The sequence below is a fragment of the Geomonas ferrireducens genome, assembly GCF_004917065.1.
In the GTDB taxonomy this organism is placed as follows: Bacteria; Desulfobacterota; Desulfuromonadia; order Geobacterales; family Geobacteraceae; genus Geomonas; species Geomonas ferrireducens.
This window is the reverse complement of sequence record NZ_SSYA01000001.1, coordinates 185001-242212: the sequence shown is the minus strand read 5'-3', so window position 1 is coordinate 242212 and position 57212 is coordinate 185001. Positions and strand designations below refer to the sequence as shown.

The following is a 57212-nucleotide window of genomic DNA, read 5'->3' as shown; positions in this document are numbered from 1 at the left end:
GACTGCCCCAACATGAGCTACGTCGCCCCAGACCAGCAGCGACTGACCCTTAGAGGAAATCATGTAGCCAGTGTGACCGGGCGTGTGGCCGGGAATGGCATACGGTGCGATGCCGGGGACGATTTCGTCCATGCCTTCGAACGGCTTCCATTGGCCCGCGGCCAGGTAAGGCGCGGCGCCATCTTGTGCGATTTTGAAGAAGATTTTTGCATCTTCCGGGGCCTGGGCCATGATTTCCTTTGACAGCCAGAAGTCGGCGTCGGCCTTCTTCATCATCACGGTCGCATTCGGAAAGACGCGTTTGCCGTTTTCGTAGATTCCGCCAGCATGGTCACCGTGAAGATGGGTCAGCAGCACTAGATCAATCTGCTCCGGCTTGTAGCCCGAGGCTTTCAAGTTCTGTACGAGCTTACCCAGCGTGGGAGGGCCCCAGTGACCGCCTGCACCAGTATCGATGAGAACGAGCTTGGAGCCGGTATTGACGAGGAAGCCTTGGACGGTGGCCGAGACATGATCGTCTTGGAACGAGCGCGCCAGAAGGGACTGGATGAGCGCTGGATCGCCATGCAGGAGATTGGAGTTAATGCTGCCGCCGCCGTCATAGAGCGCGGTGACTTCATAGTCACCAATCATCGTGCGATAGAAGCCCGGAACCTGCTTGTGCTGCATCGGCGCTGCAGCTTGGGCCGGTGCTACAGCAACGAAGGTGCTCGCACATGCTAACGATAGCGCGAGCACGGCACGCGCAATGATGGTGGAGAACTTCATAGTGTTTCCTGACCATACTCTCATTTCCTGAAATGCTTTCATTCGTCTTCCTCCATTTTTTGTGAACTAATGATGTTTAGCGGAACGCCTTTCCGAAATTGCCGCCGTAACCCGTGATGAAAGCCACAGGCACGTTCAATTTGGTCCTCACTTTAATCTTTGTTAAAAACGCATCTCTTTTTCCCAACAACAAAGCACTTGTTGCAACTTGTACATCTTGCTTTTTCCTGACCGTTTTTTAGTCGGGTAATCAAATCGGGTTCGCGTATAAGTGGTCTGCTTATAGAGATCATGTCAACGCCAGCCTCCAACACTGCCTCCATATCCGCAAAATTTCGTATACCGCCAACTACTACTACAGGGATGTCTGTATTCCCTTTGATATTCATTGCGCTCTCAACAAAATAATTGTGATCCGAGTATTTCATATGTATGAAATTGGACCCGCTAAATTCAACAGCTTCGACACCCAATCTCTTAAACTCAGGCATCATTTTCTTCAAGTCACTCGTATATTGTTCATTTTCTTTAGCGGCATTTGAATTCACCTTGACGAAAACCGGATAATCAGACCCACACTTGTTTTTGATCCCTTGGATTATCTCTTTGACAATTAAAAATCTGCCTTCATGGGTTTCACCATATTTATCGGTTCTCTTGTTGAATGATGGTGTTAAAAACTCACATAGAAGGTAGTCGTGGGCACAATGAATTTCAACACCATCCATCCCTGATGATTTTGCACGATAAGCAGCATCTATGAAATCCTCAATCACGGACTCAATTTCATTCACACTTATCTCTCGGGCGGGCTTATCTTTCTCAAGTTCAATAACCGATGGCCCAACTTTATTATCCTCGGGATAGGCTTTGGCGCCTGCATGATTGAGTTGTGCAATCACTTTGGTGCCGTATGGTCGAACTCTTGCAATGATTTTACTTGCTCGTTCGATTTGATAATCTTCGGCAAGTTCATTGGAGCCGGGTCTTACAATCCCTTTTTTGGATACAAAAAATTGTCCCGCGATGATTAGTCCGATGTCATTGCTCGCCAGTTCTTCAAACATATCCAGTTCTTCATCGCTAATCGTACCATCGAGGTTCCCTAAATGGCTGTGTGTCGCTGATCTCACGATTCTGTTTTTAACCGTTAGATTTTTAAATTTCATCTCCTCAAATGCTTTCATTCCCTCAAATGCTTTCATTTTTCTTCCTCTATTTTTATGAATTATCGATAAGTTTGGCTTACTTGTTTTGCTCAAGGCATAGATAGCGTTTCTTTAGTATCTTGTTGCCTGGCCAGCAAAGCTCTTGACTGCTTTGTGAGAAGTTCAACGAGATCCGCCATTGAGACTTTCAATGAGATCAGCCATTGAGGCGCTCTGTTGACAGAGAGCGTTCTTTACAAATGCATCAAGGTCAGCAGCTTGCTTTTCGTCGGGGACCTCGTGGGTCCCGCTAATAAACTCGATGTTCGGAAATTCGGATTGCAAAATGCTCCGGTACTTGTTTTTGAACGGGCAATTGTGCTCAAGGCAGTAGGCAAAGTGAATAGCCTCTACACCGCTCACCGCAAGTGTTCTGACCCGTTTCAGGATTTTCTCCGGCGCCCTTAGGGTAGGACAGCCCGAACAGCTGATGATTCCCGCTACCTGGGCTCCCCCACGCTCTGCATAGCGAGAAAATTTCCCCTTGCTTGCATAGCTGTCCTCAAGGCAGCCTACAGAGCTGCAGGCCAGGTCATTCGTCATGTTGGCGCAGGTGATGATTCCGATTCTTACCATCTTGGTTTCTCCTTTTGGTTACCGTGCTGTGGGCTGTTTGCATTTGGCGGTCGACACCCCGCCAATGCCCGTTTCTTGAAAAAGTTCCATCTTTCCCTCGCCACGTTGTTCACGTGTTGACATCGTCTCACCTCATGTTGTCAACATGCATTTAGACCGGTCTACTTGATAGTGGGCGTAAAAATAAGGGGGCTGCGATGTTCCTCTAAAAGGTAGTCGCAACTTCCCCTCTACGCCAGAAACACGTTGAAATAGAGATGGATAAAGTTCTTCAGTGGCTCGACGGACTTCTTCACTTTTGCCCGCAGCAGAGCGCCTTCGAAGGAAGCGACCATACTCTCTGCGAGAATGGAGGGTTCGACCTCGATGTGGACAGCCCCTGTCTCACGGGCTTCCTTGAGCATCTCCGCGACTGAGTCGATCCACCTCTGCAGGGCATCCTCCAGACGGTGCCTGAACGGCTCACACTGATCGGACATCTCGAGTCCAAGATTGGCGAGCAGGCACCCCTTGGAGCAGTTATTTTCTTCAAACCTGGCGATGAGCAGTTCGAAGGTTCTCCTTATCCGCTCAAGGGGCGGCAACGAGAGGTCTTCACTAATCGGTTTGAGCAGCGCAGTCATTTCCGAAAGGAATAGGTCAATGACGGCGAGGCCGAATTCCTCTTTGCTGGAGAAGAAGTTGTAGAATGATCCCTTCGGCACGTTGGCCTGCTTCAGGATGGTCTCTATCCCGGTACCGTTGAATCCTCTGGAAAAGATGATTTCGAGTCCGGTCTGAACGAGGTCGTCTTTGTTGTGTGTGCGCTTCATGGAACCAACCTTAGACCGATCGGTCTAAACTGTCAAGGTTTTTTATGGCACCAAGTGGCGACTGGAAACCAAACATGGTTCCTTCAGCTTTCCATATGAGTTGTGCTGCAGAATTCCATATGACTTTATGCTGGGAATGTTTTATATATAAAGCATTTCGACGTTGCATTGCAGATATGTATTTTATATAATACTGAACATGTTATTCGAACTTGGCGAAGAAATCCGCAAGGTCCGCAAACTCCGGAAGGTCACGCAAGAGCAGATCGCGCATGACCTCGGCATGAGCCGCGCCACCATCAGTCAGTTGGAGGCCGGAACCGTGCAGGAGATCGGGATTCGGAAGGTGATGAGGGTACTCGACTACCTGGGGCTCGAACTGCGGGTGCGCAAGGCCGGTGCTCCCCCCACCCTTGACGAGTTGAGAGAGGATCTATGAACGGCGCACTGCAGGTCTGGTCGGGAAATGTCAGCGCCGGTCTTCTGGCAAGGACCGGGGCGAGTGTAGCAGGGGCGGCGCACACCTTTGCCTACCATACCACTGAACTCACGGATGAGGCGCAGGTCTCCCTCACCATGCCCATCAGGCTGGAGAGCTGGAATAGTCAGGATCTGCACCCGATCTTCCAGATGAACCTGCCGGAAGGGGCGCTTTTGGACGCGATCAAGAGGACCGTCGCCAAGATCACCGAGGCGGACTCTCTCTCCATCTTGAGGATCACCGGCGGCAATCAGGTGGGACGGAACCGCTTCTCCCTGCCGGGTGACCGCTTCCCTGGGATACAGGAAACCTCGGAGTCCTTGGAAGAGCTCCTGACCTATCCCGACACTGTTGAATTGTTTCACGATCTGCTGAACCGGTATTCCCTGCGCTCCGGTGTCTCCGGCGTCCAGCCGAAGGTTCTTTTACTGGCGGAGGAACGGGGCACGGCCACTGTCGGACAGTACATTGTCAAATCATGGGGAAGCGAGTACCCCCAACTGGCGGCCAACGAGTTTTTCTGCATGACGGCCGCCAAGCGGGCCGGCTTGCCGGTCCCGGAGTTTCATTTGGCCGAGAACGGCGGCCTCTTCATCATGAAGCGGTTCGACGTCGACGATGCGGGCAACCCTCTTGGGTTCGAGGACATGTGTGTCCTTCAGGCTCTTGGCACCGACCGCAAGTACCAGAGCACCTACGAGCGAATCGCCCGGAGCATCAGTGACTTCATATCGCCGGAATGGAAGCAGAGCGCGCGCGAACAGTTCTTCGCCACCTTGGCGCTCTCGATCATGGTCCGTAACGGCGATGCCCACCTCAAGAACTTTGGCGTTCTCTACGACGCGCCCGGTGCTCCGGTGCGCTTCGCTCCCACCTACGACATCGTGACAACCACGGCCTACCTTCCCAAAGATGTCCCCGCGCTGGCGCTAGCCGGAACCAAGAAGTGGTGGCCGAAGAAGATGCTCCAAAAATTCGCGCTGAGTCACCTGGGGATCGCGCCGGGTAAGGTGAACGAGATCATGGAACAGGTGGCGGATTCGGTCCTCGAAACTCGTGCAGACGTGAACTCGTACATGCATGACCACCCGCAATTCGCAGAGGTGGGAAGCCGAATGCTCGCAGAGTGGGAAGCGGCGATAGACTCCCTGATGACGTGAGTAGCAACAGCTCTGTAGGGGCAAGCCATCCTTATTCTGTTGATATAAGTAATATATACTTTGCTTATTTGCCCCAATTAAGCTCAAAAGCTGGAATAAGGGGCTTGGTCGCATCATAATCAAGAGCCAGAGTCCGGCTAAGCCAGAGGTCTGCCATCCGCTTCAGGTTCCCCCTTTAGTATCTCAATCAGTAGCTGCTCCCACTTAGTCAGGGCCACTTCCTTCTCCTTGTCGTACCGGTACTTGTTGTAGATCCCGACGATTCCCGACTTCTTGTGGTTCACCACCTCCTCGGCGACCTCCTCGATGAAACCTTAACGAGAACCCCTCACTACAACTACAATGATGCAGATCTGATGGGGGATCTGATCTCCTTCAGGAATGAGAGCGTGCAGGCCAAGATGCCGGAAAGGGTTAGTTGTATGAATCCTGTCGTCAGCACTGAGATTATGACCATGGAGGCCCTTGTCGACCGCACAATGCTTCGCCAGCAGAATGCGACATCACAGAAAAACCGCTTTGCCCTTCCTCTGGATACTTCTAAGAACATCGAAGTGCTCTGGATTACCTGCGAAAAAGGCCACGTGGGTCCGGACGACCCACATGGCCCTGAGGGATATAACTGGATAGCGAAACTGTCAAAAAACAGGATTGCCATGCGGTGGTACGACAATACCGTTTTGCTGCTCGATCGTAAAAACAGGAGCGCCGTTCCGTGACGACCTTTGCTTACCACTCACGTGGCCCCGTCTTAACCGTTAGGTGGGTTCGTCGCAAGCGTGGCCAGACTTGATGTTTACAGCTTGCCACCGCCCCCAGGTTTCTGCTAAAACATCCACCCCTGCGTCCGCTGATGGCGGCGCGCACATCCACATTTCTCAGGGCGGGTTCCTTTGAACCCGCCCTGGTTTTTTCGGGAGTCTGCATGAAGGCAGTTTTCGGTCTGGATTTCGGGACCACCAATTCCGCGCTTTCCGTTTACCGGGACGGCAAGGTCGAAGTAGTCGACATCGACGAGTCAAGCAGCAACCGCTCCCTCATGCGCTCGGTCCTCTACTTCAACGAGGACGACGAGATCTTCACCGGCCAGGAGGCCATCGGACAGTACGTCAACGACGGAGCGGCGGGGCGCTTCATGCAGTCCATAAAGACCTTCCTCCCCAACAGGAGCTTCGAGGGGACCGAGGTGTTCGGCAAGAAGTACGGCATCGACGACCTGGTCGCCATCATCCTGAGGAGGATCAAGGCGAAGGGGGAAGCGTACGTAGGCCATCCGGTGGACAGCGTCGTTCTTGGGCGCCCCGTCGTTTTCTCCGAGGATGCCGAAAAGGATGCCCTGGCACAGCTCAGGCTTGAGAAGGCGGCGCGCAAAGCCGGGTTCAGCCATATCCATTTCCAGTTCGAGCCGGTCGCCGCCGCCCTCTCGTTCGAAGAGACGCTCTCCGCAGGGACCGAAAAGCTGGTCTTCATCGGTGACTTCGGCGGCGGGACCTCCGACTTCACCGTCATCAAGGTGAAAGGAGGAGCCTTCGACCGCACCGACCGGCGCTCCGACGTTCTCTCCATCGGAGGGGTCTATACGGCGGGCGACAAATTCGACTCCCAGATCATGTGGGAAAAGATCGCCAAGTATTTCGGTCGCGGGGTCAGATACAAGGGGATGGGGAAGGACGAGCTTTTCGATATCCCGCACAGCATCATCTACACGCTGTGCCAGTGGCACAGGATTCCGCTCCTGAGGGGGAGAAAGACCAGGGAGCAGATCCGGCTCATCAAAAACGCCGCTACGGACCGACAGGCCCTCGAGAACCTCGAGCACCTCATCAGTGACAACTATGGTTTTTTCCTGTTCCAGTGCATCGAGAAGGCGAAATGCGAGCTGTCGCAACAAGAGTTCGCGCAGGTCAGCTTCAAGGAGCGCGGCCTGACCATCGAAGAGGGGATAACCAGGGAAGAGTTCGAAGCGATCAACCGGGAGAACCTAAGCCGGATCTCCGGCACCATCGACGAAGTTGTCAGCAGGTCGGGAGTCCGAAACGATCAAATCGACACCGTGTTCCTCACCGGGGGAACCTCGCGGATACCTGTGATCCGGCGTCTCTTCGAAGATCGTTTCGGCAGCGACAAGCTCGAGAACCGCAACGCCTTCACCAGCGTCGTTCACGGCCTGGGTGCGAGCGTCCCGCTCTTTAGCGACGGCCGTTAGTATGGCTACAACGCGGCCCGGGCAGTAGTTTTGCCGTGACGCGCCCTTGGTGGAGCGGAGAGTCCACAGTTTGAAAAAAAAGAAGCCGGGCAGAGATGCTGCCCGGCTTCTTGCGTTCTGTAGGGGCGGCTATGTGGTTCTGGCCGAGCAGGGGGGGGCTGCGGGCGGCTGGACGGTGCAGCGCAGACCGTGGCCGCTATTGACATCCTGAAGGATCAAATTATTCTACTCTGGTTTGCCTCTACGCCACCCATCTCGTACTTACTTCCTGCAAGCAATTCGAACCATCAAGCACCAGGAAAGCTTGCGCATTCCGCGCGGGTACAACAATGTTCAGAGGGGGTCTTATGACGGTAACTATTGAAGACACTGGGCGTTATGTAAGTGGTTATAAGTTTCAGGAGCTGGGGGCTTGTCGCGTTGGCAGTAGCGTCAAATTCCGCGCTTGGCTCCCATTTGCCAACGACGTAAAGCTTGTCCTGTTCAACGAAAACGGGCAGGAAACGTTACACCAGATGACCAGGGAAGGGGCCAGCGACTATTTTTCAACTCTTGTGTCCGATGCAGCCGAGGGCCAGCAGTACCTCTACCGGATCGATGGCAGAGACAAAAGCGACCCTCGGGCTAAGCAGATGGTACACTCCGCGGGAAACTCGATCCTCCGCCTGCGTGATTACCCATGGAAGGTGAACGATTTCCAGATGGCCCCTTGGAGTGAGCTGGTGATCTATCAGATGCACTGCGGGAGCTTCCCGGACAAGACTGTGCAGGACGAAAGACTCATAGAGGACGTCATCGACGAGCTGTTCTACTTGCAGAAGCTGGGCGTCAACGCCATCGAGTTACTACCCACCTCCGAGTTTCCGCGCGACCGATCCTTTGGATACGACACTGCGGCTCTCTATGCCGTCGAGTCCAAGTATGGCGGCCCGATTGCCCTCAAACAACTGGTCGATGCCGCTCATGCACGTGGCATCGCCGTCATTCTCGACGTCGTCTATAACCACATAAGTCCCGACTATAATGATCCAGAAACAGGCAACATGTCGATATGGCGCATGACGCCCGGGTGGGATCCGCGCCTGCCCGATGGCTCTGCCGGTGGTGGCGTCTATTTCTACAACGACTGGCGGTGGCCCGCAGGCTTTGGTCACCGCCCGGACTACGGCAGGCAGGAAGTGCGCGACTTCCTAAGGGACAACGCCATGATGTGGTTGCTGGAGTTCCGTGTTGACGGCCTTCGTTTCGACTCGGTAGCCAACATCCGCAACGTCTATGGCAACGATCCCCAACTGAAAGCCGCCTACGATATCGATAGGGGATGGTGGCTTCTTCAGGAGATCAACTACTGCGTGAGCTGTGAATACGAAAGAAGGAACCTGATCACCATTGCCGAGGACCTGAAGGATAACGAGTGGGTCACGAAGGATACGAATGCCGGTGGCGCAGGGTTCGGTTCGCAGTGGAATGACACCTACATGTACACGGTCCGTGACGCTCTGACGGCAACAGAGGACCGTTTCCGCAACATGGACCGCTTGCGCGACGTTCTCTACCAGAGATACAACACCGATGCCTTTGAACGCATCGTCACCAATGAAAGCCACGACGCCGCATCCATTCTCCATAAGGATGAGGGGAAAAAGCGGCTGACGGAAGCGATCGACCCGGGGCATGTGGATGACAGCTGGTATGTCAGGAAGAGAACCGGTTTGGGGGCCGCCATGGTGCTCACCTCACCGGGGATACCGATGGTCCTGCAAGGGCAGGAACTGCTGGAATGGAGGTGGATGGGGGACAGGCGGAACGACGAGTGCGGCGTAGACTGGAACCGCTTCTGCAATGTGAACGAGGACTGTCGGACCTGCATGAACAAACATGGCGAGTGCCGCACTGCGACCGGAGCGCCGTGTGACAAGACCATCGACTGCAGCGAATGTCCGGAGCTGCCGGAGCGCTGTGAGCCGGAAGGGCCGTTCAAGGGGATCTTCATGCAGTATCGGGATCTGATCCATCTGCGCCGGAACTGGTTCAACAACACGCGAGGGTTGCGTGGGCAGCACATCAATGTCTTCCACGTCAACAACGCCGACAAGCTTATTGCGTATCACCGGTGGGAGCACGGCGGGGCCGGCGACGACGTTGTAGTAGTGCTGAATTTCGCGGACCGCTCTTATGACAACTACACGATCGGGCTTCCGAGGGGCGGGCAGTGGCAGGTTCGTTTTAACAGCGACTCCGGCCTCTATGGGCCGATGTTCGGAAACTTTTTCAGCTACGGCACCGAAGCCACGCCAGCCGAGATGGACGGCCTCCACTTCAAGGCGGACATCGGTATAGGCCGCTACTCGGCGATCATCCTCTCACAGTAAAATACCGACGTTTGAACAAGAAGCCCCACTATCCGGGGCTTCTTCTCTTCAGGAAAAACCGGGCAGAGGTGCTGCCCGGTTTTTTTCGTTATTTCAGGACCCTTTCCGCCTCGATCTGCTTGAATATGTCGTGCAGACATTCGGAGTAGATCTCCTCGCGCTTCCCTTCCAGGGGGTAGAAGGGGTAGGCGAAGATAAGGGCCGCTTGAACCCAGTTGCTCAGTGTTGCCTTGCGCTGGTAGGAAGCGGCCTGGGCTCCCCCTTTTTTTATGACATTTGCCGTCATGGTGTAGTCCCACGAGTAAGGCATCGGGATAAGGGTAAGGGAGAGAAGCGAGACCGTTCCGCTCAAGAAATCCTTCTTGAAGGAGGATTCTTCCAATAAGGAGACCTCCACGGTGTAGTCGTGGGTCGCCTTTTGGTCTTCCAGCTCCTTGCGCCGCTTCGGGTTGTTCACATCGTTTGGAGATTCGAGGTAGGTGGTGTACTGCGAGACGTTGCCCAGTTCCTGGAGACTATCCCTGAACAAGTTGTCGAAGTCCTTCACGTTGTGAACCTGAAGCTTTGGGACCGTGTCCATGCCATGCTGCTGTTGCAGGTTTTTGAACTGGAAGAGCACGCTGACCTTGTCAGCCGTTGTGTTCCTTGTGACCGGGCTGGTGAACTTGCCCTGCACCTCGCTTCTCGAAGCTACACATCCCGTAAGAACCATAGCCGAGGTGATGACTAACAGAACGCGCTTTAAGAAGTCCTTCTGACAGTAGTGCCACATCTCGTGCCTCCTCTCAAACTGGTTGTTGATTCAATCGGCAGCACTTTGATTATATCCAAGGTTTAAGTTTTTTCTTTTATGACAGGGGAATATCAGGATGGGCAAGCCTAATAATACCTCCTGGTACAGATGGTCGTTACTTGACTGCGTATGATCGGTCCATGACATGAAGCGCAGGGAAATAATCTGCATAACCCGAGACGGGCGCAACAAGCACCCTCGGGTTGTCCGCGTAAAAACCAGGAAAACGTCGGACATCCAATAATCCTTTTCTTGCACGACGATATAGGATATATAGCGACATATAGTGATATATAACGAGCCTGATGTTTGCCGCGTACCTCGGAACAAGCGTAAATGAGCGATCGAACCAGAAATGCCGGAACGCAGGAAACGGCGTCCTCCCCGTTGCTTGTGAAGCTGATACGCGACCTCAACGTCGCGCGGCGCAACATGAGGACTTACCCGCAGGGACATCAGGTGATTGATGTTTCTCTCGCCACCGCTTTGAAGAGCTACGCCTCCCTTCTGGGCGAGCTGGACGAGGTGGTCCTGCTGGTGGCAGGTTCGACCCTCATGCTCGGGGATCAGCCTGTCGACAGGTCCAACCCGGTCATGAGGGATTTCGCGCGTGTGCTTCACGAACGGGAAATCGGGGCGCTGGTTTTCCATCGGGGGCTCACCAGGGAGGAGCTCCGGCGTTTCATCATCATCCTTGGCAGCACGCGCGAGAAGATCTATCGCGCCGGAGGGATCCGGGCCGTTTGGGAAAAGTCGGGCATCACCTCTTTCGGCATCAGGGAGATCCGTTATGACCTCCTGAGCGTTACCGAAGAGCCGCTTTTAAAGTCAGGGGAGGCGGGGAGCGCCGGGGACCTGTGGGAGCGCTTCGCCCTTGCCCTCAAGAACGGGATGGCGGGCGGCGGGGCGCTCGCCGAGGGGGCGCTCGACCCGGAGCTCGTTGCCGAGGCACTCAACCTGTCCGGGCAGGACGGTCTCCTTACGCCGGGGGGATTTGCTCCCCTGCTGCTGGATGCGTTGGTCCAGGGAGAAACGGCGTCCCCACAGGCCAGGGAGCTTACCAACCAGAGATTTGCCGGTTTCGTCAGTAAGCTGAACCCTGCCATGCGTCAGCAGTTTCTTGGCGCCGCCTGGGCGTCCAAGGCGATCGCCGCACCCGATCTGGCGTCGATTGTCAGCCAGGTGCCGGCCCAGGTGGTGATGGAGACGCTGGAGGAAATAGGTCCGAACCAGGAGGGCATTCCCCAGGTTGTTCTGCAACTGCTGCGTCAGTTCAGCGGTGCGCTCTCTTCCGACGAGCTGCAAGCGGAGGGGGCGGACCTGCAGACCAGGGTAAGGACCATCCTCAGGGAACACGCGAGCGAAGAGTTCATCCCGAAGAGTTACCAGCAGAAACTGCACAGGATGATGGAGCCTGATCAGGTCCCCCTCCTGGGAAGTGAAGGAGTGCAGGACCTGCTGGAAACAATCGACCAGTCCTCCATAGAGAAGAAGACCGGCGACATGCTGCTCCTGTTCCTGAAATCCGTCGAGGGGGAGGTGGAGGAGCTTACCGGGTACGAACGGAGCCTCTACGACATCGGGATCTACTTCCTGCGAACCGGCGCTTACACGGAGTTCCTGAATATACTGCGCGAGGTGAACGGTGGAGGAGTGCCCCTTCCGGTCAAAGAGCAGGTCCTGGAGCTTTTCGCCTGCGAGGAGTTCATCAACGAGGTGCTGGACGGTCTGCAAACCTGGGGCAAGCCGAGATTCAACGAGATTGCCGAAGTGATCCTGACGGTCGGCGCTCCTTTCACCGACGGGCTGCTGGACCGGCTGGCCGAAAGCGAAAGCATGTCGCTGCGGCGCTTCATAATGGATCGGTTGGCAGAGATCGGTACCCCGGCCGCCCCGGCCATCATCAAGCGGCTCTCCGACCGCCGCTGGTATTTTCTGCGCAACCTGATCCAGCTGATCCGGCGTCTGGAGCTGTACGAGACCGTGGATAAGCTGCGCATGCTCGCCCATCACAGTGATCGCAGGGTCTCGAGCGAGGCCTTTAGGGCGCTGCTTGAGTTCGGGGAGGCGGGGGCCGAGGAGGCGCTGGTGCGGGATCTGGAGAGCCCTGACCGGCAGACCCGGCTTGCTGCTCTCGAGGTCGCGGGGATGGCGAGATCCCCCAGGGGCCTCGGAGCGCTGCACGCCATGCTGGCCACATCCGGCTTCTCCAAAAATGAGCTGCAGGTGAAAGGGCTGGCCGTGCAGGCCCTTGGGGAGATCGGGGATCCGGCCTCGCTCCCCGTGCTTGAAAAACTGCTCTACTGCGTGAGCCTTCTGCACCTGACCGGGCTCACCAGGCTGAAGCTTGACACGGTCTCGACGCTCTGGCGCTACCCTAGCGAAGCCTCCCTTCCGCTTCTGCGGAAAGTCGCCTCAAAAAGGGGGGCGGTGGGGCGGCAGGCGGCGCTATTGTTGCGCGGCAGGCAGGAAGACGCATCATGAACAGGGCAGAACATACAACCCGCATCATCAGGCTCCTTCAGTCGGCAAGCGCCAATGCAGCGCTTTACGAAAGCGGACATCTCCAGGTCCTCCGGCTGGGAAACCAGCTGTTCGAGGAACTGGGCGCTCTGCTCGATGCTTGCGGCGAACTCTCCCTGATCGTGGTGGGAGACGAGCTTATCGTTGATGGCAGGCCGCAGGAGTACAGCCTGTTCCTGAACCGTTTCATCGCCCTACTCAACGGGCGGGGGATCGAGCATTTAAAGTTACTGCGGGGGATCACGCGTCAGGAGGTGGAAAACCTCATCGGCCTGCTGAGCGCCGCCGGGCAGACCGGGGAGTTAGCCTCGACTGACCATCTTCGCTTTGGCTGGGTGAAGCTTCCTTCGGAGGCACCTCCGTCCGGAAGCGGGGACGAAGAGCGGTGTGCCGCGGAAGTGCTCAAGGATCTGGGCCGGAAGGAGATGGAGCGGTTCTCCGAAATCTATCAGGCGGTGCAGCGCCGCCAGAAACTGAAGGTTGGCGGCATTGCGGAGATCGTCACCGGGTTCGTCGAGCTGTTCCGCCGGGAAGGGATGCCCTTTCTCGTCTTGGCGGCACTGAGGGAGAGCGACGAGTACACGTTCACCCATTGCGCCAACGTCTGTATCATGAACCTCGCGCAGGCGATGGCGCTCGGCATCGAGGGGCAGCAACTGAAGGACATCGGGGTGGCTGCCATGCTGCACGATATCGGCAAGCTCTTTGTCCCCGAGGAGATCATCAACAAGAAGGGTAAGCTCACCGACGAGGAGTTTGAAATAATCAAGCAGCACCCGGTCCGTGGGGCGCGCTACCTGATGGATACCCCCGGGGTGCCACGTCTGGCTGCGATTGCCGCCTATGAGCACCATGCGAAGTTCAACCTGAGCGGCTACCCGAAACTCCCACCATCCTGGCGGCTCAACCTCAGCAGCCACTTGACCATGATATCCGATTTTTTTGATGCGACCCGGACCCGGAGGTCCTACCATGAACCGCTCGCCCTTGACCACATAATGAGCATGATGCTTGACATGTCGGGGAGCGCATTGCATCCGGGCCTTACGCGCAACTTCTTCCGGATACTTTCCGACATGAAGGCCCCCTGACGTCTGAAACCGTTCGCCGCCTCACCGTGCGGTCTGTCCCCTCCCTGTCGCAACGCCCCCTTTGTGTTTAAAGGAAAAGCCGGACAGCTTGCTGTCCGGCTTTTCTTCGTCCATTACTTTTTGACCAGAGCAGGATCGATGAGACAAGTTCCCTTCACCCGGTATTTCACGTAGCCGAAGACAAACGCAAAGAACTCATGTTCCAGCACCCCGTCCACAAGTCCGACACACCCCGGCACGGTTTGGATGGCATTATCCAAAGCCTCTTTGGCATTCGGGATGCCCAGCGGGAAGATTACTATCGCTTTGGTGTCGTCGCCTTCTACTCTCTTGTCATCGCGCACGAATGTCGCGGCGTTAGACAAGTTCATATTCTTGGAAGAGATCACTGTGAAGTCGGTGATTCTCTGTACACAACCTGTCAAAGACAGTAGCAAAGCTACAGATGCGGTTACTTTTGTGAACTTTTTCATTCATCCTCCTGGTTGATAGAATGCACTAATGGCATGGCTATCATGCAGGTGTCGAACTGTCAATGTTTATCTCTGGCTTATTGAAAGGGTGGCCCTACTTGATCATTGAACCGTTTTTGCTGTTACGAATAGACAAGAATGGTAGCTAGATCTTTTTACCAAGTTCCGCTGCTTTTGCCGCAGTTTTTTCTCCTTTTGTTTTTGCCAGAGCAATAAATTGAAGGATTAATTGCCGATGTGCTTGAAGAGCAGGCAGTGAAAAATCATTTAGCACTACGATAGTGTTGTAAACTCCATTCTGGTTATCACTATTCTTTGTAGCAAATTGGATCAGCGGCGGAATGGCAGCCGGATCATTCCTCCACCCTTCAACCAAGTCACTGGCTGAATTTATACGAGTATGAGCATCGTCCGAAAAAAGGTTCCGAATCAGAAGGTTAATACGCTGGTCCAGTGACGCCTGCGCCGCTATTTGAACTGCTTTGTTTTCGTCTGATTCAGCAACTGTTCGCACCAAGACTGGCCCTTGGTCTGGAAGAGCGATCAAAACCGCCTGGACCGCCAGCTTACGCTCGGCTGGGTTTGGGCTGGTCAGGGATTTCATCATCGTATTGATCAGGTTGGCCTGAGCAATCTTTGTGTTGGCGTCTGCGATAGCGCTGGTCCGCTCCGCCCGTTTCTCCTCGCTGTTGATTTCTGCCTGCTTCAATCCCTGCGCGACGAAGTGGCCAGCAAGAGCAATAGCGGCAGGGACAAGAATGGTGGCCATTGCAGTAATGCGGTCCCAATTGTCCTTCTGTGATGTTCCTGGCATTGGAGACTCCGTTTTGTCACTGAAATTTGTCTTTGAGCTTGTCTACGGCTTTCTTCTTGTTTAGTAGATAGTTTCCAAGATCATTCTTCAAGTTTCGCGGCTATGCCAGCCCGAACGGGGGTCAGGACCACGTAGCGAGACAGTTCCAGTAGGTGTGTTGATGAGGTGGTAGTGGTTACTCATCAGGCAGTAGGCATGGCAAAGCCAGTTGTATCTGAGTAGGACCGATTGAAAGGTGCCGAGAAAGGTTCACGATCGCTATCGTCGATAAATATATCGTCACGTGCGTTGCCGCGTGAGGTGACGTGATAAATCGCGAACGGGAACTCGATGCGAAGAGGACGTGCCATAGTGTCGGAATGGTAGCAGTAAAAGCTTACATTTCAAGACCTGGCAGCGAGACCTGGCAGCGAGGGCGTTGACCTGTGACGCTACAATTTTCAGCGAGTAAGAACTGCTCCACAGCTATATCGCTTGACATATTACGCAGGGCGAAATATTATGCGACGCTAAGATGGGGGCTTATAGCCGAAAGAGGGATAATGTCAGTTAGGAAGAGCCTTGGCGGAGTTGGGATATGTATAAGGAAAAGGATAAGGAACCCACAGCTATGACCCCTGGAGAAATACTCCTTACCCAGTTCATGGAACCCAATAATATTAGTCAAAATAAATTGTCTAGAGAAATTGATGTTCCAGTTGGTCGTGTAAATCAGATAATTAAAGGGAAAAGGGCCATAACTGCTGACACTGCTTTGCGACTTGCAAAGTTTTTTGGAAATGCTGCTGAATATTGGATGAACTTGCAAAGCAGCTATGACCTGAGCAGGGCAAGAAATGATATGTGGCCGAAAATTGAGCCAAGAATTCACACTCTGACTGCTCTGCAATCATGACAATTTCGAGTATTGATCTATGCCTTTAACTTTCCTTGATCTATTTGCTGGTGGTGGCGGTCTCTCAGAGGGCTTTATCCGAGCTGGGTTTAGCCCAGTGGCACACGTTGAAGCAGATAAGGCTGCTTGTTTTACATTAAAGACGCGAACAGCATATCATTGGCTAACCCAACAAGGCCGTCATGACCGTTACATTGACTATCTCCAGGGAAATATATCCAGGTCGGACCTTTATGACTCGGTTCCGCCTTCTGAAATTGCTTCTGTTATCAATGCTGAAATAGGCCAAGAGAGCTTGTCCACAATTTTCGATACTGTCGACGAATTGTTAAATGGTAGAGAGCTTGACTTGATTATTGGTGGGCCACCATGCCAGGCATATTCGCTTGTTGGAAGATCTCGTGACAAGAATAAGATGCGTGGTGATAAAAGGAACTACCTATATACTTTTTATGCTGAATTTCTTAGAAGATATAGGCCAAGGTACTTTGTCTTTGAGAATGTAGCAGGGTTATTGTCGGCAAAAGCACCCGATGGTGACTTGTATTTTGATAAAATGCGATTTTTGTTCAAAGAAGTTGGGTATGAGACAGAGCATAATATTCTGTCTGCGAGCAACTATGGCGTTCTCCAAAATAGATCAAGGATTATATTGGTTGGAAAACGTGGTATGACAACCGGCTTTTACCCTAATCCAGAAACATGGATGCCAATAAACGTGGTTGTAAATGAAGTATTTAAAGATCTACCACCTCTTTGTGCAGGGCAAGGATCGGTACGACCTTGCGAAGTAAAGCCTTATCAAGGGACATATTTGTATAAAGCAGCAATTAAAAATGACCTGTTTCCAGTAACTTTTCATTCTGCTAGGACTCAGAATGATCGAGATCTAGAAATATATAAGATAGCTATAACTAAATGGAATAAAAGTCATGAGCGACTTGATTATAATGATCTGCCAGAACATCTAAAGACTCACGAAAATCGAACTTCTTTCTTAGATAGGTTTAAAGTAATTGCTGGAGATATGCCATTTTCACATACAATCGTTGCTCATATATCACAAGATGGCCATTTCTCCATCCACCCCGACATAGAGCAGTGTCGATCGTTGACTCCCAGAGAAGCAGCAAGACTCCAAACATTCCCGGATGACTATTTCTTTGAAAGTACGACTGATATTCCAGGTAGATCACCGGCCTTCAGGCAGATTGGGAACGCGGTACCAGTCCTACTTGCCCAAAAAATTGCACAAAAACTTCTGGAGGTTTGGTGATGAGTGCAACTGAAAAGCATAGAATCAGGCCCGCTGGTCGTCATCTGCTTACCATAGGCGAAGATCTTATTCAGGACCATTACGCTGCAGTCATAGAACTGGTAAAAAACGCATACGACGCAGATGCAAGGTCTGTTACGGTTTCAATTGGGCTTTCTGAAGACGAGGAAAGCGTAATTATAACTGTTTCGGATGACGGACACGGAATGTCAAAAAAGGTCGTAATTGATCAATGGCTCGTTCCGTCGACGAAAGGTAAGGTTGAAAGTAGGGTCAGTCCTGGTGGTAGAGTCATGCAGGGCCGAAAGGGGATAGGGCGTTACGCTGCGTCAATTCTCGGCTCTGATTTGCGTTTAGAGACTATCTCTGCTGGTGGTGAGAGGACAGAGGTCTATCTTGAGTGGGCTCGATTTGAGACAGCGGAATATCTCTCAGATGTTGAAATTGACGTGTTAGCCTCACACACGAATGACAGCTGTGGCACAAAGTTGACGATAACTGGTAAAGGTAAGTATCGTGCTGCATGGTCTTCCAATGAAATTAAAACTTTGGAATTTGAACTCCAAAAACTGATTTCACCAGTTGAAAAGATACAAGCTGCAAAGGCTGGCAATACAGCCTTCTCTATCATAATCATAGTAGACGGGTTTTTCTTTGAATCGAACAAAATATATAAGAAAGAAATTCAACCTATTCCTTTATTTGAGCTTTATGACTACCGGGTATCAGGCTCAATAGAAAAAAACGGAACAGGTTTACTCGTTTTTAAAAATCAAAAAGCTAAGAATACAGTTGATGAGACAATACCAGTAAAACTTAAATATGAAACTGGCTGTGGTAAGTTGTCATTTGATATACGGGTTTATGATCGAGAAAGTGACGCCATTGACCAGCTGATCAGGAGAGGGCTAGTTAATGATGCTGGCAACTATGTTGGGAAGAATGAAGCCAAAAATCTTCTAAATAAAAACAACGGTATTGGGGTATATAGGAATGGTTTCCGAATTAGGCCATTAGGAGATCCAGATTTTGATTGGCTTAAGCTGAATGAACAACGTGTTCAAATGCCATCAATAAGGATAGGCAGTAACCAGGTTATCGGTTATGTCGAAATTGAGTCTGAAGAGTTGTCCCATCTTGAGGAGAAAAGTGCTAGGGATGGCTTGAAGGAAAACAGTGCTTTTAGAAATCTCAAAGATATCACAATTGCTGTTATACGTAACCTTGAAGAGAGGAGATTTGCTTACCGGAATAAAGCTGGCTTAAGTAGACCTGTAGTTAAGGTTGAACGGGAGCTTGAAAAATTATTTAATTTTGAAGATATTAAAACAGGTATAAGGAAAAAGCTATCCCGTACAGGAATAGATCCGAAACTTGCTGAAGATATCGTTACTATAATCACTGAAAAAGAAGACAAGAATAACAAAATAGTTGAAGATATTCGTAGAGCCGTTGCGATTTACCAAGGACAGGCAACTTTAGGTAAGATTATAAACGTCATACTTCATGAGGGGAGAAGGCCACTTAACTACTTTAAGAGTCAAATCCCTAACCTTAATATATGGGTAGATGAATTTAAAGTGGAGCGAGTTGATCAATACCTTGATGAGATTGTATCTATCGCAGATGGGATTCGAAAAAGTGCCCAGATGTTTGTTAACCTGTTTGGTAAACTTGATCCGTTGGCTGCCGCCAAACGGAAAGCAAAGGAGCAGTTCGACATTGTGTTGACTGTGAAAAAGTCCTTTGATGTCTTCGAAGAGGAGCTTATTAAGAATAATATATATATCAAGCTTGAATCTGATCTAGATGCAGTACCTTTCACTGGTTGGTCTTCTGATATATATATCATAATGACTAACCTTATTGAAAATAGCATCTTTTGGATTAGTGAAAAAGAATCTCGAAATAGATACCTCAATGTAAAAATTGTTTCTAGCAATGGGTCTTTGTCTTACCTAGATTACAGAGACTCTGGACCTGGTATCGAAAAGCATCTTATTGAAAGCCAGGTTATATTTGAGCCTGAATTTTCGACGAAACCCTCAGGCACTGGTTTGGGTCTGGCGATTGCGGGTGAAGCTGCATCAAGGAATGGTTTACAGATACAGGCTTTTGAGTCTGACAATGGAGCCTATTTTAGGCTTCAACCATTTGGAGGAGTTTGATGAACTTCAAGTTATTGTTGGTTGAAGACAATGATGTTGATATTGAAGCCTGTACCAGCACCATCCGCACATACAATCTAAAAAATAAGACTGATATGACCTGCATTGTTGCAAAAAGTAAGGAACAAGCGTTTGAATGCGTTGATTCATCTTTTGACGGCGCCATTATAGACATTAAGTTAGCTGACGCTGGGACAGAAGGTAATGATGTCATAAAAGAAATACATAAAGCGTCAAGGATTCCGATAGCAATCCTAACAGGTACCCCTGAAAATGCTACCGCAGAATGCGGATTTATTGGTTCTTTCAAAAAAGGTGAAATTAGTTATGCCGACATTTTTGATAAATTGTTTGCGGTCTATAGGACAGGTATAACAAAAGTTATGGGAGGCAGGGGTGAAATAGAGACTGCCATGACTAAGATTTTTTGGGATCACCTTTTACCGCAAGTTGATTCTTGGAAAAGCTATGTATCTGAAGGAAATGAGACAGAAAAAGCCATCCTGCGTACCGTTCTAAACCATCTCCTTGAGTTATTAGATGGCGATGATAATCCATCTCATCCGGAAGAAATGTATGTAATACCGCCAATCGCTGACCAGCTAAAAACCGGCAGCGTTGTTGTCCGTCGTGCTGATGACAAACGATTTGTTGTTGTCAGCCCCGCCTGTGACCTTGTTGTTCGTCCCGGTGGTACTTGCAAGACTGATAAAATTCTCTTATCTCAAATTGAGGATTTTGATGTCATAAAGGCTGCAGTCCTTGAAGGAATAAAAGCTGGCAAACAAGTTTCAAAGCTTGCGGTTTTGTTGAAGAATAATCACAATGACTATTATCACTACTTACCAAAAACGACTTTGTTTACGGCTGGATTCATCAATTTTAGATGGACGCATTCCGTCGATAAAGGAGTTTTTGAAGCTGAATACGGAAAACCAGTTGCTCAGCTATCGGCGCCTTTTGTTAAAGCTATAGTAGCTAGGTTTTCATCCTTCTACGCACGTCAAGGACAACCCGACTTTGATTTTAAGAAATTAGCGGAATCGTTGTTGTAGGTCCGAATATGGATGCGGGATCTGGTGCCAGGCTTGCAAAGTTGCAAAGTTCCGGATTTGGGAGCAAGAGGGTTGTCGCAAGATGTCATTAGAATGGAGGAGAAAGGAGGGGCCGCTGCTCAGATTTGCCTATTCGATGATTACTCTATAAAAGGTGGTCGCATTGGGGAGAACCAGGAAGCCTACTTCCTGTGGGCTTTGTCATGGCAGATGTTGCATAAGGTGATGAGGTTCTCTTCGGTATTTGCACCGCCTTTGGCGTGTTGCTGGACATGGTGTGCTTCCAGATGTCTGGGGTCGGATGGATTCCATTTTTCATGGTGCCACCCGCATTCACTACACTTGTAGTCATCGCGTTGCAGTACTGCCCTTCGTACGGCATCCGGGATCACACGGTCATGCTCAGGAGCCTGGCGGTCTTCCACCAGTAAGTACACGCCGACCGGCAGATCCGGCATGCCGGTTGTCCTGGTAGCTACCGGCCACCCCTGTTCCGTCCGCAATTCGCGTACGCGCCTTGCCCATTCACTTTTGTTGTCTGCGACATAGCGGAGTTCCTCGCCTGTGATCTGCTTGCCTATGTTGACTCTCATATACTCCAGGATTTTGCTCTGAACGCTCGTCTTCTTACGGCGGATTTCGTTTGCCGTATTCCACCTGAAGGCCGCATCACGATCCTGGGTTTCGTCCAGCAACAGATAGTCGTCCGGTCCCATCTTTGAGACATCGACGGACTCCAGGGGAAGGTCACCTTCCTTGCTCATCTCTTTGGCCGTCACGCCGTTGACCACGGACCATCCGAATTGAACCCGCAGCTCTCGAACTCTTCTCGCCCATTCGCCGATCCCGGCCACCACCATCAGTTCGTTTCCGCTTATCACCGTGCGCGGATATTTTTGCAGGTAGTGAATGATCCGCTCCCGAGCTGAGGGCGCGTATTCCTTTGAAATGAGAGAACTGCCGAGATCACGTAGAAGGTTGTGGGCGGGGACGAGACACAGGACCTTTGAACGTAAATCTCCTTTCTCCAGTTCCTGTTCGAAGTCGGCCAAAAGCTCGACCAATCGTTTTCGAAGTGACTCGGGTTCTTCTTGTTTCGAGCGACGCGCCATTGATACCCCTCCGGCAGAACCTTCATTCAATAAAAAAGACTTCAGCCTTCCGGACAGCTCCTCCGGATCCTTCAATTCGCAGGTCCAGAGTTCGAGCACCTGCCATCCTGCGTCTTCAAGAACCGATTTGTTGCGCCGGTCGCGCTCGATGTTCGCTGTTATCTTGGCATCCCAGAACTCGGCGTTGGTCGCGGGCCTCTTCGCCTTCGAGCAGTCTTGATGGCCGTGCCAAAAACAACCGTGCACGAGTATCACCTTCCGGTGACGAGGCAACACGATGTCCGGCTTGCCCGGAAGAGTTTTGACGTGAAGCCTGAAACGAAAGCCCAAGCCGTGAAGGAGCTTTCGGACCGTTATCTCGGGTTTTGTATTGCCTCCCCGGATTCGGGACATGATCCAGCTTCGTTTTTCCTTGTTGAAGACGTCGGACATTCGCTCGCGCCTTTCGAGATGAGCAGGGTGTAGACCGAATCGGCAATCCTGGCGGCAAGGCGAGGGGGAACCGCATTGCCGATCTGCCTTGCAATCTCCGTCTTGGTCCCGAGGAACCGGAAGTCGTCGGGGAATGATTGCAGCCTTGCGGCCTCCCGGTGAGTGATGGGGCGATGCTGCACCGGATGCAGGTAGCGTCCCTTTTCGGGTTTGAAAAATTCGGTCCGGATCGTGACGGACGGCCGGTCCCACCACAGTCGCCCGAACAGGTCGGTCCCCCCCGAGGTCTTGCGCACCCAGCAGGCAGGGGTCAGGTGCGGCGCCCTCTTCTGCAGGTCGAATCTGTTCATCCCCTCTTCGGGGATCGATTTGTACCTCTCGATGCTCAGTGCCGTCGGGGTGCGGCCGAAGTGGATGTCGAGCGGAGCGGGTACGTCGCGGACCTCGATTCCTTCCGGGGCGGGGAGATCGCCTATCGCATCGCGGACCGTACGCCAGGGAGCCGGATCGGTTATGTAGGCGTCGAACTCCTCGGAGAAGGCTTTGCGGTGCCCGTTGTTCGGGTTGAAATGGGTCTTCTTCGGCGGAAATACGGCAGCGGGGTCGGCGAACTTGCAGCCGACGATGAAGGCGCGCCATCTGACCTGCGGTGCGCCGTAGTCGGCGGCGCACAGCTTCGCCCAACGCACGTGGAATCCCATTCCCCGGGCGATTTCGACTATCTCCCCGTGCTCGAAGGAATCAAGCAGCTGGGGCACGTTTTCCATGACGAATACGGATGCGCCCGACTTCTCGACCACTTCCATGTACGGCCGCCACAACTGCTTTCTCACGTCGCCGTCGCGGAACTTGTTGAGCAGGCTGAATCCCTGGCAGGGGGGGCCGCCGATGACTACGTCGGCTTGCGGGATGACGGTCATCGGATCGCTCAGAATGTCCACGATATCACCGACGATGCAGTGACCGCCGAAATTGGCGTTGTACGTTTTGGCGGCGTAGTCGTTGAAGTCGTTGGCCCAAACAGGCTCGAAACTGTGGCCTGCCAGTTTCGTGAACCCCAGAGTCATGCCGCCTGCACCGGCAAACAGGTCGATCAACTTAGGCTTGCACTGCGGTTCGGGGAGCAGCCCCCCGATCCGTTGGCGGTAAACCGTTTCTTCCTCCGCGACGATAGGGATGTCTTTTGCGACTTTCTTATATTTTCCGGATGCCAACTGTCAGCCTCTGTTCACTGGGATTAAAACGCTACCTTTTGTACCCTTTTATGGTGGGGTGAGTCAAGCTGAAGGACGGTAGGCAGGACCGGCGTCGGTGGAAGGTTGCCGCACCGCCATCGCATCAACAAAGCGGAGAACTGTGGGAGAGCACGGGATCAACAAATATCATCACTTGGTTAAAAAAAATTCATTGACACGCAAAGCCGTTAGGCTACTCTAACTGATAACACGCTGAGAGAAAAACTTACCATAAGGAGGGAAAAGCATGTTGCAATCGTTGATACCCGTGACCAACAACGTGTTTGTCATGAGCCATTTCGCGGAAATGAACCATCTCGCGCTGGTTGGCTGGCTGCTCGATGCCGCGACCAAGCAGGAGCAGCACCCCTTCCACGGCAAGGACATGCCGGACTGGGTGGCTGGACCGGCGCGTTTCAGGGAACATGCCGCCGCCCTGTCGCAGAAGGAAGAGGCCGCGAAGTACAAGGATATCTTGGCCATCAAGGAACGCGACCTCGAGCGTATCGCGACACTGGAGTCGATCCACTTCAACGCAAGCTACATCGTCATGAGAGCCAGGCACCTAAACGATGAGAGCCTGCTCCTGAACGTGGGGCACGAGTTGAAAGAAAAGACGAAGAGAACCCACGCGTCGACCTCAGTCACCAAGCAGCAGTTGAAGGTGACGGCCAAGAGGGGCGATCACCCGGGCTCAATTGTCCTGACCATCGAGAGGGACCCCGGCGCCGGGATCTACGAAGTCCAGTTCTGTAAAGGCGCACCTACAAGCGAGCAATCGTGGCAGCTCTTGGGCAACTTCAAAAAAGTCAGGATCTTCATCCCGGACCTGGAGCGGTCAGCCTGGTACTACTTCAGGGTGAGGAGCCACGGCGATAACGAGACGAGCCCCTGGAGCGCTCCGGTTGATATCATCGTAGGGTAAGGAAACAAACATTGGCGACGAGGGCGGCGTGGGCTGTTTGCTCCCCCCCGCCCTCGGTCCATTACCCCTTCAGTTCTTAGGCAATTCCCTCCTTCCCCTCGTACCCCTCCCTTCAAGCCCAGTCCCACAGCCAAAGACACCCACCAAAACTGCTACCGTATATCGAAATGGCGCCTCACCAGTTGAAAACCCGACGGCAAAGTTCGAACCGCGATGCAGCAATTTAAACTGGCCGCTGCGCATTTGAATCCAGGGGCAGTGAGCAAAACTGTAGATGTAGGATTGGAATTGCTGATGAATCCTCGAAACAGTGGGGGACGGATTGGAACGGTAAGTGCGGCAGTTAAAACTGCTGACGCGGTTTTTGAACGGCTGCGCAGCAATTTTAACGGCGGCGGAGGCATTTAAATTCTCGCGGGGCAATCGAAACTCCGAGGGCGCAGTTTGAACGGTGGAAGAGCAATTAAAACCTTGGCCGGCGGATTTGAACGGAGGCGGCTCAGTTTAAACCGAGCGGTGGCAATTAAAACTGCCGTCGGGGGATTTGAATTGAGGAGCGGATTTTAAAACTGCGCCGGAGGGATTTAAACTGTGGTTGGGCGGATGGAAATGAAGCAACAGGGATTCAAACCTCTAGGCTGCGAAGCGTTGTTCTGCATCTTAAAGCCGCGTGCGCGGCGGCTGCGGCAGCAGGAGCTTGTATGGTCCGACCAAGGCAAATCCCCCCAGGCTCCCCCTTCGCAAAGGGGGGGACGTGATGCCGCGCTCATTGCTTCGAGGCTAACTCATACGTGCTTCCCCGGAATTCCTTGCAGAACCATGGAAAAGTGCTGAAGGTTCGGAGTAATGGGGGCGGGAGCTGAAGCCGGGCGAGGGAGTGCCGGTCCCCACAATTTGGGAACCGGCACTTGTGCGGTTTTGCTGTTTTCTTCTGCTGATCTGGCGTCTGTAACCTCTACGCTACTGCGTCCGGAAATAGTAGAGCCCGGAGGTGATGGTGCTTCCTCCGGCGCTGGAAGAGGCCTGGAAGTAGTAGGTGGTCCTCCGGGAAAGGGAGGAGAGCTTCAGCACGTGCGAGGTGACGAGAGCGCTGCTCGAGACCAACTTGCTCAGACTGCCGGAAGAGGTGCCGTAACGGATGACGGAGTTGGACGGCAGGTTTGTGTACCACTGGATCTGCGCGATGGTAGTACCGATCGAGCCGGACAGCCCGCCGGTGAAGGCTAGCGGCGCGGTCGGAGTGGCGTACGCCTCGTTGGAAAAGGGCGAGCTTCCGGCGCTGTTCACGGCGGACACCTTGTAATAGTAGGTGGTCCCGTTGGGCACGCTGTCGGTGTAGGAGGTCGTGGTGAGGCCGGTCTTCACCGGGGTGCTTCCCTCTTGGCCGGGGGCGGTGCCGCGGTACACGCTGTAACTGGTTGCACCGCTGGCGGCACTCCAACTGAGGGCGACGTAGCCGTTGCCGGCGGTGGCCTTGAGCGCTGTCGGGGCGGCCGGGACGCTCACCGTGGGCGTAGTCGTTGTGGAGGAGCTCGCGGGTGCCAGGGCGGTGAACAGGTTCGCGCCGTTGAAGGAGCCCCAGCCGGTGGCGTTGTCGTAGCCGGTGATGGCCGGATAGTAGAGGTTCGTTGTGCTGTCGGCGACGTCGTGGAAGCTCGTGTCGTAGCCGGATCCGGTGCCGAGCTGGTACAGGGTCGGGTTCGCGAAACCCAAGGGGGAAAGGCCGCCGGTTGCGCGCTGCTGGTTCACCCTGGCGGTGAAGGCCGCCCAAAGTGGTGCCGCGCAACTCGTGCCTCCGTAGATCCACCACTGTCCCTGGAAGTAGATCGAGTAGCCGGTACCGGGATCGGCGTTCAGCGCTACGTCCGGGACGTTTCTCATCACGGAGGAGGCGACGTTCGAAAGTTTCTGCTGCCAGGATGGGATGGGCCAGAAATAGCTGACGCCGCCTCCGCCCGCCCCGCCGGACACCGTGCCGCCGTTCCAGGTGGACTCGCGGCTGTATGCGCCGCTGCCGTCGAGATAAAGCCTGGTCCCTCCAACGCCGACGACGTACGGCTGTGAAGCCGGATCGTCGACGCTCAGGGTGGAGCCGTTGTCATAGGCCCCGCTGTCACCGGCTGCGGCGTAGATGGTCTGCCCCTGGGCCGCCATCTGCTGGAAGATGGCGTTTTCGCTGCTCAAAAAGGCGGAGCCGCTATCCCCCTCGCTGAGCCCCCATGAGGTACTCACCTGTTTAGCGAGGTTGTCGGTGGCGATCCGGTTGTAGGTGTCGAGTACCCCTTTGGTGGTGTTGGGCCCCTGGTAGACGATGATCCGGCTCGCACCGGGCGCCATCGCCATCTGCAGTTCGATGTCCAGGGTGACTTCTCCCGCACCGGAACCCGGCGCGCCGGAAAAGCCGTCTACCAGCACGTTCTGCAGAGGTACCGTGGGAAGTCCGTAATATCTGGCATAGGCGGCAATGTCGGAAGGGGTGTAGCCGTCGAGCTGGAAGAGCGCGAGGGTTTGTCCGGTGCCGGTCGCGGTTACCGGTGCGAGGTTGTAGGCCGCCGCGATATCCTTGGGAGTCATGCCGCCCCCGGGGCCGGTACCGATCTGGTACGGGGTGGCCATGGGGAGACCGGCGGCACGGGTGGAGTGGCTGTGCGTGCGCCACTTGGCGGCGCTGTCCAGGCCGATGACGCCGTTTATGCATGCGGCGATGGCGCCCGGAACGCCCGGGTCGCGGTCTGGGGCGATGAAGTTGCGGCCGCTTTGCGCCTGGTACTGGTGCATCTGCAGCTCGAACGCGGCCTCGACCGCGGCGGCAGGACCTGCGACGTCGAGGACGGTGCGGTTTTCATGGGTGCCGGTGATGGTGAGCCCAATCTCTTTCGCGTATTTCTTCACCGCCTCGTAGTCCGCGGCGCTCGGTGCGAAACGATCGGTGAACTGTCGCCCGGTGAGATAATGGCCGTACTGCGGGTCGCTGGGGTCGTACATGCGCTTCAATAGATCGTTCAGCTCCGCCTGGTTGCGCAGGGGAAGGGTGAAAGAGAATCTCATCTGCGTTGCTGCCGGTAATCGGTTAAGCCTCTTGGCATTGGCGATGCTGCGTGCCGGCATGTGACCGGCGAGTCTGACCTTGGCCGTGGCGCCGGCCCAGGAAGAGGACGGGACCCCCGCTGCCATGACGAGCAGGAGCAGGACGGAAATGGGAAACAGCTTCAACGCGACTTTCAAAACGTGCCTCCGGATAAGGGTGAAAGAAACCTGTGCTGCTGGACTTCTCCAATCGGCACCTTCCGGCCAAACTTTAGCGGTACGGCTGAAAAAAGCGTTGTCGCAGGCGAAGTTATCGGAATGACTGCAGCGCGATCAGGCGCTCGCGACGGCCCTGGCGCGTGCCGATTTTTTGCATTTATGCGAAAACGGCCGTCATGATCGTGCGAATTGGTGCAAGTTGCGGGATTGCCGTTTTTTTTGTGTGCGTTTTGTCGATCGGGCGGCAGGCGCATTTTGCAGATCTGCAAAAATAACCGTTCGACTCTGGCTGGGAGGCTCGGCTGTAACGTGTTGGATTAGCGGAGTAATTTAATGGAGGCACATCGTCGTGACACTGGTACGGTAATTGCGTATACACAATGCATAGCGAAGTGACATCGCAATGCTAAGGAGGAAAAAAATGAGTGATGTGAAACTGGGAAATCCCGCGGTGGTCGGCCTTGCCGGCTTCGGAATGACGACTTTCGTGCTGCAATGCCACAACCTCGGTTGGTGCGGTATCGCCCCCGTGCTCTGGCTCGGGCTCTGTTTCGGCGGTACGGCGCAGCTGATCGCGGGCCTGATGGAGTTCAGAACCAACAACAACTTCGGGTTCTGCGCCTTCACCGGCTACGGCGCCTTCTGGATCTCGCTGTGCCTGATGATCATCTTCGGGAAGAGCCCCGAACTGGCGAAATCCTATCCGACCCTCGCCTTCAGCGCGACTGACCTCGGCTTCTACCTCGTGGCCTGGACCATCTTCACCTTCATCCTCTTCATCGCATCGATGAAACACCACGCAACGCTTGCGTTCATCTTCCTCACCCTGCTTCTGGGCTTCATCGGCCTTGACGTGAAAGAGTTCACCGGCAGCGCCCTCGCCGGGACCTTCGCCGCTTACGACCTGCTCATCTGCGCATTCTCCGCGCTTTACCTGATGGCGGTAGGCGTGTACGCCGAGTCCGGCATCAAGCTGCCGGTGGGCGAGGCATGGCTCAAAGACGCCGAGCCTTCCGAAGTCCTCGCGGCTGAGAAGGTGAAGGCGTAACAGCCTACTCTTCATAAACTGAATAAAAGAGAAGGGCCATGCCGACGGCATGGCCCTTTTTTATTTTGGGGCTACCAAAGGTATATGGATCTGTTGTCGAAGCGGTTGCGGTTGAAGTAGAGAAAGACGTTCAGTAGCAGGAAGAGGACGAAGACACAGAAGGCGTTGACGCGGTAGTGGTAGTCGGGAACCATGGTCCCGGTGGCGGTCATCACGTGCTGCACCGGCAGAAGCAAGAGGTTGGAGATGCCGTTGCAGCTCGCTAGAAAGTTGTAGCCGATGAGCAGCCAAAGCGTAAGCCGCTGCCGCTTCAGGATCCCCATGATGAGGTAAAGGGAAAGGATGCTGTCGGCAAAAATCAGATGCTCGGCGGCATCGCCCTCGTACAGCCTTCCCATGAAGGGGAACGGATCGCCCAGGTGGGAGAGGGTGACGAGCATGGAAAGGAGGTAGACGCCGGTCAGCGGGACCAGCGCGAGAGGCTTCTTGTTTTCGTTCGGCGCTTCCACGACCCTGTCCGTTTCTTTCACGCTGTGCCTCGTCTGTGTCCCGCCCTGATGGAGGGCGCTTATCTTGCGCTTGGTTCTCCGGGTCGTTTCTCGCACGGTGCGAAAATAGACCGCTGTTATATTAACAGGAGACGAAGGTTCGTGCAATATGAGTTTTCTCTTTCGTAAACGATGCGCGTGAGCACCCGGGGATAGAAGGGGGGCGCTCCGGGAAGGAAAGCCGCTGCAAGAAAAGACTACAAAAAATTACCGCTAGGACGAAAAGAGAGGGGTACGAGACGAATTCGGGAAAAAGGGGTGTCGATGTCGAGTTTTCCACCGGGTGAAGAACCGGAGCATGATGTGCCCGCAGTGCTGGCCATCGCTTACGATGACCAGTCGAGAGCGGCGCTGGCGGCGAACCCGGTCGCGTACGGATCGTGTGCCGTTCCCTGCGCTTCTTTCAGGGAGGCCCAGGAGCATGCACTGGTCCGTAGTTTCAGCGGGATACTCGTCGACCTGGTGACCATGGTTAAGGCGAAGGACGAGGAGAAGGTGATCGCCCACACCCTGACCGAGCTCTACCCGACCCTCCGTGTGAAGTCGATGGGGAACATGCTGATCCCGATGATCATGCCGGGAAACGCGAAGCAGGACAGCAACCTCAAGGACTTCTTTTTTAAGACCTGCGCGGCGTTCACCGCGAGGCCCCTCAGGCAGCACCGGCGCCGGGATATCTCGCTTCCGGTCCTCGTTGGGGATGAGCGTGGCGCTACGCTGAACCTTTCCTGGGGGGGCGCCTTCATCCTCTCGATGCATCCGGAGCGCTACCAGGCGGGGGAGGAGATCAGCGTCACCTTGATGCCGAGTCATGATGTCAGCGTCACAGCACAGGCGGTTGTTGTACGCATTCAACCTTGGGGGGAGCGGCGTCTGCCGGGGATAGGAATTGCTTTTGGCGAGTTGACCGAGGAACTGCACGAGGCGCTGCTCGCCTTGCTGAGGGTTCCAAAAGACGAAGACCGGGACAAACTGGTCACATAGGAAACGATATGATAAGCGCTGCCATTCTGGAACTGTTGAACACGACACAAGAACAGTTGGTCGAGTATCTCGACGGGGACGTCCGGGAGATCTTTTCGACCATGGTGGGTGTGGAGCTGCCGTCCTCCACTCCGGTGGAAGCCGTGACGAAGTTCACCGACTGCGTGACGGCTATGGTCGGTCTCGCCGGGAGCTACAACGGCATGATCGCCATCCACGCGGAGCAGGCGACGGCGCTGTCGTTCGCCTCGCAGATGCTGGGCATGGAGATCACCGAGTGCGACGATGACGTGCGCGACGCGCTCGGTGAAGTCGCCAACATGATTGGGGGGTCCTTCAAGCACCACTTCGTTGCCAACGGTCACGAGGTGCGCCTGTCGACCCCTTCGGTGATGTCGGGCAGCGAGTACGTCCTCAGCATGGGGGCGGCGCCGGATACCCTCACCCTTGCCTTCGGGGAGGGGCCGGGACATTTCCTTGTCTGCGTCTACCTCGAAAGGGCGACTTAGGCGCAGTGGTGGCACCGCTGGCGGTTATTTTTGTTTGAACATCGGTGAGACAAATCCCCCCTGTCCCCCCTTCGCAAAGGGGGGGACGTCAAGGCCCGTGCAGCGCTTCGTGGGGGGGCGTACACCATGCTCGTTGGAATTTCGGCGTGTAATTAAAAAAGCCGGCCCCGTGACGGGTGCCGGCTTCGTCGCGCCGTGAGCTGGGGGCTCAGGCACTGCGACCTTTGCGGCCGCTCTGCACGTGGCCGTGGGGGGTGATGACGTGGACGTTGTGGTTCGGTTCGCGCCGGATCATCATCTCATGTTTGGCGAGCATCGCCGGGTTCTTCTTCCCCTGTTCCATTGCAACGTTACGCTTCGGAGTCGTCGGCATCTTCGTTTCTCTCATAGCTGATACCTCCTCTCTCTCTGCCTAGCATTATACCACTTTTCATCCAGTCACGGCACACTCCCTCATTGCAACATCCGCTTTACGCGCCATACTTGTGCTTTGGCATCGCACATCATTTAGTTCCAAGGAGGAGAATATGAAGCGTAAACTGTCCGTCTGTCTCTCAGCCCTCGTTTGTCTCGCCCTTTCCGGGTGCGTCACGAGCGGCACCTATAAGCAGAAACAGATGGAGGCGGAAAACCTGGAGAAGAACCTCAAGGATCAGCGAGGGCAGTACAACATCCTGATGGGGGAGAACGACCAGCTGAAAAACGAGGTGAAGCGGCTGGACGGCGAGGTGGCGACCTTGACCGGCGAGCGGAGCGCGCTGACGGCGGACAAGAAGGGGCTCGAGGAGTCGCTTCGTTCCACGGCGGACGCGAAGAACCAGAAGATCGGCGAGTTAAGCCGCAAGCTGGGCGACGTGGAGGGTGAGAACAAGCGGCTTAAGGACGACATCGCCGGACTGCAGAAGCAAAAGGAGGAGGAGGTACAAAAGGCGAGCAAGACCTACGGCGACCTCCTGGAACAGATGAAAGGGGAGATCTCCAAGGGACAGGTGACCATCTCTGAACTTAAAGGTAAACTGACCGTGAACATGGTCGATTCCGTGCTCTTCGATTCCGGCAAGGCGGAAGTGAAGCCTGACGGGCTCGTCGTGCTGCAGAAGGTGGTCGACATACTGAAAAACGTGAAGGACAAGGCGGTGCGCATCGAGGGGCATACCGACAACGTCCAGATCGTAGGGCAGCTCGCCAAGCGCTATCCCACCAACTGGGAGCTTTCCGCGGCGCGCGCGCTTAACGTGACCCGTTACCTGCAGCAGCAGGGGCTTGACCCGGCGCTCCTCGCGGCGGTGGCCTACGGCGAGTACAAGCCGGTAGCGCCGAACGACACCGACGAGGGACGGGCGAAGAACCGCAGGATCGAGATCGTGCTGGTCGCCAAGGAGTAAAGCGGTCAGGGGGCGGCAGAGCGGGGGAGGGAGAGGATGAAAGTTGTTGCACTGCTTGTCGTTCTTTTCCTTTTCCGTGGCACGCCCGATGCCTTTGCCGTCCGGGGAGCCTGCCCCGGGGAAGTGGTCGTCGTGGCCGCCGCCGCAGCTGACGAGTACGAGAGCGTCTGCGCAGCGGTTCGCTCCTGCACCCCATTTCTGAAGTCGTTGGGGCTCGTCCTGCCGGATGGGCTGACCCTGACGCTCGAAGGCGCGCCGCTGGAAAAAAGCTTGGACCATGCCTTTGGTTACTACGATCCACGCAGCAACTCCATTCACCTGCTGAACTACCGGGCAGCCCTGGAGGCCTCCAGGGCCGCCCCTTCTTTTGGCGTCCCCTTTGACCCGGCAATCTGGCGCAGCTATATCATCCACGAACTTGCCCATGCAGCAGCCCAGGGAGGGTTCCGCCGCGGAGCGCAAAGCCATACGGCCAGCGAGTACATAGCGGCCGTGAGCCAACTGGCCACGCTCGCGCCGGACGAGCGGGCTAGGATTTTGGAGCACTACGGGGAATTGAGCGGGTTCGACGGGGTGGAGGATATAACCCTGAACTATTACCTGCTTGATCCGGCCAGGTTCGCCATCAATTCGTTCCTGCACTACCTGAAGCCCGGCAACGGCGCCGCCTTTGTCCGGCAGCTCCTCTTGAACGGTCTTCCCGACGAGTGAGCCGGGCCGCGGAGAAACTTCAGGTTTTGGCGGTATATGGTACAAATATGAGCACAAAGAGAGAGGAGATAGACATGACAACTCCTGCGGAAACCTCGTACTGCCACACCCTGTCGCTTGCGACCGATCCGGAGTTGCGCCGCCGCTTCATGGTTATGGACGAGGAGCTGAAGGGGAACCTGCGCTTCGGGCTCCTCCTGGAGATCCTGGACAAGGTGGCCGAGGAGACTGCGCTCGCCTACGTGAACCGCTTCCACCCCGGGGCCCGCGTGGTGACCGCGGCGATCGACAACATCATCGTGCGACACGTGGCGGACGTGACGCGTGACCTCATATGCGAGGCCCGCATCAACCACGTGGGGCGCTCCTCGCTGGAGATCGGCATCAGGGTGGAGCAGCCGGGCGAGCCGGCGAACCACGTCGCCTCCTGCTACTTCACCATGGTTGCGCGCTCGGGGATGGGGGAGGGGGCGGTGAGCATGACACTTCCGCCGCTTGACTACGGAAGCGAGAAGGAGCGAAGGCGCGCGCTGAAGGCTACGGCGCGTCGGGAGGAGTACCGCCAGCAGCAGTCGCTTCTGTCGGAGCCGCCCAGCGCGGAGGAGTACCGGATGCTGGCGTCCCTGCACCATGCTCAGGACGAGCCGGGCTTCCAGGGGCTCCTGACCGGGCGACTGACGGCGGATGCCTGGGAGCGGATGTATCCGGAGTTCGAAAACGTGCCGCAAAAGATCTTCGGCGGGTACCTGGTACGTCGGGCCTACGAGCTTTCCTCGATCTGCTCCGAACTCGTGGCGCCGGACCGCTCCGTGATGGCGGCGGTGAACCGGATCAACTTCTTTCACCCGGTACGCATGGGGGACAAGCTGCACTACACAAGCCGCGTGGTCTACACGAACGGAAGCTACATCTGCGTCGAGGCGAACATCGAGCGCATCAGCCGCGACCGCACCAGCAAGGCGCTCTCCAACTCCTGCCTCTTCACCTTCGTGAACGTGGACCGGGAACTGGTGCATCGCCCGGTGCCGACGGTGTACCCGACCACCTACGCCGAGGATGCAAGGTACCTTGCCGCGGCGAGGAGTTTTGAGGGGCTCGCGGAGCACGTCTACATCATTTGACCGGGTAGGTAAGGCACGGACCGACGGGGGGCGCGGGGAGAAGAATTCCCCGCGCCCTCTTTTTTTTGCGCAGACGCCAAAATTTTGCAGCGGCGCCTCTCGTTTTGCACAAACGCCAAATCGCCGAAGGTGGAAGCGGCTAAAAGAGACCGTTAGCCCGGGCTATTTGGGAAAGATTAAGAAGATTTGGAACGCAGAAATGTGTTAAAGTTGCGCATGTTGCGACGTTTTTGAGCAGTGCCGACGGGCGCATGACAGGGCCTCGGTCAATGATGCCGGGGATTTGCCGCCAAAGCGCTTCGTTGGTATACATCATGCTTTTTGACGTAGCATCACACTTTATCACTGCTCCCGATGGAGCAGAACGAGGGCTGAGAGATGGATACGTACACGATTGATGTCGAACTGGAACACTACTACGGCGACCGCATGGCTACCAGCAGCAGGGAAGCCTGCCGCCGCTTCTACCTGAGAGCTGTCTCGCGCTGCAACGCGGCCGAGCTTGAGCGCTACCTGCGCGTGGTGAAAGCGCACGCCTCGGTATATTCGTCGGTGCACCACATGTTTCGCTCTCCCTTCAAGCACGTCGAGCTGCCGCTTTTCCTGACCAGCCTTGTCCTCTTCATCTCCAGCCTGGTCATGGTCTGCACCGGCGCGACCAGCGTCCTCATAGCAGGCGGCACCTCGGCAGGCTTTCTCGGCATGGTGCAGTGCGCCAGGCAGTTGATCCGCAACTGGCAGCAGCACTCGGTGCGCGAGGCGGTCTTCAGCGAGTTTGCCGAGTTTTTGCAGCAGGAAACCACGCGTTAATAGATTCCCCCGAAATCCGGTAAAGAGGCTGCCACGGAAGGTCCGTGCGCAGCCTCTTTTCTGTCTCTTCTCCTCCCCCTCCTTTGACGGCGCGCTTTTTTTCTATATAGTATTGGAGCCTTGCGGGGCACTCATCTCATGAATGGAGGTAGCAACATGAAACGCCTGATCCTTCTTTTCGTCACCCTGCTTCTGCTCTCGCCTATAGCGGCCCACGCGAGTCTCGACGGGTTCCTCTCCAGCCTGAATGTGCAGGCGCGGGCCGACATGGCCGGGTTTTCCGCCAAGGTGAGTGCGCAGTTCGGCGTGCCGCAGGCCAAGGTTCAGATGGTGCTGCAAAGCGTGCCGGAGCCGGCCGACGCATTCATGCTCTTCCAGCTCGGTCAGTACTCGGGGAAGCCGGTGGACCAGGTCTACCAGGTGTATCAGCCGAACAAGAAGAAGGGGTGGGGGGCGATCGCCAAGGAGCTCGGTATAAAACCCGGCTCGCCGGAGTTCCATGCCCTCAAGCGGGGTGACCTGCATTTCACCGGGGAGCCCGCAGGGCAGGGGGGCGGCCCCGGCAAGGGAAAAGGGCAAGGCAAGGGACACGGCAAGGGGCACAACAAGTAATCGAACGCGAGTTAGTAGTTCCGCGGCAGGGGAGAGGCCAGGCATTTTTGCCTGGCCTCTTTTTTTTTTAAGAGCAAATCCCCGCTGTCCCCCCTTCGCAAAGGGGGGAACGTGATGCCATGCTCAGTGCTTCGAGGCTAACGCACACATGCTCCCCGGAATTTCCTGAAGAACCTTCGCAAAGGGGGGACACTAGGTCTCGTTCTGTGCTTCATGGGGACTTTCCCTAGCTGTGACAGAAAACTCCGGGGGCTTTATGGCATCTGTTGACTCTATGACTTAAACAGTATACTGTTTATGACAGTATTGTCGTGGCCTATGAGAGAGTGGGAGGCGGTTATGATGTCGGCGGTGTTGTACGGAGGGGCGGCGGTGGCGGTACTGGTATCCTGGCGGTTGGACCCGGAGCGGACCCGGAGGGCGCTGCGCATCGGCTCCAAGTCCCTGCAGGGCTTAGCGCCGAGGATCCTCGGCATGGTGGTGCTGGTCGGCCTGATGCTGGCTCTCGTCCCTCCCGAACTGATCAGGAAGCTCTTCAGCTACGGCGGCATCGCCGGCTTCACCCTTGTTTCGGCGCTGGGTGCCGTAGTCACCATGCCGGCTCCAATCGCCTTCGCGCTGGTCGGCTCCCTCTATAAACTGGGAGCCCAGCCGGCAAGCCTCGCCGCCTTCGTCACCACGCTCACCATGGTGGGGATCATGACCGCCCCCATGGAGGTCTCCTGCTTCGGGACCCGCTTCACCTTCATGCGGCAATCACTCAGCTTCGTCACCGCCATCGCCATCGGGCTCATGATGGGGGTGCTCCTGTGAAGGCGACCCTTGCTGATTACCGGCTCTTCTTGATCGTTCTGGGCGCGAACCTCGTCCTCTCCCTCTTTAAACCTGAGGCGGCCGGGCTGTCGGCGGCCAACTCGGGACGGTTCCTCCTCGAGGTGCTTTCCATCGTGCCGCCGGTCATGGTGCTCATGGGGCTCATGGACGTATGGCTGCCGCGCCGCGTGGTGGAATCACATCTCGGTCCGGATTCCGGCATGCTCGGGGCGGCGGTCGCCATGCTGCTCGGAACCGCCGCGGCCGGACCGCTCTACGCCGCCTTTCCCGTCGCCGTCTCCCTCCGGCAAAAGGGGGCGCGCACGGCGAACCTGGTCATCTTCCTGGGGACCTGGGGGAGCATCAAGATCCCGATGCTCCTCATGGAGAGCAGCTTCATAAGCCTCCGCTTCGCCCTCTTGCGCCTCGTCCTTACCATCCCCTGCATCCTCCTTTCCGGCTACCTCATGGAGCGCCTGCTGCCGCAGGAGGCGCCGCTGCCCCAGCCGGAAGGCGCGGACGCTTGAAACAAGGAGAAAACATGGCACCTAAAACGAAACAGCAACGTCACCTCCCCGCCTTCGTTCTCCTCCTGCTGGCCGAAGGGGAGAAGCATGGCGGCGCCATCCTCACCGAGCTGTCGCAGCGCATGCCGGGGTGCCGGCCCGACAGCGCCGCCCTGTACCGCACCCTGCAGCAACTGGAGGAGGCGGGGGAGACGGTTTCCACCTGGGATACCAGCGGAAGCGGCCCGGCGCGCAGGGTCTACCGCATCACGGACGTCGGGTGGGAGAGGCTCGGCTTCTGGCGGCACGATATCGAGATGCGCCTGGCTAACCTGCAATACTTCCTTGAAACCTACCGTGCCCTGGAGAAAAGGGACACGCCCTGAACCGCGCGCGCCGGACTCCGCCTCGGGCGTGGGGAACTTTCGCGTGCCGACCTTCGCAATGCCCTATTCGAGGCTATAAGCCTGTAAGACCGGTAACTTCCCTCCAACGCCACCTGCAAATGCCCCCACAATCGATCTTGCCAACGCCTGCGATTAAAGTCACTATGCGTCCCCGACGATAATCATTATGAGGGAAAACCCCACAATTTCATCGGGAATGCCATGACACGAAGGACCCGACATACGCTCGTTTATTTCTTCTTCGCCTTGCTGGGGGTGTCCCTTGTCTTCATCCTGCTTACCTACCGCAATCTGGAGCAGTGCGCGCAGCGCGGCGGCGCCTACTTGCTCGGCGGGGTGCATCATCTTCTGCTGCTGACCAGCCTTTTGGTCACCATCGGTGCGGTCGGGATCTACGTGATCTTCTTCTGGTTCATAAAGCTCGCGGACCGGGAGCAGGAGAGGGAAGAGATCAGCAAAAAGGCCGTGCTCGATGCCGCGATCCGCGAGAGGAACCGGGCTCAGCTCTACCTGGACATCGCCGGCGTCATGTTCGCCGCCATCGACCGCTCCGGCACCATCATCCTTATCAACAGGAAGGGGTGCCAGATCCTCGGTTGGGCAGAGGACGAGCTTTTGGGGCGCAACTGGTTCGACGTCTGCCTGCCGCCTGCGGTAGTCGGCGTCGTGAAGGAGGTCTTCGCCAAGCAGATGGCGGGGGAGATCGAGGCGGTGGAGTTCTTCGAGAACGCCATCCTCACCAATAGCGGCGAGGAACGCATGATCGCGTTTCACAACACCCTTTTGCATGACGACGACGGGGTGATCAGCGGCGTGCTCTTTTCCGGCGAGGATATTACCGAGCGCAAGCAGGCGGAGGCCTCGCTGGAGAAGGCGGCCAACGAATGGCGCGCGGCGATGGACGCCTCCGCCGATGCCATCTACCTGCTCGACCCGCAACGCAGGCTGATGCTCGCCAACCGGGAATTCTACCGCATGGTCGGCAGCACTCCCGAAGCGTGTGCGGGACGGCACATCGCCGAGATCCTCCATCCCGGGTTCAGTGGGCATTGCGCGCAGTGTGTTGTTGAGGAGTCCCAGCAGGACGCGGTGACCGTGCTTGAGGAGGGGGATCCTGAGAACTATTATCGGCACCCGGTGCAGGTGACCCTCAGGGTCGTCAGGGATGTGGCGGGCGCTCCGCTCAGTCTTGTGGTCACCCGGCACGACCTGACCGCCGACCGCGAGACCCAGCGGACCCTGCGCGAGAGTGAGGAGCGTTACCGTCAGCTCGTCGAGCTTTCCCAGGACATCATCTTCATAAAGGTGGACGACAGGATCGTCTTCATAAACGACGCCGGGGTACGCATGCTCGGGGCGGAGTCGGTCAATGAGATCCTCTCCAGGGAGGTGCTCGATTTCATACATCCCACTTCAAGGGAGCTCTTTCTTGCCGAACTGGAGCGGGCGTCCCGGCAGGTCGGGCAGCTTCCGGTCATAGAACTCGACTTCCAGCGGCTCGACGGAGAAACCTTCTGCGGAGAGGCTACGGCGACCTCGATCATGCACCACGGCAAACCTGCGGTGCACTTCTTCGTGCGCGACATCACCAACCGGAAGAACCTGGAGGCGCAACTGCGCCACTCCCAGAAGCTCGAGGCCGTGGGGCACCTGGCCGGCGGCATTGCGCACGACTTCAACAACATCCTCACCGTGATCGGCGGGTATGGAGCGCTTCTGGAGATGCGGATGGTGGAGGGGGATCCGGGCCGGGAGATGCTCGACCAGGTCCTCGCCGCCTCCGACCGTGCCGCGAACCTCACCCGCAGCCTCCTTGCCTTCAGTCGAAAGCAGGACATGCACCCGGCGTACTGCGACTTGAACGAGATCGTCTTGAGCGTCTCCAAGTTCCTGAAAAGGATCATCGGCGAGGACATCGCTTTCGAGACCGACCTCGATGTTGGGCCGCTCGCCATCTACGCCGATTGCGGGCAGATCGAACAGGTGATCATCAACCTCGCCACCAACGCGCGCGACGCCATGAGGAAGGGGGGAACCCTGACCGTCGCCACCCGGAGCGTCGTCCTGAGCCAATCCTTCCAGGAGTCGCACGGCTTCGGCGCGCCGGGATACTACGCCCTCATCACGGTTGCCGATACCGGCTCGGGGATGGACGAAGCCACGAGGAGCAAGATCTTCGAGCCGTTCTTCACCACCAAGGACGTTGGGAAGGGGACGGGGCTCGGGCTCTCCATCGTCTACGGGATCGTGCAGCAGCATAAGGGGTTCATCGACGTGGAGAGCGAGGCTGGGGTGGGGACGACTTTCCACGTCTACCTGCCGGTATCACAGGAACAGGCCCCGGCTAAAGCGCACGGCACGGCGCGGGAAGAGCTCCCGTGCGGCTCCGAGACCATCCTCGTGGTGGAGGACGAGGAGCACGTGCGGGACCTGGTGAACGAAGCCCTGAAACAGTTCGGTTACCGCACCATCCTGGCCGTGGACGGGGCGGACGCACTGGAGAAGTACCGCGAGCACCGCGGCAGCATCGCGCTCGTCTTCACCGATCTCATCATGCCGAGGATGAGCGGACGGGAGCTGTACGACGAGCTGAAGCGCGAAGATCCCGCCGTCAGGATCCTCTTCACGAGCGGCTACACCGCGGACATGCTCACCGACCTTGAAACCGTGGTTCCCCACGTCGAAATCCTGATGAAGCCGATCTCCCCCCCGGAGCTCGCCAGAAAAGTGCGGGAGCTTCTCGACGCGTAGGTGCCGGGGAGGGTGAGGGGATGGGAGCAGGAATTCCGGCGGCACGTTCGTTGACTTGCCCATGCGCGATGGTACCTTTTCCCGGGTTAGCCCCCGCACGCCCAGGGGCGCCAACGGGAGGGGGGATGCCGGACTCCGATTCCGATCAGCAGATGGCCTCCGTGGTGCACCGCAACATCGAGTCCCTCCTTGAGAGGCGCCAGTCCGAGGAGCGGAACAAGGGGGTGCAGGAGCGGGTCGCCGACGCCATCACCGCCTTCACCGGTAGCATGACCTTCGTGTACATACACCTCGTCCTCTTCACCGGCTGGATCCTCGTCAACGTCGGCTGGCTTCCCGTCATGAAGCGGTTCGACCCCACCCTGGTGATCCTCGCCATGTTCGCCTCGGTCGAGGCAATCTTTCTTTCCACCTTCGTCCTCATCAGCCAAAACCGCATGCAGGCCTTCGCCGACCGGCGCGCCGAACTGAACCTGCACATCGATCTCCTCGCGGAGCACGAGGTGACCAGGATCATCGAGCTTTTGACCGCCATCGGCACCAAGTTGGGCGTCGCCGAGTCGATGAACCCGGAACTTGAGGAGCTGAGACAGGACGTCCGGCCGGAGAAGGTGCTTGAGACCATGGACCGGGCCGAGCAGGAGCTGAAAGAGGAATAACCTCCCGCACCTTTGTCCCTTCACATCATATTTCCCTAGCGTATACGTTTTACCTGTGTTAAAGACGTTGCCAAAATTCGTATATGCCTCTCCGAGCTTCGCCGCCTAAAAGGTCCTCCTCACGGCTGCGGGCCAACGGGTACTGCTGGAAACGGCGGTGCCTCCCTTTTGGAAAGGAGAGCCTTGTCTGCGGCCGGAGTGTATCCGACCGTACAGGGCCCCTTTCCATCCGGAACGGGGCTTTTTTGTGTCCACCGTTATGTAGCGTGTAATACAACGAAGGAGTTCAGGTCCATGCGCATCGTGATTTCCATCGACGACACCGACAACTTAGAGAGCCGGGGCACCGGCGAAATCGCCTCCCTGGTGGCAGACGAGCTGCAGCAGAAAGGGTGGGGGAGCTGCGGCTTCATCACCCGGCACCAGCTTTTCGTGCACCCGGACATCCCGTACACCTCCCACAACAGCGCCATGTGCTTCTACGCCGACATCGACGAGGTATGGCTCGAGCCGGTGATCGGGCACGTGGCCGAGTTCCTCGAGCGGGAGAGCGCTCCCGGTTCCGACCCCGGCCTCTGCGTGGCGGTCCCAGGTCGGATGACGGCGCGCAACGAGCTGATCGCCTTTGGGCGGCGCGCAAAGCGCGATGTGGTGCGCATGGACGAGGCGTACGAACTCGCCGGGAAGTTGGGGGTGCATCTCTCCCAGCACGGCGGCACAGGGCAGGGGGTGATCGGGGCCCTCGCCGGCGCCGGGCTAAGGATGTCCGGCAACGACGGGCGCCTCAAGGGGTTCCTGGACTTCGGCCAACCGTACCGGATGCTACGGGTGGACGAGCTCATGCAGCACCCGCTCGTCGACGTGGTGAGAAGCGTTACCGGCGAGGCGCTGCGCGACGACGACCTGGTGACCATCGGCGAGAAGCCGAAGACGGTGCTTTTGGAAGGTGAATCGGTGCTGCTCGTCGGGGCTCCGCAGACCGCGGGGACCGGGGCGCGCTGGCAGACCCTGCACCGCAAGCAGTTGAAGGCGTACTAGCATGTGGCGCGCAAACGAGAAAGGGGTCATGGAGTTCGCCCACGGCAAGGAGGCCTGGTCGCTGGCGGAGCAGGCGGCGCTTGCTTGCACCTGCTTCGTTCCTGATGTCGAGGAGGAGCAGTTGGCCGAGGAGGATCGCTCCTGCTACGACTGCCGTTACCGGCGCTGGAGCGTCGAGTCGTTCACCTGTCTGCGGGGGGCGGCGCGGCACGGCGAAACCGCCCTGATCGCGCATTGAACGATAGAGTCCTGGAAATAGAGCATTTCGGCTTCACCTACCACGGTGCGGCGGCTCCGGTGCTGGAGGGGGTCTCCTGCACCGTGCGGCGCGGCGAGTTCGTCTGCCTGACCGGCGATTCCGGCTGCGGCAAGAGCACGCTCCTTCTGGCGGTTATGGGGCTTCTGCGCGGCGGAAGGCGTCACGGGACCATCCGCGTGGCGCCGGCCGAGGATGAGGCGGCGCCGTCCGCGGGGATCCTCTTCCAGGTCCCGGAATCGCAGATCCTCTGCAGCACCGTGGCGGAGGAGGTGGCCTTCGGCCCCGAGAACCTCTGCGTGGCGCCGGACGAGATCGCCATCAGGGTGCGCGAGGGGCTGAGAGCAGTCGGGCTGGAGGGGGAGGAGACGCGCAGCGTCGAGCGTTTCTCGGCGGGGCAGAAGCAGCGCCTAGCCCTCGCCTCGGTCCTCTCCATGCGCCCCGGACTCATCCTGCTGGACGAGCCGACCTCGCAGCTCGACGCCGCGGGAAAGGACGAACTTGTCGCCATCTTCGCGCTTTTGAAGGAGCGCGGGCACACCATCGTCATGGCAGAGCACGACCCGCGCCCGTTCGTGGCGCTCATCGACCGGTACCTGAGGCTCGAGGGGGGGCACCTCGTCAGTGACGACGCGACGCCGCCGGACCCGGTGCGCTACCGTCCGAAGGCCTTCCTGCTCCCGTATTCGGCGACCCTCTACGGGACGAGGCCGGTACTCGACGTGCAGGGGCTGGACGTTGCCTACCCGGAGACGGGCCGGGTGCTGAAGCGGGCCACCCTGCGCGTGTGTCGCGGCGAGCGGGTCCATCTGTTCGGGCAAAACGGTGCGGGGAAGTCGAGCTTCCTGCGCTGCCTCGCCGGGCTTCTCCCCGCCGACTCGGGGCGGCTCTGGGTGGCGGGAACGGAGAAACCGGGGCCGGGTACGCTGCGCGGCAGGCTCGGTTTCCTGATGCAGAACCCGGCCCGCCAGCTCTTCGCCGAGACGGTCCGGGAGGAGGTCGCCTTCTCGCTGGAGCGCCTTTCCTACCCGGCGGAGGAGATCGACCGCATCGTGGACGAGACCCTCTCCTTTTGCGGCATCGCCCATCTCGCGGACCGTGCGCCGCTCACCATCTCTTTCGGGGAGCAGCACCGCGTGGCCCTTGCGACCGTGGTGGCGCCGCGTCCGGTGTTGCTGCTTCTGGACGAGCCTTTCGCCGGGCTCGATTTCCCGCAGCGCCTGAGCCTTTTGGCGATCCTCGGCAGGATGCCGATCCGCTACGGCACGACGGTGCTGATCGCCTCGCACGACGAACTGCCGGACCGGCGCTGGGCCGATCGCAGCCTCCATCTTCAGGAGGGCGGCATTGCAGAAAGGGCCTCCTAGATTCCGCACCTCGCTCAGAAGCCGCGGCTATCCCTGCCGGTTCGCCGAGCACGATTCGCCGGTGCACCGGATGGGGGCGGGATGGAAGCTTGTTTTCGGGGTGTTCCTGAGTGCACTGGCGGCGGGGGGGCGTACGCCGCTGATGCAGGCGATCTTGGTGCTGGTGACGCTCGCCTACTACCTGTCGGCGCGTCTCACCCTGCGGGACCTCTGGTGCGACGTGCGGCTCTTCGCCTTTCAGGCAGCCATGGTCATCCCCCTTTACTGCATGCTGGACGGTGTGGATAAGGGGCTCTGGCCCGGGGTTCGCATCTCGACGCAGATCGTGCTTTTCTACCTCCCGGGCGCCGTCTTCCTGCGCACCACGCGCACCAGCGAGGCGATGGCGGCGCTGCGCCGGGTCGTCCCGTACCGGCTCTCCTTCCTGGTGTTCGTGAGTGTTAGGTTCGTGCCGCTGTTTTTCCGGGAACTCGAGGAGATCGTGGCGCTGCAGCGCCTGAGGGGGGCGCGGCTTTCCCCGCGGGAGCAGATGAACCCGCGCAACTGGCCCGATCTCTTCAACTGCGTGGTGCTTCCGCTCATGGTCCGCGCCTTCAGGACCGCCGACGAGGTGTCCCGCTCCGCCGAGGCGCGCGCCTTCGGTCTGCACCGGGAGCGAACCTACCTCGATGTCGCCGCGATGGGAAGGGGGGCCGGGGAGGAGGCGGAGGATGAGGTTACGGGCGGGGATGGGGTGCCCCCGGCTAAAGCACTTCTTGATTAGTCACAGATCCGGTTGCTGCGGCTTTTTGTTGAGAGCGCCCCTCCCCCCGGAGGGGGGAGGCTGGGAGGGGGGAAGGGTGATCGAGTTGCCACGCTTCCCCCTCCCTAATCCTCCCCCTCCGGGGGCGGGGAAGGCACAGTCCCTCGCGTGAAAAGGTAAAAAGGGGACAGGCACCTGCGGAGCCGGTCTCCAAGGAGAAACGATGGAACAAACGGAAAGAATCTATATCTGGCGACGCTTTACCCTGCGGGAGGCGGTCCTGCTCTGCTTCTGCGCGACCCTGATCGTGCTCACCCGCGCCGGACTCAGGCTGCACCTGCACCTGCCGGGGCACGTCATGTTTTTCACCATGTTCTTCTTCCTCCTCGCCAGGGGATGCGTCCCGAAGGTCGGCGCGGCGACTCTCGTCGGGCTCATCACGAGCCTTGCCAGCGTCCTCCTCGGCATGGGGAGCGGCGGCGCCATGGTGCTGGTCAAGTTCCTGCTCCCGGCACTCGTGGTGGACCTGGCGGGCCTGATCGCCCCGGGCTTCGTCACGAGCCTCCTTGCCTGCGCCACGGTCGGGGTGCTTGCGTCGCTTTTACGCGCCGGCGCCAACACCGGCGTCGAGTGGCTTCTCGGCATGGACGAGGAGATCATGCTGCAAAAAACGGTGATCTCGGCGGGGATGAACGGGCTTTGGGGCGGACTGGGGGCGCTTGCCGTCCCGGCCATCATCCGCAGACTGCGCAAGAACGGCCTGATCGACCAGGGGGCGGCCGCGACGTGAGCCGGCTCCGCGCCGAGAACTTGCCGGTGACGCACCTGCTCCTGCTTTCCTTTTTGGCGCACCTTTTTCTGCTCTACGGCGCGGGAAGGCTTTGGCAGCGGGAAGGGGTGCGGGAGGAGCGCAACCGCCAGGCGGTGGTCGCGTACCTGGATCTGGGGGGGGCTGGAAAAGCACCCGCGCCGGGGAGAGCGACTTCTCCGGAATCCTCTGTCTCTCCCGCACGACGGGCGGCATTCGAGGCGACGCCTCCCGTAGTTGGGACGAGCGCTTCTGCTTCTCTCAGGGAACCGGTGTCGCCGGCAGCACCACCCCGGACGTCCGCGAGTCCCGTCGCGCCTGTCGTCGGAGCCCCGGCCGGAGTGGTGCACCCAGCCGCAGGTAGTGGGCGCGCCGCGTCCGGAGCAACCATCGAGGCGGATAACCGCGGCACGGGAAGCGGCCGAGGGACTTTTGCCGCACCTTCCGCAGCGCCGGCTTCGTCGGGACAGGGCGCGGGGAGGGAGGTTCGCGGCGGCTACCAGGCGCTGTTGAAGCGGCTCATAGAGGCGCACAAGGAATACCCACTGGCAGCGCGCAAGTCCGGCCGGGAAGGGAGTTGCCGGAGAAGGTTCATGCTGCGGCGTGACGGTTCGTTGAAGAGCGTCGAGCCGGTTGACTCCTGCGGACACCCCTTTCTCGATGCCGCGGCGACCCGCGCCATCAGCTCCGTGGGGGCCTTTCCCCCGGTCCCCGCGGAGCTGTCGCCGGATGAGCCGTTCGAGGTGACCATCACCTTCGCCCTGGCCAGGAAATGACGCACCCCCCTCTGTTGAGGATTTTTTTTAAAAAGGAGAAAACGACCCAATGAAGAAGCAGCTTTTTCGGTGGCTTGCCGCCATCACCCTGACCGTTCTCGCGCTGGTTTTTGCCGGCTGCGGCTCGAGCGGCTCGAGCGACTCCAACGCCCCTGCCAAGCCGACCGCGGTAGCGGCGACCGCCGGTGACAGCCAGGCGGCGGTCACCTGGACCGCCTCCGCTGACGCCACCTCCTACAACGTCTACTACGGCACCAGCCCGGGCGTCACGGTCGGCAACGGCACCAAGGTGGCCGGGGCGACGAGCGGCCAGGCTATCACCGGCCTTGCAAACGGCACCACCTACTATTTCGTGGTCACCGCCGTAGGCGCCCACGGCGAGAGCGCCGTCTCGGACGAAGCAAGCGCTACGCCGCTCCCCCCGCTCCCTGACAAGGTTTCCGGTGTGGTGGTGACCGGCGGCGACGCACAGGCGACCATCTCCTGGTCACCGGCGCCCGGCGCCATCTCCTACAACGTCTATTACGGCACCGCCGCGGGCGTCACCGCAGGCAACGGCACCAAGGTCGCCGGGGCGACGAGCGGCCAGGCCATCACCGGGCTCGTCAACGGAACCACCTACTACTTCGTGGTTGTCGCGGCAAACCTGGCTGGCGAGGGGGCCGTTTCGGACGAGGCTTCGGTGAAGCCCCTTCCGGCCCTGCCGGGAAAGGTTCAGGGGCTGAGGGTCTCCGGCGGCAACGGCCTGGTGACCATGGCATGGAGCGCCGTGGCCGGCGCCACCTCCTATAACGTCTACTACTCCACGACCTCCGGTTTCACCACTTCGACCGGGACCAAGGTGTCCCTCACCGCGGACGAGTCCCTCGCCGGTCTCACGCAGCCGGGGCTCACCGTGACCGGACTTGCCAACGGCACCACCTACTATTTCCTGGTCACCGCCTCCAACGTCGCGGGAGAAAGCACCACGCCGTCCAGCCAGTCCTCCGCCAAGCCTTCCGCATCGGCACAGGCCCCGGCCAAGCCGACCGGGGTCTCCGTGACCGCCGGTGCCGGTTCTCTGGCGGTTTCCTGGGACTGGGTGCCGCTTGCTTCCTCCTACAACGTCTACTACATGGAGAGTGCAACCGCTCCCACCACCGCCGCGGTAATCGCGAACAACCAGAAGGTCTCCTCCACAGGTTCGCCTTTGACGATCAACGGGCTCACCCCCGGCACGAACTACTGGGTCACCGTCACCGCGGTAGGCTCCGGCCTGGAAAGCGGCGGGCAGACCAACCCGAAACAGGGCGTCCCGCAATAGGTTGGTCCTTCCCCCTCCCTGACCCTCCCCCTCCGGGGGAGGGGACATGGGGAGATCCGGAGTGCGAGTTGCATCGGAGTCCGCCTCTCCTTCCCCTGGAGGGGGGATCTTTACATTATCAGGAAGGTTTTTCATGGAACTTAGAACAGTAATTTGCCTCCTCGCTCTCTGCTGCGCGCAGGCCGCCGTGGCCAGGGGCGAAGCGGGCGGGGGCGCATCGGAGAGCTACGCGCTCGGCGAGGTGGTGGTGTCCGGTAACCGCGCCGACGGCGGGCCGGGAGAAGAGGCGAGCCAGACGCTTTACCGGGTGAGCGAGGAGGAGATCAGGGCGAGCGGGGCGCGGACGCTCGACCAGGCGCTGCAGCTCTTGCCCGGCGTCAACGTGCGGACCGGTGCCGAGGGGGTGCCGCGCATCGACATCCGCGGCTTCAGGACGCGCCACGTGCTCCTGCTCCTGGACGGCGTCCCGGTGAACTCCGCCGTAGACATGCAGTTCGACCCGACCACCATCCCCACCGAGAACATCGCCGAGATAAAGCTCACCTCCGGGGCGAGCTCGGTGCTCTACGGCCAGGGGGGGTTGGGCGGGGTGATCAACGTTATAACCCGCAAGGGGACCCCAGGCGTGCGGGGGACCGTGTCCGGCGAATTCGGCGACCACGCCCCCTACCTCGCCAAGGGGACCCTCTCCGCCGCCACCGACCGCTTCAGCTATTTCCTGAGCGGCAGCGCGAACCGGGTGGACGGCTTCCCGCTCTCCGGCGCGTTCGACCGGACCGCGAACCAGAACACCGGCTACCGTGACAACAGCGACAAGGAACGGCGCAACTTCCTCGGCACCGCCGGCTTCACCCCGACCGCCGACCTGGCCCTCGGTCTCACCCTGAGCTACGGCGAGGGGAGCTACGGCAAGCCCGCCGGCACCATCGGCGATCCGATCGATCCCTTCGCCTCGCCCCCCAAGTACGTCCGAGTGGAGGACTACTCGGGGCTCTACCTGCAGCTGGCCGGGGAGTACGCGGCGGGGGAGCGTCTCACCTTGCGCGGCTGGACCTACCTGAACCGCCACGAGGAGGACGTGAACCAGTACGACGACGCGCGGCTCGATTCCTTCCTCGCGGACGGATCCTTCCGGGAGGAGGTGCGCACCTCGGTCTACGGCGCGACGCTCCAGCCGAAGTACGACTTCGGCCGCTTCGGGACGCTCACCTTGTCGCTTGGCGCCGAGCGCGACGCCTGGGAGAACGGCGGTGTTCAGACGGTGAACCCGGTCTCCGGCGGGACCCCGACCTACAGCGATCTATCAAGGGACCGTTCGCTCTCGCTTTATTCGGCGGGAGCCGAGTACGAGTTCTCTCCGGTCACCGGGGTGGGGCTCGTCGCCGGTTACGGTCATTACTGGCAGCACAGAAGCGAGCTGGACCAGGACGACTACAGCTTCCTGCTCGGCGGTAGTTACGACATCTTGCCGGACACCCGCCTGAAGGCTTCCTTCAAGCGCAACGTCCGCTTCCCGTCGCTTGGCGACCTTTACGATCTCTCCAAGGGAAACGACGCGCTCGTCGCCGAGACCTCGCGCAGCTTCGAGGCGGGTGTCGAGCAGAAGCTGCCGCGCGAGGCGAGGGTGGCCATCACCGGTTTCTACACCGACGCCGACAACCTGATCCAGAACGACCAGGCCGCCGGCCGCAACATGAACCTCTCCGAGGTGCGCTTCGCCGGCGCCGAATTGCAGGGGGAGGTGCATCCGCTGGACCGGCTCATGCTGCGCGGGGGATACACCTACCTGCACTCGGAGGACCGCTCCCGTCCCGGGCGGGACGAGGTGCAGTACAACCCTCGCGACAAGGTGACCCTCGAGGGACGCTACGACGCGCGCTGCGGTGCGACCGCCTACGTCGCGGTCAACTACGTCGCCAACCAGTATTTCTATACGAAGGACAGCGTGGCGGTGGTGCAGAAGGCGAAGCTCGACGACTACGTGCTGGTGAACGTGAGGTTGAGCCGGAAGGTGCTGAAGGACCGCGTTGAGCTCTACGTTGGGGCGAACAACCTCTTCGACCGGAACTATGAGACGAGCTACGGCTTCCCGCAGCCGGGGCGGTACATCTACGGCGGGTTCGAATACCGTCTCTGACGCGGGGTCCGCAGCGGCGGACCCGGGAGGATTTTCCAGATGCAGTGCACCTGGCGCAGTTTATTCATTCTTGTTGCCGCTTTCTTCATCACCGCCGGGCTGAACGCCTGCGGTGCGTCCCCCTGGCGCTACGACCCGGGCATGGCCGCGACTCCTGCCGGGGTGGTGGCGGTCCCGGGCGACCGGCAGGTCTCCCTTTCCTGGAGCCCGGCGCAAGGAGCGGCCGGCTACCATGTCTACTATTCGAGCGTCTCCGGGCTGGCCGCGGGTGGGGGCGCCAAGGTGGCCGAGATCACCGGCACCTCGGTCATCGTGCCCGGGCTCGACAACGGTACCCGCTACTACTTCGCGGTGAGCGCCTACAACTCAAACGGCGAGAGCGCCCTCTCTCCCGAGGTATCCGTGGTTCCCGAGCCCCCCGGCCCCTTCAGCCAGGCCGACCTGGAGGGGGCCTGGCGCTTCAACGCCCTGGTGACCGGTCCAAACCCGCGCTGGTTGCGCGGCTCGGTCGGGATCGACGCCTCGGGTGCGGTCAGCGTCACGCGCTACGAGGACAGTCTGGGTGGGAACTCGGCCCCGGCGGAGCTCTTCACGGCGATGACCCTTCTGTCCGACGGCACGGTGAGCCAAAGCGGCCAGGCTGCGGGCTTCCAAGGAACCGTGGCGGCGAACCTCTACAAGGACCTCATGGTCGGGACGGCAACCCTTTCCGGCGGGGGGAGGATGCTGATGGTCATGCAGAAAAGCGTCCCCGGCATCGTCTTCAGCGCGGCGGACGTGAAGGGGACGGGAAGGCTCGTGGCGGGACCGCTCCCCTACGTCTACCACCAGCTCTCGGCAGGCCTTGTTCCGGAGTGGGAGTACGCGAGCTGCCAGGTGGGGCAGGACCAGGGGGTGACCTACCTCTCCCTGAACGGGCCTACCCCGCGTGCCCTTCCCGGTGGCGGGAGCAAGGCGGTGAGCCTCGCCATCACCGCGGACGGCGTGGTGAGCGAGACCCCCTACCCAGGGGTGACGCCGCAGCCCGCGGCACTCGTGACCCAGGGGATCATGTCGGCGGACAAGATGACCGTCGTGGCGACGGCCACCGACGCGGGGGGCGCGCCGCTTTTGCGCATCATGCAGCTCGTGCACCCGCCCGCCGTGCTCCTTACCGCTTCGAGCTACCTCACGGCGGACCTGACCGGTAGCTTCGGCGTTCATGAACTCTACGGCGCGGCGCCGGGGTGGAGTCACGGCACCCAGACGGTCGACGCCGCCGGGGGGCTCCTCTACACCGCCTTCCTGGATGCCGGCGGCTCAACGCTCCTCCCAGGCGGTTACACCCTTGCCATGGATCAGCAGGGCGCGCTGGCCGCGGCGGGCGTCTCGGGGTATCACGGCCAGTTTTCCTACGGCAAGGAGATGTTCGTGTCGGTTCGTAACGGCACCGCCGGAACTCCCGTCTTGAGCATCTCGCTCAGGAAGTAGGGGGAGGAAGGGGCGGCGCCTGATCACGCGACGCAGACGGCGTCGACCCCCTCGATGAAACCCGCCTTCTGCGAAGTCTGCCGCACCACGTCACGCGCGCCGCGGGCCCCCACCGTCATGAGAAGCTTGATGCCGGTGCGGGTAAGCTCGCTCGTGGCGAGGACCGGCGCGCCGTGCAAGGGACGGCCGATCTTTTTGGGGTCGACGTCGACCCAGTAAGCCACCCCTATCCCCGCCTCCTTGAGAAGCCGCTGCCAGGCCCTCCCCTCGAGCCCCGCCCCGGCCAGGATCACCTCTCGCTCGTCCTTCAGAAAACCCTCCCGCAGGTGGTGCAGCTTGCAGCGGCGGAAGGCGTCCTGGGTGTAGGCCGGGTTCGTGCGCGTGGTCCGCTCCGGCCGTTCGCGCCAATAAAAGAGCGTCTCCGGGAGCCGTGCGAACCGGGTCCCCGCCGCGGCCATGCGCAGCCACAGGTCGTAGTCCTCGGGCCACCCCATGTCCCGGTAGCCTCCGGTCCGCTCGATCTCGCCCTTTCTGAACATGACGCTCGGGTGCACGAAGGGGGACTCGACGAATAGGTCGGCGGAGATCTCCTCGTGCCCCAAAAGTGCATTCTGCCACCGCTCGTAGCCGCTCATCCCCATGCCGACCCGGTGGCGGGGGAAGTGCCGGAAGGAGCAGGCGAGAAGTCCCACCTCCGCGTGGTCGGCGAGGTAGTCTACCTGCGCCGCGAGCCGCGCCGGGTGGCAGACGTCGTCGCCGTCCATGCGTGCGATGAGGTCGGCGCGGCAGGCGGCAAGCCCAAGGTTCAGGGCCGGTACCAGCCCGAGACCTCCGGCTTGCAGCACACGTATGCGCGCATCCGCTGCGGCCGCCCGGGCCAAAAGCTCCGGAGTGGCGTCCTTCGAGCCGTCATCCACGGCAACAAGCTCCCAATCCTTGAAACTCTGCACCGAGAGCGAGGCGAGCGCCGCCCGGAGATGCTTCTCCTCGTTGCGCACCGGCATCAGGATCGATACCGCCGGCGTATTGATGGCTCTGTTCATGGTCGCGTCTCCCTTGCAGGTCCGGTTTCACGTGCCCAACATTAGCAGGACTCCGGAGCGGGACCAAGAGGAAAGATCATGCCCGGGGTCAGCGCTTCTTCGAGAGGGGATGGCCAGGATCTGTCATGGGCTCGAATAAAGAAAACGGGGCACCGGTATGTTCCGATGCCCCGTGGGGGTGCCGCTTATGGGTAGGCTTTACTTGATGGTCTTTATGGTCTTCTGCACCATCTTCACGACGTTTTCCGGCAGCGGAGCGTAGAGCATCGGGGCGGCCATCTTCTGCCCCTTGGTCATGGACCAGTTCAGGAACTCGACCACGTGTTTTCCCTTGGCTGCGTCCTTCTGCTGCTCGTAGACCAGGAGCCAGGTGAAGCCGACCACCGGGTAGGCGTCCCTGCCCGGCTGGTTCACCAGCGAGATGCGGTAGTCGGCCGGCATGTGCTTAACGGCCGCTGCGGCAGCAGCGCTGGTGGATTTGATCGAGGGCTCCACGAAGACGCCCGCCTTGTTCTTCAAGGATGCGTACGGGAGCTTGTTTTCGAATGCGTAAGCAAGCTCGACGTAGCCGATGGAATACGGGGTGGTCTTGATCTGACCCGCGACCCCTTCGTTCCCCTTGCCGCCAAGGCCAACCGGCCACTTCACGGAAGCGCCCTTGCCCACCTTCTGGGCCCAATCCGCGTTCACGCCGGTAAGGTAGTCGGTGAAGATGCTGGTGGTGCCGGACCCGTCGGAGCGATGCACGACGATGATCGGCTTCGCCGGGAGGTGCACACCTTTGTTGTCGTCCGCGATCCTCGGGTCGTTCCACATGGTGATCTTGCCCAGGTAGATGTTGGCCACGTCCTCGGAGTTAAGTTTCAGGCCGGTGCCGATGCCCGGAACGTTATAGGTCACCACGACGGCGCCCATGACGGTCGGGATATGGATCAGCTTGCCGGGGGCGGCCTTAAGCTCGTCGTCGGAGAGGAACTTGTCGCTTGCACCGAAGTCGACGGTCTGCGCGGTGATCTGCTTGATGCCGCCGCCGGAACCGATGGACTGGTAGTTGAACTTGACCCCCTTGTCCACCTTGGCGTACTCGGTGAACCACTTGGAGTAGAGGGGGTAGGGGAAGGTGGCCCCGGCGCCGTTGATAAGTGTTTCGGCGTTTGCCTGACCGGCGCAGGCGACTGCGGCGATGAGCGCCAGCGTCATGACGGCTTTTTTGATTCGGTGTAGCATCGATGTTCCTCCTGTTCGTTGTTTTTCAAAGATGTCGACATGGTAATGAAGCGTTGTGGCGTTTCTGTTACAGGCTCCGTACGTTCCCGTTAACTTTCACAGCTCGATCTTGTAGCCGAAGCCACGCACCGTCCTGATCAGTTCGCCGGCCGCCCCCATCTTGCCGCGCAGCCTCGTTATGTGCGTGTCGACCGTGCGCGAATCCTCGACGAAGGCGTATCCCCACACGTCGCGCAGGAGGACCTCGCGGCTTTGCAGCCTTCCCTGCCGCTGCACCAGGATATGCAAAAGCTTGAACTCCGTGCTGGTGAAGGAGACCTCGGCGCCGTCGATTGCCACCGAGTGACGTTCCACGTCCAGGGTAAGCGGCCCCACCTTCACGACGCTCCCCGGGGACGGGGGCGTCGCGGCGCGCCTTAAGAGCGCCCTGACGCGCAGTATCAGCTCCCGCGTCGAGAACGGCTTCACCACGTAATCCTCGGCTCCCACCTCGAAACCGACCACCTTGTCGATCTCCTCACCCTTCGCGGTCAGCATGAGCACCGGGATGGCAGCGGTCTTCTCGTTTCTCTTCATGGTCTTGCAGACCTCGGTACCCAAAAGCCCCGGAAGCATCAGGTCGAGGATGACCAGGTCCGGCTTGATCCGTGAGGCCTGGTCCAGCCCGGTGAGGCCGTCGTGGGCGGTCATCACCCGGAACCCTTCCCGCTCCAGGTTGAAAGCGACCAGTTCGGCGAGGTCCTTTTCATCTTCTATGATCAGTATCGTCTGCATAGGTGCTACTCCGGCATCCGAATGCTCTGGGTGGGTGCGACAGCGCGTCTTGTAACCATTTGCGACATGACCTCGTTTCTCCTTTTTCCCTGGCTCGGTGTTCGATGGCCGGGAGGATAGCAATGCAATGTTTCAATCAGGTTACCGATCTGACCTTGTTTTGTGACATTGAGGGAGGGAAAAGGACAGCTGTTGCGGACTATGAGGGGATTCTTTGAAACTGAGACGATAATTCACAATTGTAATGGTGACAGTTGTTGCCTATGATAACTGTACCCATCTGAAATGAGTGTAACTGTGACTGTGGATGAGGACGGTATTACGGTAGAGTTTGCCGAGAGACTTCAACTGGTTGGCAACTTCCCGCGTCATTATGAATGTTTTGGTGACGCGGATGGGAGGCGGTATGGCCCTGGAGATGGTGTCGGACTGCAGGCCGTTGTACGAGCGGGTGGGAAGCGAGATCGTGTCGCTCATCGACGGGGGGACCTATCGGGTCGGCGAAAGGCTCCCTTCGATCAGGCAGTTGAGCGCCAAGCTCAACGTGAGCATTAACACCGTGATGCAGGCGTACGCCGTGCTCGAGGACCGCAGGGTGATCCATGCGCGCCCGCAGTCCGGCTACTACGTCTGTCCGAAGGTCCCCGAGATCACCGGGGAACCGGTCGCCAGCAACCAGCGCTTCCGTGCCACAGCGGTCACCTTCAGCGACCTCTGTCAGTTGGTGATCCGCAACATGATGAACCCGGAACTCCTCCCCCTGGCAAGCGCGATCCCCAACCCGCAGCATCTCCCGGTGGACAAGCTAAGCCGCATCATGGCCGCCGAGCTCAGGCGCTTCGGGCCCCAGAGCATCTCCTATTTCATGCCCCCGGGTAGCGAGCGGCTGCGCACCCAGATCGCGAAGCGCTCCCTCATTTACGGCGTCGGGGTGCGCCCGGACGAGGTGCTGGTCACCTCCGGGTGCGTCGAAGCGGTGCAGCTAGCCCTGCACGCCACCTGCAAGCCAGGTGACACCATCGCCGTCGAGTCCCCTTTCTATTTCAACTTCCTGCAACTGATCGCCGAGATGGGGCTGAAGGCCCTGGAGATCCCGTCGACGCCGAAGGAGGGGATCAGCATAGAGGCCTTAAGTTACGCCATCGAGCACAACAAGGTGAGTGCCTGCCTCGTCATCCCAAACTTCAGCAATCCGCTGGGAACCCTGATGCCCGACGAGCGCAAGCGCGAGCTGGTGCAGCTTCTGTCCCGTCACGAGATCCCGCTCATCGAGGACGATATCTACGGTGACCTCTGCTTTACCGACCAGCGTCCGGTCGCGGCGAAGGCCTTCGATCACAAGGGGCTCGTGATCTACTGCTCTTCTTTCTCCAAGACCCTCGCGCCGGGATACCGCGTCGGGTGGGCCATCGGCGGCAGGTACCAGACCGAGATGGAACGGCTCAAGATGATGAGCAACCTCGCCACCGCGTCGCCGACCCAGCTCGCCATCGCCGAATTTCTAGCCAACGGGGGGTACGACCATCACCTGCGCGCGATCCGCCGGGTCTACGCGAAAAATCTCTCCCAGATGACCGATGCCATCGTGCGGCACTTCCCGGAGGGGACCCGCATGACGCGTCCCGGCGGCAGCTTCATGCTCTGGGTCGAGATGCCCGAAGTGATCGACTCGGTGCAGCTCTTCCATCGCGCGCTGGAGCGCGGCATCAGCATCACCCCCGGCTCGATTTTCTCGCTCTCCGGGAAGTACCGGAACTACATGCGGGTTTCCACGGCGTTTTGGGATGACAAGGCGGAGCGCGGCATCGAGACTCTAGGCGCGCTGGTCAAGGAGATGCTGCAGCCTTTATGATATGGAGCTTGGTGGCGCTGCTTTAGAAAGGGGATCAGGAGGAGGGGAGGTGGAGCAGTGAGCAGCAGCGGCATTTGCCGTAGCGTGCGGGAAGAAGCAGGACGTTGATGGTCAGGCAGTTCTTGCATTCCCAGAAGGTGTACCCGGCCACTTCCTGGCCGCTCTGTTCGCTGAAGAACCACTTGTAATACGCGTCCCAGTCGTACTCGGGTTCCTCTTTCGCCTTTTCAACCAGTCGTTCCAATAGCATGGCGACTCTCCTTGCTCAAGACATGTCGTAAACATACAGCTAACAGGCGCAATATCAACCTGATATTTTTACTTAGCACCAAAGGTATTTGCTGTCCATGCTGAATACATCAATCGGTCGATGTATTCAGCATGGTCGAGTCTTCGTGTTGTTCTGTAGACGATTTCCCGGTGGACTTCCTTTTTTGATCGGCGGTAAAATGAGACATCAGTAGATATCCTCTAAAAGGAGGCACTATCATGAACGAAAGGATGAAAAGACCGATCAATGGGCTCATGATGCTTCTGGGGGGCGGGATGCTTGGTGCAGGTATTGGGCTTTTGTTAGCTCCCTGCTCCGGTGCCAAAAGCAGGAAGAAAATGATCAAGATGGGGAGAACGGTCAGCGACAGAAGCGACAGGTTGATGCGGGACCTCTCCGGTCGGATGGAGGATCTTGCGGATACCATGGCCAGCATGAGCGGCAAGGCGAGCAAGATGATGCACCTTCGTTAACTGCTGTAACAGAAGTGCGTCTCGTCGGTTGAGGGGGCCGCGGCCGTAAAGGTTGCGGGCCTTTTTATGTCTTAGCCCGATGCCCTAGCCGAACCGTATGAGCGCCGCGCCGGCTACTATGAGTGTGGCCGATATGAGGCGCATCCTGCCGAAAGATTCCTTCAGGAAGAAGATCCCGATCAGTACGCCCACCATGATGCTCACCTGCCGCACCGGAACCGCGTATCCGACGCGTGCCATGTTGAGCCCGTAGCGGAAAGTGAGGAAAGAGAGCATGACGGTCGGGCCGCTCCAAAGGATGAGGCGCCAGTTGGCGCGCCATTCCTCCGCGATGAGTTCGCGGTATTTTGGACGGCAGAGGTTTATGGACATGAGTAAGAGCATGGCCATGACCAGGAAATAGGTGAAGAAGACGGGCGGGTAGTCGCGCACGCCGGTCTTCTCGGCGATGGACCCGATGGAATAGATGAAGCCGGCCAGAAGTGCCGCGCGGACCGAGGTGCTCTGCAGGTCACGGAAGGGACGGGCGATCTCGGCGAGCGAGACCTCGCGCATCTGGACGCAAAAGGTGCCAAAGATAACGAGCAGGATGCCGCTTATCCCGGTGAGGGAAAGCCGCTCGCCGAGAAGCAGCACTCCCCAGATGGGGACATAGACCATAGAGGTCTGTGACAGAGGATAGATGATGGAGAGGTCCCCGTCCCGGTAGGCGCGTCCATTAAGGAGGTGGTAGAGGACGAAGCTCACCGACCCGATGGCGATCATGGTGAGGGTGTGGATGCCGGGCCAGTGGAAGGGCTCGTCGATGACGGTGATGATTACGGTGAAGGGGAACATCGAACAGATGAACATCCACCAGATAAAGACGGTCTTGTGACGACTCTGTTTCACCAGCGTGTTCCATGTGGCATGCATCACGGCGGAGAAGATGATAAGGGCAAAGGCTAGATTAGACATGGGCGGAGTATAGCCGAGGTCGATCGGCAATAGGAAACGCTTTCTGAGTATTATTCTCTGTTAGAGAAAATTACTCATTAAATCGTTGACGGTGCGGACGCGCTTTGTTATAAAGCTGGACTCCGCAGCAACGACGTTCTTTTCAACCGAATATTTGGACCGGCAGTCACCGTGGGAAAGTTACGGCGGCGGCGAATCTGAGAAAGATTTTTGAAAAGAAAATCTTGACAGGT

Annotated in this window: 54 protein-coding genes and 1 riboswitch (1 of these 55 only partly in view); of the genes, 36 read left to right on the top strand and 18 right to left on the bottom strand. The window is 58.2% G+C overall.

The window, feature by feature from the left end; genetic code table 11:
* From E8L22_RS01115 to E8L22_RS01100, 4 genes are all read right to left on the bottom strand, one after another.
* Positions 1–768, bottom strand: the 5' portion of a protein-coding gene (locus tag E8L22_RS01115; RefSeq protein WP_136523458.1) for an MBL fold metallo-hydrolase. The gene continues 210 nt to the left of window position 1, outside the view; only the first 768 of its 978 coding nucleotides appear in the window; its start codon is at positions 766–768; its stop codon lies off the left edge, out of view.
* Positions 769–920: 152 nt separating this feature from the next.
* A complete protein-coding gene (locus tag E8L22_RS01110; RefSeq protein ID WP_136523457.1) occupies positions 921–1973 on the bottom strand; it encodes an NADH:flavin oxidoreductase in 1053 nt (350 codons plus the stop codon).
* A 126-nt stretch (positions 1974–2099) separates the two neighbouring features.
* Positions 2100–2552, bottom strand: coding sequence for a CGGC domain-containing protein (locus tag E8L22_RS01105; RefSeq protein ID WP_136523456.1), 453 nt, complete (start codon positions 2550–2552; stop codon positions 2100–2102).
* Between the two features lie 230 nt (positions 2553–2782).
* On the bottom strand, positions 2783–3364 hold the full coding sequence (locus tag E8L22_RS01100; RefSeq protein ID WP_136523455.1) for a TetR/AcrR family transcriptional regulator: 582 nt from the start codon (positions 3362–3364) through the stop codon (positions 2783–2785).
* Between the two features lie 199 nt (positions 3365–3563).
* Between E8L22_RS01100 and E8L22_RS01095 the strand changes: the two genes are divergently transcribed.
* A complete protein-coding gene (locus tag E8L22_RS01095) occupies positions 3564–3803 on the top strand; it encodes a helix-turn-helix domain-containing protein (protein ID WP_136523454.1) in 240 nt (79 codons plus the stop codon).
* On the top strand, positions 3800–5005 hold the full coding sequence (locus E8L22_RS01090; protein WP_136523453.1) for a type II toxin-antitoxin system HipA family toxin: 1206 nt from the start codon (positions 3800–3802) through the stop codon (positions 5003–5005). Before E8L22_RS01095 ends, E8L22_RS01090 begins: the two co-directional genes overlap by 4 nt.
* A gap of 137 nt (positions 5006–5142) precedes the next feature.
* On the opposite strand, the gene E8L22_RS01085 is transcribed toward E8L22_RS01090, so the two are convergent.
* Positions 5143–5289: a hypothetical protein gene (locus E8L22_RS01085; RefSeq protein WP_198420101.1), complete on the bottom strand. Its 147-nt coding sequence runs from the start codon at positions 5287–5289 to the stop codon at positions 5143–5145.
* Between E8L22_RS01085 and E8L22_RS01080 the strand changes: the two genes are divergently transcribed.
* From E8L22_RS01080 to E8L22_RS01070, 3 genes are all read left to right on the top strand, one after another.
* Entirely contained in the window at positions 5281–5724 is a 444-nt protein-coding gene (locus E8L22_RS01080) for a hypothetical protein (protein ID WP_162604745.1), read from the top strand. The genes E8L22_RS01085 and E8L22_RS01080 overlap by 9 nt on opposite strands.
* Before the next feature lie 206 nt (positions 5725–5930).
* Positions 5931–7211, top strand: a complete 1281-nt coding sequence (locus tag E8L22_RS01075; RefSeq protein ID WP_136523449.1) for an Hsp70 family protein — start codon at positions 5931–5933, stop codon at positions 7209–7211.
* 347 nt (positions 7212–7558) lie between these two features.
* Positions 7559–9583 carry an alpha-amylase family glycosyl hydrolase gene (locus tag E8L22_RS01070; RefSeq protein WP_162604755.1) on the top strand — a complete coding sequence of 675 codons (2025 nt, stop codon included), beginning with the start codon at positions 7559–7561 and terminating at the stop codon, positions 9581–9583.
* Positions 9584–9671: 88 nt separating this feature from the next.
* Here E8L22_RS01070 and E8L22_RS01065 read toward each other — a convergent pair whose 3' ends face one another.
* Entirely contained in the window at positions 9672–10355 is a 684-nt protein-coding gene (locus E8L22_RS01065) for a hypothetical protein (protein WP_136523446.1), read from the bottom strand.
* Between the two features lie 357 nt (positions 10356–10712).
* On the opposite strand from E8L22_RS01065, the gene E8L22_RS01060 reads away from it, so the two are divergent.
* The gene (locus E8L22_RS01060; RefSeq protein WP_136523445.1) at positions 10713–12860 is read left to right on the top strand and encodes a HEAT repeat domain-containing protein; all 2148 of its coding nucleotides are present in this window, start codon (positions 10713–10715) and stop codon (positions 12858–12860) included.
* Entirely contained in the window at positions 12857–13990 is a 1134-nt protein-coding gene (locus E8L22_RS01055) for an HD-GYP domain-containing protein (protein WP_136523444.1), read from the top strand. The genes E8L22_RS01060 and E8L22_RS01055 overlap by 4 nt, the downstream gene beginning before the upstream one ends.
* Before the next feature lie 113 nt (positions 13991–14103).
* On the opposite strand, the gene E8L22_RS01050 is transcribed toward E8L22_RS01055, so the two are convergent.
* Entirely contained in the window at positions 14104–14463 is a 360-nt protein-coding gene (locus E8L22_RS01050) for a hypothetical protein (RefSeq protein WP_136523443.1), read from the bottom strand.
* A gap of 145 nt (positions 14464–14608) precedes the next feature.
* Entirely contained in the window at positions 14609–15277 is a 669-nt protein-coding gene (locus E8L22_RS01045) for a hypothetical protein (RefSeq protein WP_136523442.1), read from the bottom strand.
* Positions 15278–15854: 577 nt separating this feature from the next.
* On the opposite strand from E8L22_RS01045, the gene E8L22_RS01035 reads away from it, so the two are divergent.
* Genes E8L22_RS01035 through E8L22_RS01020 form a run of 4 tightly spaced genes read left to right on the top strand, consistent with a single transcriptional unit; the run spans position 15855 to position 20671 of the window.
* Positions 15855–16172 carry a HigA family addiction module antitoxin gene (locus E8L22_RS01035; RefSeq protein ID WP_136523441.1) on the top strand — a complete coding sequence of 106 codons (318 nt, stop codon included), beginning with the start codon at positions 15855–15857 and terminating at the stop codon, positions 16170–16172.
* A gap of 19 nt (positions 16173–16191) precedes the next feature.
* The gene (locus tag E8L22_RS01030) at positions 16192–17448 is read left to right on the top strand and encodes a DNA cytosine methyltransferase (protein WP_136523440.1); all 1257 of its coding nucleotides are present in this window, start codon (positions 16192–16194) and stop codon (positions 17446–17448) included.
* A complete protein-coding gene (locus E8L22_RS01025) occupies positions 17448–19616 on the top strand; it encodes an ATP-binding protein (protein ID WP_136523438.1) in 2169 nt (722 codons plus the stop codon). Before E8L22_RS01030 ends, E8L22_RS01025 begins: the two co-directional genes overlap by 1 nt.
* The gene (locus tag E8L22_RS01020) at positions 19616–20671 is read left to right on the top strand and encodes a response regulator (protein ID WP_136523437.1); all 1056 of its coding nucleotides are present in this window, start codon (positions 19616–19618) and stop codon (positions 20669–20671) included. The genes E8L22_RS01025 and E8L22_RS01020 overlap by 1 nt, the downstream gene beginning before the upstream one ends.
* A 182-nt stretch (positions 20672–20853) precedes the next feature.
* Here E8L22_RS01020 and vsr read toward each other — a convergent pair whose 3' ends face one another.
* A complete protein-coding gene (gene vsr, locus E8L22_RS01015; protein ID WP_246044503.1) occupies positions 20854–22215 on the bottom strand; it encodes a very short patch repair endonuclease in 1362 nt (453 codons plus the stop codon).
* Positions 22137–23429, bottom strand: coding sequence for a DNA cytosine methyltransferase (locus E8L22_RS01005; protein WP_198420100.1), 1293 nt, complete (start codon positions 23427–23429; stop codon positions 22137–22139). The genes vsr and E8L22_RS01005 overlap by 79 nt, the downstream gene beginning before the upstream one ends.
* 268 nt (positions 23430–23697) lie before the next feature.
* On the opposite strand from E8L22_RS01005, the gene E8L22_RS01000 reads away from it, so the two are divergent.
* Positions 23698–24375, top strand: a complete 678-nt coding sequence (locus E8L22_RS01000) for a fibronectin type III domain-containing protein (RefSeq protein ID WP_136523436.1) — start codon at positions 23698–23700, stop codon at positions 24373–24375.
* Between the two features lie 960 nt (positions 24376–25335).
* Here E8L22_RS01000 and E8L22_RS00995 read toward each other — a convergent pair.
* Positions 25336–27600, bottom strand: a complete 2265-nt coding sequence (locus tag E8L22_RS00995) for a protease pro-enzyme activation domain-containing protein (RefSeq protein WP_136523435.1) — start codon at positions 27598–27600, stop codon at positions 25336–25338.
* A gap of 442 nt (positions 27601–28042) precedes the next feature.
* On the opposite strand from E8L22_RS00995, the gene E8L22_RS00990 reads away from it, so the two are divergent.
* Positions 28043–28669, top strand: a complete 627-nt coding sequence (locus E8L22_RS00990; protein WP_136523434.1) for an acetate uptake transporter — start codon at positions 28043–28045, stop codon at positions 28667–28669.
* A gap of 71 nt (positions 28670–28740) precedes the next feature.
* Here E8L22_RS00990 and E8L22_RS00985 read toward each other — a convergent pair whose 3' ends face one another.
* Positions 28741–29199, bottom strand: a complete 459-nt coding sequence (locus E8L22_RS00985; RefSeq protein ID WP_136523433.1) for a hypothetical protein — start codon at positions 29197–29199, stop codon at positions 28741–28743.
* Positions 29200–29520: 321 nt separating this feature from the next.
* Between E8L22_RS00985 and E8L22_RS00980 the strand changes: the two genes are divergently transcribed.
* Positions 29521–30201: a PilZ domain-containing protein gene (locus E8L22_RS00980; RefSeq protein ID WP_162604754.1), complete on the top strand. Its 681-nt coding sequence runs from the start codon at positions 29521–29523 to the stop codon at positions 30199–30201.
* Positions 30202–30209: 8 nt separating this feature from the next.
* Complete coding sequence (locus E8L22_RS00975; protein ID WP_136523431.1) at positions 30210–30710, top strand: chemotaxis protein CheX; 501 nt, start codon at positions 30210–30212, stop codon at positions 30708–30710.
* 208 nt (positions 30711–30918) lie between these two features.
* On the opposite strand, the gene E8L22_RS00970 is transcribed toward E8L22_RS00975, so the two are convergent.
* Entirely contained in the window at positions 30919–31098 is a 180-nt protein-coding gene (locus E8L22_RS00970) for a hypothetical protein (protein ID WP_136523430.1), read from the bottom strand.
* A 139-nt stretch (positions 31099–31237) separates the two neighbouring features.
* Between E8L22_RS00970 and E8L22_RS00965 the strand changes: the two genes are divergently transcribed.
* The 19 genes from E8L22_RS00965 (at position 31238) to E8L22_RS00875 (ending at position 50382) form a co-directional block, all read left to right on the top strand.
* Complete coding sequence (locus tag E8L22_RS00965) at positions 31238–32095, top strand: OmpA/MotB family protein (RefSeq protein WP_136523429.1); 858 nt, start codon at positions 31238–31240, stop codon at positions 32093–32095.
* Positions 32096–32131: 36 nt separating this feature from the next.
* Entirely contained in the window at positions 32132–32806 is a 675-nt protein-coding gene (locus E8L22_RS00960; RefSeq protein ID WP_136523428.1) for a DUF6639 family protein, read from the top strand.
* A gap of 74 nt (positions 32807–32880) precedes the next feature.
* On the top strand, positions 32881–33927 hold the full coding sequence (locus E8L22_RS00955) for an acyl-CoA thioesterase (protein WP_136523427.1): 1047 nt from the start codon (positions 32881–32883) through the stop codon (positions 33925–33927).
* Positions 33928–34305: 378 nt separating this feature from the next.
* Entirely contained in the window at positions 34306–34737 is a 432-nt protein-coding gene (locus E8L22_RS00950; RefSeq protein ID WP_136523426.1) for a GSU0071 family protein, read from the top strand.
* Between the two features lie 156 nt (positions 34738–34893).
* Positions 34894–35349 (top strand): hypothetical protein, encoded by a 456-nt coding sequence (locus E8L22_RS00945; RefSeq protein ID WP_136515981.1) that lies wholly within the window; start codon positions 34894–34896, stop codon positions 35347–35349.
* A gap of 342 nt (positions 35350–35691) precedes the next feature.
* Positions 35692–36162 carry a permease gene (locus tag E8L22_RS00940; protein WP_246044488.1) on the top strand — a complete coding sequence of 157 codons (471 nt, stop codon included), beginning with the start codon at positions 35692–35694 and terminating at the stop codon, positions 36160–36162.
* Positions 36159–36689 (top strand): permease, encoded by a 531-nt coding sequence (locus E8L22_RS00935; RefSeq protein WP_136523424.1) that lies wholly within the window; start codon positions 36159–36161, stop codon positions 36687–36689. Before E8L22_RS00940 ends, E8L22_RS00935 begins: the two co-directional genes overlap by 4 nt.
* 14 nt (positions 36690–36703) lie before the next feature.
* Positions 36704–37054 (top strand): PadR family transcriptional regulator, encoded by a 351-nt coding sequence (locus tag E8L22_RS00930; protein ID WP_136523423.1) that lies wholly within the window; start codon positions 36704–36706, stop codon positions 37052–37054.
* A 222-nt stretch (positions 37055–37276) separates the two neighbouring features.
* Entirely contained in the window at positions 37277–39826 is a 2550-nt protein-coding gene (locus E8L22_RS00925) for a PAS domain S-box protein (protein ID WP_136523422.1), read from the top strand.
* 125 nt (positions 39827–39951) lie between these two features.
* Positions 39952–40485 (top strand): DUF1003 domain-containing protein, encoded by a 534-nt coding sequence (locus E8L22_RS00920; protein WP_136523421.1) that lies wholly within the window; start codon positions 39952–39954, stop codon positions 40483–40485.
* Between the two features lie 77 nt (positions 40486–40562).
* Positions 40563–40680: riboswitch (molybdenum cofactor riboswitch) on the top strand.
* Between the two features lie 99 nt (positions 40681–40779).
* On the top strand, positions 40780–41523 hold the full coding sequence (locus tag E8L22_RS00915) for a hypothetical protein (RefSeq protein WP_136523420.1): 744 nt from the start codon (positions 40780–40782) through the stop codon (positions 41521–41523).
* Position 41524: 1 nt separating this feature from the next.
* The gene (locus E8L22_RS00910) at positions 41525–41761 is read left to right on the top strand and encodes a hypothetical protein (protein WP_136523419.1); all 237 of its coding nucleotides are present in this window, start codon (positions 41525–41527) and stop codon (positions 41759–41761) included.
* A complete protein-coding gene (locus E8L22_RS00905) occupies positions 41758–43146 on the top strand; it encodes an ABC transporter ATP-binding protein (protein WP_136523418.1) in 1389 nt (462 codons plus the stop codon). The genes E8L22_RS00910 and E8L22_RS00905 overlap by 4 nt, the downstream gene beginning before the upstream one ends.
* A complete protein-coding gene (locus tag E8L22_RS00900) occupies positions 43127–43909 on the top strand; it encodes an energy-coupling factor transporter transmembrane component T family protein (RefSeq protein WP_136523417.1) in 783 nt (260 codons plus the stop codon). The genes E8L22_RS00905 and E8L22_RS00900 overlap by 20 nt, the downstream gene beginning before the upstream one ends.
* Before the next feature lie 202 nt (positions 43910–44111).
* Positions 44112–44678, top strand: a complete 567-nt coding sequence (locus E8L22_RS00895; RefSeq protein WP_136523416.1) for a hypothetical protein — start codon at positions 44112–44114, stop codon at positions 44676–44678.
* Positions 44675–45472: an energy transducer TonB gene (locus E8L22_RS00890; protein ID WP_162604753.1), complete on the top strand. Its 798-nt coding sequence runs from the start codon at positions 44675–44677 to the stop codon at positions 45470–45472. The genes E8L22_RS00895 and E8L22_RS00890 overlap by 4 nt, the downstream gene beginning before the upstream one ends.
* 49 nt (positions 45473–45521) lie before the next feature.
* A complete protein-coding gene (locus tag E8L22_RS00885) occupies positions 45522–46775 on the top strand; it encodes a fibronectin type III domain-containing protein (protein WP_136523414.1) in 1254 nt (417 codons plus the stop codon).
* Between the two features lie 133 nt (positions 46776–46908).
* Positions 46909–48912, top strand: coding sequence for a TonB-dependent receptor (locus tag E8L22_RS00880; protein ID WP_136523413.1), 2004 nt, complete (start codon positions 46909–46911; stop codon positions 48910–48912).
* A 39-nt stretch (positions 48913–48951) separates the two neighbouring features.
* On the top strand, positions 48952–50382 hold the full coding sequence (locus E8L22_RS00875) for a fibronectin type III domain-containing protein (protein ID WP_136523412.1): 1431 nt from the start codon (positions 48952–48954) through the stop codon (positions 50380–50382).
* Positions 50383–50405: 23 nt separating this feature from the next.
* Here the strand turns inward: E8L22_RS00875 and E8L22_RS00870 are convergent, their stop codons facing one another.
* From E8L22_RS00870 to E8L22_RS00860, 3 genes are all read right to left on the bottom strand, one after another.
* Positions 50406–51425 carry a glycosyltransferase gene (locus E8L22_RS00870; protein WP_136523411.1) on the bottom strand — a complete coding sequence of 340 codons (1020 nt, stop codon included), beginning with the start codon at positions 51423–51425 and terminating at the stop codon, positions 50406–50408.
* Positions 51426–51623: 198 nt separating this feature from the next.
* A complete protein-coding gene (pstS, locus tag E8L22_RS00865) occupies positions 51624–52652 on the bottom strand; it encodes a phosphate ABC transporter substrate-binding protein PstS (protein ID WP_136523410.1) in 1029 nt (342 codons plus the stop codon).
* Positions 52653–52748: 96 nt separating this feature from the next.
* Positions 52749–53426, bottom strand: coding sequence for a response regulator (locus E8L22_RS00860; RefSeq protein WP_136523409.1), 678 nt, complete (start codon positions 53424–53426; stop codon positions 52749–52751).
* 406 nt (positions 53427–53832) lie between these two features.
* Here E8L22_RS00860 and E8L22_RS00855 point away from each other — a divergent pair, with 406 nt between their 5' ends.
* Positions 53833–55278, top strand: coding sequence for an aminotransferase-like domain-containing protein (locus E8L22_RS00855; RefSeq protein WP_136523408.1), 1446 nt, complete (start codon positions 53833–53835; stop codon positions 55276–55278).
* A 34-nt stretch (positions 55279–55312) separates the two neighbouring features.
* Here the strand turns inward: E8L22_RS00855 and E8L22_RS00850 are convergent, their stop codons facing one another.
* Positions 55313–55528 carry a hypothetical protein gene (locus tag E8L22_RS00850; RefSeq protein WP_136523407.1) on the bottom strand — a complete coding sequence of 72 codons (216 nt, stop codon included), beginning with the start codon at positions 55526–55528 and terminating at the stop codon, positions 55313–55315.
* Between the two features lie 239 nt (positions 55529–55767).
* Between E8L22_RS00850 and E8L22_RS00845 the strand changes: the two genes are divergently transcribed.
* Positions 55768–56022: a YtxH domain-containing protein gene (locus tag E8L22_RS00845; RefSeq protein ID WP_136523406.1), complete on the top strand. Its 255-nt coding sequence runs from the start codon at positions 55768–55770 to the stop codon at positions 56020–56022.
* An 84-nt stretch (positions 56023–56106) separates the two neighbouring features.
* Here E8L22_RS00845 and E8L22_RS00840 read toward each other — a convergent pair whose 3' ends face one another.
* Positions 56107–56979 (bottom strand): EamA family transporter, encoded by an 873-nt coding sequence (locus tag E8L22_RS00840; protein WP_136523405.1) that lies wholly within the window; start codon positions 56977–56979, stop codon positions 56107–56109.
* Positions 56980–57212: the final 233 nt, after the last annotated feature.

Coding starts and splice junctions, on each gene's coding strand:
- E8L22_RS01110 (WP_136523457.1), bottom strand. CDS start 1,973: ATGAAAGCATTTGAGGGAATGAAAGCATTTGAGGAGATGAAATTTAAA.
- E8L22_RS01105 (WP_136523456.1), bottom strand. CDS start 2,552: ATGGTAAGAATCGGAATCATCACCTGCGCCAACATGACGAATGACCTG.
- E8L22_RS01100 (WP_136523455.1), bottom strand. CDS start 3,364: ATGAAGCGCACACACAACAAAGACGACCTCGTTCAGACCGGACTCGAA.
- E8L22_RS01095 (WP_136523454.1), top strand. CDS start 3,564: ATGTTATTCGAACTTGGCGAAGAAATCCGCAAGGTCCGCAAACTCCGG.
- E8L22_RS01090 (WP_136523453.1), top strand. CDS start 3,800: ATGAACGGCGCACTGCAGGTCTGGTCGGGAAATGTCAGCGCCGGTCTT.
- E8L22_RS01075 (WP_136523449.1), top strand. CDS start 5,931: ATGAAGGCAGTTTTCGGTCTGGATTTCGGGACCACCAATTCCGCGCTT.
- E8L22_RS01070 (WP_162604755.1), top strand. CDS start 7,559: ATGACGGTAACTATTGAAGACACTGGGCGTTATGTAAGTGGTTATAAG.
- E8L22_RS01065 (WP_136523446.1), bottom strand. CDS start 10,355: ATGTGGCACTACTGTCAGAAGGACTTCTTAAAGCGCGTTCTGTTAGTC.
- E8L22_RS01060 (WP_136523445.1), top strand. CDS start 10,713: ATGAGCGATCGAACCAGAAATGCCGGAACGCAGGAAACGGCGTCCTCC.
- E8L22_RS01055 (WP_136523444.1), top strand. CDS start 12,857: ATGAACAGGGCAGAACATACAACCCGCATCATCAGGCTCCTTCAGTCG.
- E8L22_RS01050 (WP_136523443.1), bottom strand. CDS start 14,463: ATGAAAAAGTTCACAAAAGTAACCGCATCTGTAGCTTTGCTACTGTCT.
- E8L22_RS01045 (WP_136523442.1), bottom strand. CDS start 15,277: ATGCCAGGAACATCACAGAAGGACAATTGGGACCGCATTACTGCAATG.
- E8L22_RS01035 (WP_136523441.1), top strand. CDS start 15,855: ATGTATAAGGAAAAGGATAAGGAACCCACAGCTATGACCCCTGGAGAA.
- E8L22_RS01030 (WP_136523440.1), top strand. CDS start 16,192: ATGCCTTTAACTTTCCTTGATCTATTTGCTGGTGGTGGCGGTCTCTCA.
- E8L22_RS01025 (WP_136523438.1), top strand. CDS start 17,448: ATGAGTGCAACTGAAAAGCATAGAATCAGGCCCGCTGGTCGTCATCTG.
- E8L22_RS01020 (WP_136523437.1), top strand. CDS start 19,616: ATGAACTTCAAGTTATTGTTGGTTGAAGACAATGATGTTGATATTGAA.
- vsr (WP_246044503.1), bottom strand. CDS start 22,215: ATGTCCGACGTCTTCAACAAGGAAAAACGAAGCTGGATCATGTCCCGA.
- E8L22_RS01000 (WP_136523436.1), top strand. CDS start 23,698: ATGTTGCAATCGTTGATACCCGTGACCAACAACGTGTTTGTCATGAGC.
- E8L22_RS00990 (WP_136523434.1), top strand. CDS start 28,043: ATGAGTGATGTGAAACTGGGAAATCCCGCGGTGGTCGGCCTTGCCGGC.
- E8L22_RS00975 (WP_136523431.1), top strand. CDS start 30,210: ATGATAAGCGCTGCCATTCTGGAACTGTTGAACACGACACAAGAACAG.
- E8L22_RS00970 (WP_136523430.1), bottom strand. CDS start 31,098: ATGAGAGAAACGAAGATGCCGACGACTCCGAAGCGTAACGTTGCAATG.
- E8L22_RS00965 (WP_136523429.1), top strand. CDS start 31,238: ATGAAGCGTAAACTGTCCGTCTGTCTCTCAGCCCTCGTTTGTCTCGCC.
- E8L22_RS00960 (WP_136523428.1), top strand. CDS start 32,132: ATGAAAGTTGTTGCACTGCTTGTCGTTCTTTTCCTTTTCCGTGGCACG.
- E8L22_RS00955 (WP_136523427.1), top strand. CDS start 32,881: ATGACAACTCCTGCGGAAACCTCGTACTGCCACACCCTGTCGCTTGCG.
- E8L22_RS00950 (WP_136523426.1), top strand. CDS start 34,306: ATGGATACGTACACGATTGATGTCGAACTGGAACACTACTACGGCGAC.
- E8L22_RS00945 (WP_136515981.1), top strand. CDS start 34,894: ATGAAACGCCTGATCCTTCTTTTCGTCACCCTGCTTCTGCTCTCGCCT.
- E8L22_RS00940 (WP_246044488.1), top strand. CDS start 35,692: ATGTCGGCGGTGTTGTACGGAGGGGCGGCGGTGGCGGTACTGGTATCC.
- E8L22_RS00930 (WP_136523423.1), top strand. CDS start 36,704: ATGGCACCTAAAACGAAACAGCAACGTCACCTCCCCGCCTTCGTTCTC.
- E8L22_RS00925 (WP_136523422.1), top strand. CDS start 37,277: ATGACACGAAGGACCCGACATACGCTCGTTTATTTCTTCTTCGCCTTG.
- E8L22_RS00920 (WP_136523421.1), top strand. CDS start 39,952: ATGCCGGACTCCGATTCCGATCAGCAGATGGCCTCCGTGGTGCACCGC.
- E8L22_RS00915 (WP_136523420.1), top strand. CDS start 40,780: ATGCGCATCGTGATTTCCATCGACGACACCGACAACTTAGAGAGCCGG.
- E8L22_RS00910 (WP_136523419.1), top strand. CDS start 41,525: ATGTGGCGCGCAAACGAGAAAGGGGTCATGGAGTTCGCCCACGGCAAG.
- E8L22_RS00895 (WP_136523416.1), top strand. CDS start 44,112: ATGGAACAAACGGAAAGAATCTATATCTGGCGACGCTTTACCCTGCGG.
- E8L22_RS00885 (WP_136523414.1), top strand. CDS start 45,522: ATGAAGAAGCAGCTTTTTCGGTGGCTTGCCGCCATCACCCTGACCGTT.
- E8L22_RS00880 (WP_136523413.1), top strand. CDS start 46,909: ATGGAACTTAGAACAGTAATTTGCCTCCTCGCTCTCTGCTGCGCGCAG.
- E8L22_RS00875 (WP_136523412.1), top strand. CDS start 48,952: ATGCAGTGCACCTGGCGCAGTTTATTCATTCTTGTTGCCGCTTTCTTC.
- E8L22_RS00870 (WP_136523411.1), bottom strand. CDS start 51,425: ATGAACAGAGCCATCAATACGCCGGCGGTATCGATCCTGATGCCGGTG.
- pstS (WP_136523410.1), bottom strand. CDS start 52,652: ATGCTACACCGAATCAAAAAAGCCGTCATGACGCTGGCGCTCATCGCC.
- E8L22_RS00860 (WP_136523409.1), bottom strand. CDS start 53,426: ATGCAGACGATACTGATCATAGAAGATGAAAAGGACCTCGCCGAACTG.
- E8L22_RS00855 (WP_136523408.1), top strand. CDS start 53,833: ATGGCCCTGGAGATGGTGTCGGACTGCAGGCCGTTGTACGAGCGGGTG.
- E8L22_RS00850 (WP_136523407.1), bottom strand. CDS start 55,528: ATGCTATTGGAACGACTGGTTGAAAAGGCGAAAGAGGAACCCGAGTAC.
- E8L22_RS00845 (WP_136523406.1), top strand. CDS start 55,768: ATGAACGAAAGGATGAAAAGACCGATCAATGGGCTCATGATGCTTCTG.
- E8L22_RS00840 (WP_136523405.1), bottom strand. CDS start 56,979: ATGTCTAATCTAGCCTTTGCCCTTATCATCTTCTCCGCCGTGATGCAT.